This window comes from Saccharopolyspora karakumensis, from assembly GCF_004349225.1.
GTDB lineage: Bacteria > Actinomycetota > Actinomycetes > Mycobacteriales > Pseudonocardiaceae > Saccharopolyspora > Saccharopolyspora endophytica.
Window position 1 is genome coordinate 1 of sequence record NZ_SMLA01000047.1, and the last position, 53,686, is coordinate 53,686.

Here is a 53,686-nt window from a genome sequence, read left to right on the forward strand (position 1 = left end):
GAGGGAACGGGGGTGGGCTCCGGTGGCCAGCATCAGCTTGTCGAACTCCAGCCTGGTGCCGTCGGCGACCTCGACCTGGCGCAGCGAGCGGTCGATGTGCCGCGCGGAGGTGTTCAGGCGCAGGTCGACGCGGTTGTCGGCGTACCAGGTCTCGGGGTGCACGTAGGCGGCGTCGAACTCGGCGCTGCCCATCAGGTACTCCTTGGACAGCGGCGGTCGCTCGTAGGGCCGGTGCGCTTCATCGCCCAGCAGCGTGATCCGCCCGTCGAACCCCTGGTCGCGCAGCGCCTCGGCGCCCTTGGCCCCGGCCATGCCGGCGCCGACGATCACGAAACTCTCCGAATCTCCCACCCCCGAAGCGTCCTGCCGCCAGGGGAACCGGGCAACCGGAGCCGACGAGGTCCCTCCCGTCGACGACCTGGTCGAAGAAACGGCCCCGAGTCGCCTCGTCGAGTGAACGATCCGATTTCAGTGGAATTCCGGGTCCGGATTTCCACTGAAATCGGGCCACCCCAGGCCCGGGGGCTGGGGCCCGCCCTGCCGGGGACGTGGCCGGCAGGACAGGCCGGGATTACTTGGTGACCGCGTCGAGGGCGTCGATCAGGCCCGCGCCGTAGAAGCCGGCCCCGGTGGAGCCACCGGTGCAGACCGCGTCGACGACGCCGTCGCCGTCCCCGTCGTAGTCCTTCGGGCACGGCAGCGCGTCGGACTGGTTGTTCAGCGCGCCGATGACCTGCTGCGCGGTCCACTCCGGGTGGGTGCTGCGCAGCAGGGCGACGACGCCCGCGGCGTGCGGGCCCGCCATCGAGGTGCCCTGCATCCAGCCCCAGCCACCGCCGGGCACGCTGGAGAGGACCCGGCCGTTGGCCGACGGCGTCTGCGGGATCTGCCGCGCGTCACCGCCGGGGGCGGTCACCGAGATCGAGCCGAGGCCGTAGTTGGAGTAGTACGACTTGACCGCGTTGACGCCAACCGCGGACACCGACACCACGCCCGGCAGCTCGCCCGGGAGGATGTGGCAGTCCGGCCCGGTGCGGCGGTCCTGGGTCGGGCCGCCGTTGTTCGGGCTGTTGGTGTCGTGGATCGGCTGCGACAGGTCCCAGTTGCTGTTGCCCGCGGAGACGACGTTGACCACGTCGTGGCCCTCGGCGTAGGCGACCGCGCGGCGGACCGCTTCGGCCGCGGCCCTCTGGTCCGGGTCGCTGTCGCACCACAGGTACCAGGGGTCGACGAAGTAGGAGTTGTTGGTGACGTCGAAGCCGTGCTCGGCGGCCCAGATGAACCCGCAGATCGCGTACTCGGGGTAGATGAACCCGCCGTCGTCGATCACGCGGACCGAGGCCAGCGTGACGTTCGGGGCCACTCCGGCGACGCCGACTCCGTTGCGCGCGGCGGCGATGGTGCCCGAGACGTGCGTGCCGTGGTCCTGCGTCGGGTCCTGCGGCTGCCAGGCCTCCTGGCTCTGGTCCGGCACGCCCTCGTTGACGCAGCTCACCGAGCGGGAGACGTCGAGGTTCGGCGCCAGGTCGGGGTGCGTGGGGTCGATGCCGTAGTCCAGCACGCCGACGGTGGTGTCCTTGCTGCCCTGCGAGATCGCGTTGGCCTGGTCGGCCTTGATCTGCGGCAGGTCCCACTGGTCGGCTTCCAGCGGCTCCTTGCCGTCGGCGGCGAAGGTGCCGATGCCGTTCGCCGTGCCTTCCAGGGTTTCCAGCCGGTTCGACTGGGCGGGCGGCAGCTGCTCGGCGAGGTTGCGGCTCGCGCCGGCCTGCTCGACGCCCGGCTGCTGCCGGACGTTCGCCGCGAAGGCCGGATCGGGCGAGGACGCGACGACCACGCCGATCTGCGGCCAGCTCTGCACGACCGCACCGCCGACGGCGCGCACCGATTCCTCGGTCTGCGCGAGTGCGTCACCGACGGGGCCGACGACCACGAAGTGCGCGGGAACCGCCGAGGTGGCGGGCGCTGCTGGCGCGGAGCCGATGAGCCCGGCGGGTAACAGCAGGGTCAGCGCGAGAGCCGAGCCTGCGATCCGCAGCGAACGGCTTCTCCTACTTCTGCGTGACAACTTGTCCCTCCTTGGAGACGAAGAATGGTTCACCCAGTGATATTCGTCCGGATTTTGCGCCTGATTCGGGGATAGGCGGCAGGGCTCAATGGAGTAATTGCGTAGCCGAAAGTGAGGGACTGCGCACGCAGATGACGGCTGGGCAACAACTTCGAGCCGACTTAGAGTCGTCAGGTGTCGGTTGCAGATTTGAACATCACCCCGCCGGAACAGACCCCGAGCTCATCGGCGATGCGACGTGCGCTGCGCCGCGCCACCGACGGCGTCTCGCTCGACGCCACCGAAGCCGCGGTTCTGCTGCACGCGCGCGGCGATGACCTGGACAAGCTCCTGACGGCGGCCGGTAAGGCGCGCGACGCGCACCTGGTCGCCGAGGGGCACCCGGGCGTCGTCACCTACAGCCGCAACGTGTTCATCCCGCTGACCAGGCTGTGCCGGGACCGTTGCCACTACTGCACTTTCGCCACGGTTCCGCACAAGGTGGAATCGGCGTTCCTCGAGCGCGACGAGGTCCTGGAGATCGCCCGCCGAGGAGCCGCCGCGGGCTGCAAGGAAGCCCTGTTCACCTTGGGAGATCGGCCGGAGGAGCGCTGGCCGGCCGCCCGCGAGTGGCTCGAAGCGCGGGGCTACTCCTCCACGGTGGACTACGTCCGCGCCTGCGCGATCGCGGTCCTGGAGGAGACCGGCCTGCTGCCGCACCTGAACCCGGGAGTGCTGTCCTGGTCGGAGCTGACCAGGCTCAAGCCGGTCGCGGCCAGCATGGGGATGATGCTGGAGACGACCTCGGAGCGGCTCTGGAGCGAGAAGGGAGGCCCGCACTTCGGCAGTCCGGACAAGGAACCGGCCGTCCGCAAGCGGGTGCTCACCGACGCCGGACGCGTCGCGGTGCCCTTCACCAGCGGAATCCTCATCGGCATCGGCGAAACCCGCACCGAGCGGGCCGAATCGCTGCTGGAGCTGCGGCAGAGCGCCCGCCAGTACGGGCACATCCAGGAAATCATCGTGCAGAACTTCCGGGCCAAGCCGGACACCGCGATGCGCGGGATGCCCGACGCCGACCTGGAGGAACTGGCCGCGACCATCGCCGTCGCCCGGCTGCTGATGCCCTCGGGCGTGAGCGTGCAGGCGCCGCCGAACCTGGTCGGCGAGGAGCACCTGCTGATGCTGCGCGCCGGCATCGACGACTGGGGCGGCGTGTCGCCGGTGACCCCGGACCACGTCAACCCGGAACGCCCGTGGCCGCAGATCGACGAGCTCACCGAGCTCACCGGCCAGGCCGGTTTCCAGCTGCGCGAGCGGCTCACCGCCTACCCGCGCTACGTGCGCAAGGGCTTGGCCGGGGACTCGACGCAGTGGCTTGACCTGCGGGTCGCCTCGCACGTCGACGCGCTCTCGGACTCCGACGGCTTCGCCGACCCGGACGCCGAGATCTCGGGACGCGAGTGGCAGGAGCCGGACGGCGGTTTCGAGTCGATCGGCCGCACCGACCTGCACCGCAGCATCGACACCGACGGCCGCACGGAGGACCGGCGCACCGACTTCGACACCGTCTACGGCGACTGGGACGAGCTGCGCGGCCAGGTCCCGACGGCGGAGTCCCCGGAGAGGCTGGACGCCGACGTCAAGAAGGGGCTGCGGCTGGCCGAGTCCGACCCGGCGTCGCTGCTGGAGGAGCAGCACCACGAGGCCGCGATGGCGTTGATGACCTGCGAGGGACCGGCGATGGACGAGCTCGCCGGCATCGCGGACCGGTTGCGTCGCGAGGTCGTCGGTGACGACATCACCTACGTGGTCAACCGCAACATCAACTTCTCCAACATCTGCTACGTCGGGTGCCGGTTCTGCGCCTTCGCCCAGCGCGAGCGGGACGCCGACGCCTACCGGCTCTCACCGGAGGACGTCGCCGACCGCGCCGACGAGGCGTGGCGCGCCGGGGCCACCGAGGTCTGCGTCCAGGGCGGCATCGACCCGAGGCTGCCGGTGTCGGGCTACGCCGACCTGGTGCGGGCGGTGCGGCAGCGTGTGCCGGAGATGCACGTCCACGCGTTCAGCCCGATGGAGATCGTCAGCGCTTCGGCGAAGGCGGGCGTGACGGTGCAGGACTGGCTGGCCGAGCTCAAGGAGGCCGGTCTGGGAAGCATCCCGGGCACGGCGGCCGAGATCCTCGACGACGAGGTCCGCTGGGTGCTGACCAAGGGCAAGCTGCCCGCGGCGGAGTGGATCGAGGTGGTCAGCACGGCGCACCGGCTGGGCGTCCCGTCCTCGTCGACGATGATGTACGGCCACGTCGACCACCCGGAGCACTGGCTGGGGCACTTCCGCACGCTGGCCGGGGTCCAGGACCGGGCGCGCGAGCACGGTCAGGCCGGGTTCACCGAGTTCGTGCCGCTGCCGTTCGTGCACCGCAACGCCCCGATCTACCTGGCGGGCCTGGCGCGGCCGGGGCCGACGCGGCGGGACAACCGGGCGGTGCACGCGATGGCCCGGGTGCTGCTGCACGGGCGGATCGACAACGTGCAGACCTCGTGGGTCAAGCTCGGCGACGCCGGGACCACCGAGGTCCTCGGCGGTGGCGCCAACGACGTCGGCGGCACGCTGATGGAGGAGACGATCAGCCGGATGGCCGGATCGGAGCACGGTTCGGAGCGCAGCGTGGAGGAGCTGCACGAGCTGGCCGCCCGCGCGGGACGCACCGCGCGGCAACGCACTACGACATATGGGCGAGTGGGTCAGGTGCAGCTCGGCGTCACCGCTGTTTGAGGGCCTGATTGCGCCATTTGAGTGTTATTCAGGTCACCAAGTGACGCTAGGTGGGGTCGACCAGGGGTCGGCCCCACCGCTCACCTGCGATGTCTTTGATCAACTACCCGGGGAAAACTACTCAGGTCCGGAAAATATGATCACCCTGTCGTGGTTGGTTCACGCAAGGCAACCGCGATCGCAACGGGCGGTCGGTACTGTCCGCCACCGGACCACACGAGTAGAGGGCCCTCCACAGGGTCAACTTCCGCAGGGAGGCACGCTCTTGCGTAGCCGAATATCTCGCGTGATCAGGCGAGTGTCCGCGCCTGGCGCCGTGGTGGCAACGCTGATGCCGGTCACCACGGGCTTCGCCGAAGCCCAGTCCGAGGTCGCCGTGATGGCGGCTCCGTCGATGGACTCGCTCGGCCCGGTCGGTCTGAGCGCCGTCGTGCTCGGCGTCGCCGGCATGGTCGTCGGGGTCTTCCGCAAGAAGAAGATCCAGCCGGAGAACCAGCGAAAGGGATGAGCCCGGTCCCGCGCGCGAGGCGGCGCTTGCGAGAATCGGCTTCGTGAGCAGCGACAGCCCCGCAACCCAGACCAGCGAACAGTCCGCGGGCCGGCCCCGCGTCCTCTCCGGCATCCAGCCGACCGCCGACTCCTTCCACCTCGGCAACTACCTCGGCGCCCTGCGGGAATGGGTCACCATGCAGGACACCTACGAGTGCTTCTACAGCGTCGTCGACCTGCACGCGATCACCGTCGAGCAGGACCCGGAGCTGCTCCGGCAGCGCACCAGGGTCTCCGCGGCGCAGCTGCTCGCCCTCGGCATCGACCCCGACCGCTCCGCGCTGTTCGTGCAGAGCCACGTCCCCGAGCACGCCCAGCTGTCCTGGGTCCTGGAGTGCATGGCCGGATTCGGCGAGGCCGGCCGGATGACCCAGTTCAAGGACAAGTCCTCCCGCCAGGAGGCCGATCACGTCAGCGTCGGCCTGTTCACCTACCCGGTCCTGCAGGCCGCGGACATCCTCGTCTACCAGGCCGACGCCGTTCCGGTCGGTGAGGACCAGCGCCAGCACCTGGAGCTCACCCGCAACCTCGCGCAGCGCTTCAACTCCCGCTTCGGCAAGACCTTCACCGTTCCGGCGGCCCACATCCCGAAGGACACCGCCAAGATCTACGACCTGCAGGACCCGACCTCCAAGATGAGCAAGTCGGTTCCCAGCGGCGTGATCGAGCTGATGGAGGACCCGAAGCGCTCGGCGAAGAAGATCCGCTCCGCGGTCACCGACACCGGTCGCGAGATCCGCTACGACGTGGAGAACAAGCCCGGCGTCTCCAACCTGCTGGCGATCTACTCGGCGCTGACCGGCCAGAGCATCGCCGAGCTCGAAACCGCCTACGAAGGACGCGGGTACGGCGACCTGAAGAAGGAGCTCGGCGAGGTCGTCGTCGAGTTCGTGACGCCGCTGCAGGAGAAGGTCAACGCCTACCTCGGCGACCCGGCCGAGCTGGACAAGGTCCTGCACCGGGGAGGGGAGAAGGCCCGCGAGGTCTCCTCGCAGACCCTGCGCACCGTGTTCGATCGAGTGGGATTCCTTTCTCCGCTGCGCTGAAGTGATCAACTGCGGGTAGCCTGCCACCGTTCGGGGGATAGCCGTTTGGTGGGAGGCGCACCATGGCGGATCAACAGGAGCAACCGGGCCGCCTGGCCCGGTTGCGACAGCGGCACGCGTGGCTCGACCGGTTGATCCGGGCCTTCGGCCGCTACCAGCAGCAGTACGGCGACTACTACGCCGCCGCGATCACCTACTTCAGCGTGCTGGCCCTGGTGCCGCTGCTGATGATCGGGTTCGCGGTGGCCGGCTTCGTGCTGAGCGGAAACCCCGAGCTGCTGGCGAACCTGAAGAACTCGATCACCACGGCGGTCCCGAGCCCGGCGATGAGCGACATGCTCAACCGGGTCGTCGACCAGGCCATCAAGCAGGCCGGAGCGGTCGGGATCATCGGTCTGCTCACCGCCCTGTACTCGGGGCTGGGCTGGATGACGAACCTGCGCGAGGCGCTGACCGCGCAGTGGACGCAGATCCCGACACCGCAGCCGATGCTCAAGAGGATGGGCTCCGACCTGCTCTCGCTGCTGGGCCTCGGCCTGGCGATGGCGCTGTCGTTCGGCATCAGCGCGCTGGGCGGCGGGGTCGGACGGCTGCTGCTGGAAGCCGCCGGGTTCGAGCGCAGCGTCATCGCCGGGATCGTGCTGCGGGTGCTGTCGATCCTGCTGTCGCTGCTGGCCGGGTGGCTGGTGTTCGTGTGGGTGCTCGCGCGGCTGCCGCGCAGCCCGGTGTCCCTGCGCAGCGCCGTCTGGGGCGCGCTGTTCGCCGCCCTGGGGTTCGAGGTCCTCAAGCAGGTCGGCGTGATCTACCTGAACACGGTCACCAACTCGCCCGCCGGTGCCGCGTTCGGCCCGATCCTGGGTCTGCTCGTGTTCGCGAACCTGATGTCGCGCTTCATCCTCTTCGCCACGGCCTGGACCGCCACGGCCTCGGAGAGCCTCAAGCCCGATCCGGTCGAGGCCCCGGGCCCGGCGGTCATCCGCCCCGCCGTGCGGGTCCGCAGGGGCGCCGGCCTCCGCACCGCGGCGGGCATGATCGGTGTCGGAGCCGTCGCCGGCTGGCTGCTGCGCAAGCCGACCAGGACCCACCGCGACTCCTGACCGGCCTCACGGGCGCGCGAGACCGGTCAGGAGCGGACCTCAGGGGTGTTCCGCGCTCTCGGCCGAGGCCTGGCGGCGGGCTTGGGCGAGCTGAGCCCTGCGCCTGCGGAGCAGCACCGCGACGGCGACCGCGACGAGCGCGACCGCGAGCAGGAACAGCGGTCCGGTGATGCTGCCGAAGAACGACGACCGGCCGACACCGACCGCCGCGGGTGGCGGCACGTCGGCCCGCGCGGCCGGGGCCGCCTCGGGGGCGCGCGGCGAGGTCGTCACCAGCTCGCCCACCGAGCTGCCCCTGGGCAGCGAGAAGCCGTAGTCGAGCAGCGCCATCGTCTGGTGCGACAACCGCACCGGTTGGTTCTCGCCGCGCACCATCACCGCCACCAGGCGGCGCCCCTCGCGCTGCGCGGAGCCGATGAAGGTGTGCCGCGCGTCGTCGGTGAACCCGGTCTTGCCGCCCAGGCCACCGGGGTAGTTGCGCAGCACCTGGTTGTCGCTCCACAGCTCGAACGGCGGCTGTCCGGGAGCGCCTGGCAGGAACATCATCGGGGTGGCGATGGCGTTGGCGAAGGCTTCTTCGCGGATCGCGACCCGGAAGATCGCGGCCAGGTCGTAGGCGGAGGTGCTCATGCCCGGACCGTCCAGACCGGACGGCGTCGCCGCGCGGGTGTCCAGGGCGCCGATCTCGGCGGCCAGGGCGTTCATCTTCTCCAGGGTCGCCGGTACGCCGCCCATCTTCACCGCCAGCGCGTGCGCGGCGTCGTTGCCGGAGCCCATCAGCATCGCCTGGAAGACCTGCCCGACGGTGTAGGTCATCCCGGGCAGCAGGCCGATGCGGGTGCCCTCCTGGTTGGCGTCCTCCTGGGTGGCGACCAGGGTGTCGTCGAGCTTGAGCTCGCGCAGCGCGGTCAGCGCGGTGAGCACCTTGATGGTGGAGGCCGGGCGCTGCCGGGCGTGCGCGTCCTTGGCGGCGAGGATCTCGCCGGAGTCCAGGTCGGCCAGCACCCAGCCGGCGGCGGAGGCCGCGACGTCCGGCGGCGGGGCGGGCTGGTTCGGCGCGCTCAGCAGCGCGCAGCCGGCCAGCCGGTCACCGCCCACCGGGGTCTCCGGCACCGGGACCGGGGCCGGGGCGGGCTGTCCGGGCGCGGGGACCTCGGAGGTGTCGACGGCGGGTGGTGGTGCTTCGGCGTTGGGGCAGGCGGGCGCCTGCGCTGCGGCGGGCGCGGTGGTCAGCAGCGGGAGGGCGACGAGGAGCGCAGCGAAAACCGGCCAAAACGGCTGTTTCGCACGGGATTTCGTCGAACGATGAGGACGCGGAGGCACACGGGAGAGGTTAACGGGTCACGTCCATGAACGTCTCCGGAGTAGCGGGACCGGACGCCGGGTGAGCCCGGTAACAGCGGATACTCGACCTCGTGACGATTTCTCGCCGAGTTGCGCTGTTCCTCCTGGCCTTCGGGGTCTGGTCCTACCTCCTGTGGCCGACGTTCATGCGCAACATCTTCAACAGCGACCGCTCCTGGGCGCAGGGCAGCCCCACGGCTTACCTGATCGTCCACCTGGTCATCGCCGTGGTCTCCCTCGTCCTGGGCACCGTCATCGGAGTCATCGGCTGGAAGGCCTACCGCGCCACGCGCTCCTGACCGGCCCTGTTCCCATCTCGCGCGAAATGCGAACGGGCCCTGAACGCGACAACGGCGCCCGCCCCTCGCGGGGTGGGCGCCGTTGAGCAGTGCCGGTCAGCGGCGGCGGAACATCAGCGCGCGCTTGACCTCCTGGATCGCCTTGGTGACCTGGATGCCACGCGGGCAGGCGTCCGTGCAGTTGAAGGTCGTGCGGCAGCGCCACACGCCGTCGACGTCGTTGAGGATGTCCAGGCGCTCCTCAGCGGCCTCGTCACGGCTGTCGAAGATGAACCGGTGCGCGTTGACGATCGCGGCCGGGCCGAAGTAGTTGCCGTCCGACCAGTACACCGGGCACGACGTGGTGCACGCCGCGCACAGGATGCACTTGGTGGTGTCGTCGAAGCGCTCGCGCTCGGCGACCGACTGGATCCGCTCGCGGGTCGGCTCGTTGCCGGTGGTCTTCAGGTACGGCTGGACCGCCCGGTAGGCCTCGAAGAACGGCTCCATGTCGACGACCAGGTCCTTCTCCAGCGGAAGGCCCTTGATCGGCTCGATGGTCAGCGTGGTCTCGCCGTCCTTGGTGAGCATGTCCTTCATGAGGACCTTGCAGGCGAGCCGGTTGACGCCGTTGATCCGCATCGCGTCCGAGCCGCACACGCCGTGCGCGCACGACCGGCGGAACGTGAGCGTTCCGTCGACGTACCACTTGATGTAGTGCAGCAGGTTGAGCACGCGGTCCGACGGCAGCGTCGGGATCCGGTACGACTCCCAGTGCGGTTCCTCGTCCTGCTCCGGGTTGTAGCGGAGCAGCTTCACGGTGACCATCACCGCGTCGTCCGGGATCGGCGGGGCGTCTGCCGGAAGATCAGACGCTGCGAGAGGTTCCTTGTTCTTGTTCGTGGTGGCGGCAGTCATCAGTACTTACGCTCCATCGGCTGGTACCGGGTGACGGTGACCGGCTTGTAGTCCAGGCGGATGTCGGCCTGGAACCCGGTCAACCCGAGCGGCGCGTTCGGATCTTCGGACTCGGGCAGCACCTTGTACTGCATGCTGTGCCGCATGAAGTTGGTGTCGTCCCGGGAGGTGTAGTCCTCGCGGGCGTGGCCGCCGCGGGACTCCTTGCGGGCCAGCGCCGCGTTGACCAGGGCCTCGGCCAGGTCGAGCAGGAAGCCCAGCTCGATGGCCTCCAGCAGGTCGGAGTTGTACCGCTTGCCCTTGTCGTGCACGGCGATCCGGCCGTAGCGCTCCTTGAGCGCCTGCACGTCCGACAGCGCCGTCTTCAGCGTCTCCTCGGTGCGGTACACCGACGCGTTGGCGTCCATCGTCTGCTGCAGTTCGGTGCGGATGGTGGCGACCCGCTCGCCGCCGCTGGCGGTGCGCAGGTGGTCGACCATGCCCTCGACCAGCTTGGCCGGGTTCTCCGGGATCTCCACGAACTCGTGGCCGTGGGCGTACTCGGCGGCGGCGATGCCGGAGCGGCGGCCGAACACGTTGATGTCCAGCAGCGAGTTGGTGCCCAAGCGGTTCGAGCCGTGGACCGACACGCAGGCGCACTCACCGGCGGCGTAGAGGCCGGGGACCACGGTCTCGTTGTCGCGCAGCACCTCGCCCTGCACGTTCGTGGGGATGCCGCCCATGGCGTAGTGCGCGGTCGGGTAGACCGGGACCGGCTCCTCGGTCGGCTCCACGCCCAGGTAGGTGCGGGAGAACTCCATGATGTCCGGGAGCTTGGACATCAGCAGGTCTTCACCGAGGTGGGTGACGTCGAGGAGCACGTAGTCCTTGTTCGGACCCGCACCGCGACCTTCCAGCACCTCCAGGGCCATCGACCGGGCGACGATGTCGCGCGGCGCGAGGTCCTTGATCGTCGGCGCGTAGCGCTCCATGAAGCGCTCGCCGTCGGCGTTGCGGAGGATGCCGCCCTCACCGCGGACGCCCTCGGTGATGAGGATGCCCAGGCCTGCCAGGCCGGTCGGGTGGAACTGGTAGAACTCCATGTCCTCCAGCGGCAGGCCCTTGCGGTAGACGATGCCCATGCCGTCACCGGTGAGGGTGTGGGCGTTGGAGGTCGTCTTGAAGACCTTGCCGAACCCGCCGGTGGCGAACACGACGGCCTTGGCCTGGAAGACGTGGATCTCGCCGGTGGCCAGCTCGTAGGCGATGGCGCCGGTGCAGACCTGCTCGCCGTCCGCGCCCTCGCTCATCATCACGTCGAGGACGTAGAACTCGTTGTAGAACTCCACGCCGTGCTTGACGCAGTTCTGGTACAGCGTCTGCAGGATCATGTGGCCGGTGCGGTCCGCGGCGTAGCAGGCCCGGCGGACCGGGGCCTTGCCATGGTCGCGGGTGTGGCCGCCGAAGCGGCGCTGGTCGATCTTGCCCTCGGGGGTCCGGTTGAACGGCAGACCCATCTTCTCGAGGTCCAGGACCGCGTCGATGGCTTCCTTCGCCATGATCTCGGCGGCGTCCTGGTCGACCAGGTAGTCACCGCCCTTGATCGTGTCGAAGGTGTGCCACTCCCAGTTGTCCTCTTCGACGTTGGCCAACGCCGCGCACATCCCGCCCTGCGCCGCACCGGTGTGCGAGCGGGTGGGGTAGAGCTTGGTCAGCACAGCGGTCCGGGCGCGCTGGCCGGACTCGATCGCCGCGCGCATCCCGGCGCCACCGGCGCCGACGATGACCACGTCGTACTTGTGGAATTGCATGGTCGCCTCCTCGGGCTGTGGCGGGACCCGCGTTCGGCAGCCAACGCCTGCCACTGCTAGCGGCCTCGCCACGCTGTGGTCTCTGCGGCGCTAGCCGATGTTGGGGTCGAAGGTGAAGATCACGAAGCTGCCCAGACCCACGGTCAGCAGGACGGAGACGTACAGCAGCATCTTCAGCCAGAAGCGTGTGCCGTCTTTGCGGGAGTAGTCGTTGATGACGGTACGAAGGCCGTTGCCGCCGTGCAGGCCGGCCAGCCACAGCATCGTCAGGTCCCAGAACTGCCAGAACGGGGAGGCCCAGCGACCCGCCACGAAGGCGAAGTTGATCTTGTGGACGCCGCCGTCCAGGAACAGCATGATCAGCAGGTGGCCCAGCACCAGGAACAGCAGGACCACGCCGGACAGGCGCATGAACAACCAGGCGTAGAGCTCGAAGTTGTTGCGGCGCGCTGCGGGCCGGCTCGGGGTGCGCGGCTTCTCCACGGCGAGAGGTGCGTCGGTGACGGACATTGGCGCTTAACCCCCGAAGATTTCCGTGACGGCGCGGGTGAGCATGCTGATCGCGGCCGGGACCATCAGGACCAGCCAGAGCACGAGCACGGTCCAGAGCATGGGCTTCTGGTACTTCGTGCCCTGGGACCAGAAGTCGACCAGCATGACCCGGATGCCGTTGAACGCGTGGAAGAGCACCGCGGCCAGCAACCCGAGTTCGAACAGGATCATCACTGGGTGCTTGTAGGTCTCGATGACCGTGTCGTACGCGTTCGGCGACACCCGGACGAGCGCGGTGTCCAGGACGTGCACGAACAAGAAGAAGAAGGTGAGTACGCCCGTGATCCGGTGGGCGACCCACGACCACATGCCCAGATCGCCGCGGTAGAGACGCCCCTTGGCGCGCACGGTTTCGGCGTGCGCCGGTGCGTCGGCCGCGGAGGCGGTGGTGCTGGCCATGGTGGAAGGCCTCCAACCTCGCTGGTGGACTGGCGGCCCCGCGTTCGGGAACAGGGGCGGCCGGCCCCGAGTTGCAGTTGGTCCCAAACGATGTTGGGTGCACGCCCGTCACCGGCCACGAACTGGGGCCTTGACGAATTGGATGCTAGACCCGACTAATCGTCGCGGCCTACTCGCCCGAGCCGTCTGTGATCGACCAGACAAGCCGCGCGCACCTGTTAATCGAGTAAGAAATCATTTCGTGACACGCGAGCAATGCCCAAGCGGCAGCGTCAAGCCTTAATTTCGAGAGTCACGTCACCGGCTGACGTGCACCGCGCACGGAGCGCAGTGATCCACCCGAAAGTGGATCTTCGCTCGGCGCCGCGAGCCCCGCTGATCCGGGGCGCGGCCGGGGGCGCGGTGCCCTCGAACGAAAGGGGAACGGCATGCGGCGAACGCCGACTTACCGACGGCGCTCGGGTGCCGGAACGCGGCGCAGGAGCGCCGCCGCGGTCGCGCTGCTGCTCACCGGCGCCATGGCGCTGGCGGGCTGCGCGAAGGACACCGGGGGTGGTGGCGACGCCGGTGGCGGCGGGAACGGGCCGTGCCGGCTGAGCGCGCCGCCCGCTGGAGCCCCCGCGGCTCCGACGAGCGCGACGACGACCGAGCAGATGCCGCCGCCGAACGCGAGTGCGATGCGGGTCGGTGTGGCCTTCGACATCGGCGGGCGCGGGGACGCCTCGTTCAACGACGCCTCGGTCGCGGGCCTGGACCGGGCCAAGGCCGACATGGGCCTGGGCGAGATCAAGGAGCTCGACGCGGGAGCGGGTGAGCCCGAGGACGCCAAGCAGACCCGGCTGCGCCAGCTCGCGCGCGAGGGCTTCAACCCGGTCATCGCGGTCGGCTACGCCTACGCCGACGCGCTCAAGCTCGTCGCGCCGGAGTTCCCCGGTACCAAGTTCGCCATCATCGACGAGCAGATCGACGGCGTGCCCAACGTCACCCCGCTGGTCTTCGCCGAGGAGCAGGGCTCCTTCCTGGCGGGCGTGGTGGCCGCGCACAAGTCGGAGAACTGCCACATCGGGTTCGTCGGTGGCGTGCAGACGCCGCTGATCCAGAAGTTCGAGGCCGGTTTCGAGGCGGGCGCGAAGGCCGCCGCCCCGGACATCAAGATCGAGAACGAGTACCTGACCCCGGCCGGTGACTTCAGCGGCTTCCAGGACCCGAACAAGGGTTCCGAGGTCGCCACCGGTCAGCTGGAAGCGGGCGCCGACGTGATCTACCACGCGGCGGGCGCCTCCGGTAAGGGCGTGTTCGGCGCGGTCAAGGGAGCGGGCGCGCAGGCCATCGGGGTCGACTCCGACCAGTACCACCAGCCCACCGTGGCGGAGTACAAGGACGTCATCATCAGCTCGATGCTCAAGCGCATCGACCTGGCGGTCTACGACTACATCGCCGCCGTCGCCCGCAACGACCTGAGCACGGTGCCGAAGAAGTTCGACGTCGCCATCGACGGGGTCACCTACTCCACCTCGGGCGGCAAGATCGACGACCTCAAGACCACTCTGGACGCCTACAAGGCCGCGATCGCGAACGGTCAGATCCAGGTCCCGGACAAGCCCTGATCGCGGGCGGCCTCCGGCCTGAGCAGTGGTGATGAAGGGCGCCTCGCTCTCAGCGCGCGTGCAGGCGAGGTGCCCTTCCTCGTTCCGCCCCCTGGTTGGCGGTTTCGCGCCAAGATGCCCGGTCGTGGACCGAAACCGTCCATTGTTGAGCGTCCATCTGGTTCGCTGCCGGTGGAGACGAGCCCTGGAGCACCATGAACACCTCTGCCGATCCGGTGTCCGACGGCCCACCGGCCGTCGAGCTGACCGGCATCACCAAGACATTCCCCGGCGTCATGGCCAACTCCGACGTCAACCTCACCGTCCGCGCCGGCGAGGTGCACGCGCTGTGCGGTGAGAACGGGGCGGGCAAGTCGACCCTGATGAAGATCCTCTACGGGATGCAGGCGCCGGACTCGGGAACCATCCGGGTGCGCGGCGAGGAAATCGCCTTCCGCACCCCGGCCGAGGCCATCAGGTCCGGGATCGGCATGGTCCACCAGCACTTCATGCTGGCCGACAACCTGACCGTGCTGGAGAACATCGTGCTCGGCGCCGAGGGCGCCCACGGCATCGGCGGCAAGGCGCGCCGCCGGGTGCTGGAGCTGGCCGAGCAGGCCGGTTTCGAGCTGCGGCTGGACGTGCTGGTCGAACGCCTCGGCGTCGCCGACCGGCAGCGCGTGGAGATCCTCAAGGTCCTCTACCGGGGCGCGCGGATCATCATCCTCGACGAGCCCACGGCGGTGCTGGTGCCGCAGGAGGTCGACGAGCTGTTCACGACCCTGCGCACCATGCGCGAGCAGGGCTTCACGTTCCTGTTCATCTCGCACAAGCTCGACGAGGTGCGCAGCATCGCCGACACCGTCACCGTGCTGCGGCGCGGCACCACGGTCGGCACCGTCGGCGCATCCGAGGTGACCAGCCGCGAGCTGGCCGAGATGATGGTCGGCAGCGGACTCCCCGTGCCCGAGCACGGGCCGTCCACAGTGACCGATCGCGAAGTGCTGACCGTGTCCGGGCTTTCGGCCGCCGAGGCGGACCGACGGGTGCTCGACGGCATCGACCTGACCGTGCGCGCGGGCGAGATCGTGGGCCTCGCCGGCGTCGAGGGCAACGGCCAGACCGAGCTCGTCGAGGCCATCATGGGCATGCGCCCGATCACCTCCGGGCAGGTCAAGCTGGGCGAGCGGGACATGACCCCGCTGGGCACGCTCGCCCGCCGCGAGGCCGGCATCGGCTACGTGCCCGAGGACCGGCACCGGCAGGGCCTGCTGCTGGACGAATCGCTCTGGCAGAACCGCATCCTCGGCCACCAGACGCGACGCCCGGTCTCCCGGGGCCGCTGGCTGGACCGGCAGGGCGCCAAGGACGACACCCGTCGCATCGTCGAGCAGTTCGACGTGCGCACGCCCGGCATCGACGTCGACGCCGCCGCGCTGTCCGGGGGCAACCAGCAGAAGCTCATCATCGGCCGGGAGCTCTCCGGCGACCCGAAGCTGCTCATCGCCGCGCACCCCACGCGGGGGGTGGACGTCGGCGCGCAGGCGGGCATCTGGGAGCACCTGCGCAACGCCCGGGCCGAAGGCCTCGCGGTGCTGCTGATCTCGGCCGATCTGGACGAACTCATCGGGCTGTCCGACACCGTCCGGGTCATCTTCCGCGGCGGCCTCGTCGCCACCGCGGACCCGCGCTCGGTGACCCCGGAACAGCTCGGAGCGGCCATGACCGGGACGCAGGAGGCGGTGTGAACACCTGGCGGGCGCGGTTGCTGCCGCCGGCCTTGGCGATCGTTTTCTCCGCGGTGCTGTGCAGTGCGGTGCTGCTGATCTCCGGGGCCGATCCGATCGCGACGTTGCTGGAGATGGTCGCCCAGGTCGGTCGTGGCACGACCGCCGTGGACATCATCAACACCGCGGGCGCGTACTACCTGGTCGCGATCGCCGCCGCGATCGGGTTCCAGATGAACCTGCTCAACATCGGCATCGAGGGTCAGTGCCGGCTCGCGGCGTGCGTCGCCGCGATCGTGGCAGGTGCGGTGAGCCTGCCGTTCGGGCTGCACGCCGCGCTGGTCGTGGTGGTCGGCGCGGTCACCGGTGCCGCCTGGTGCGGGATCGCCGCGCTGCTCAAGGTCTACCGCGGGGTGTCCGAGGTGATCTCCACGATCATGCTCAACACCCTGTCCATCGGTCTGATCGCCTTCCTGGTGCGCGTCTTCGGCGAGATGCGCGGCAACAGCCAGGGCACCGCGATCATCCCGGACAGCGGCCTGGTGCCCGGCATCCCGCTGGGCGGTGCGGGCACGGTGTTCGGCCTGGTGCTGCTGGCGGTGCTGGTCGGTGTCGGGTACGCGCTGCTCGTCGACCGCACGCGTTACGGCTTCGAGCTGCGCGCCTCGGGGCTGTCGCCGACGGCGGCCCGCGCGGGCGGGGTGAACTCCAAGCGCATGATCCTGACCGCGATGCTCCTCTCCGGAGCCATCGCCGGCCTGGCCGGGCTGCCGGAGATCCTCGGCCGCGACCACACCTTCACCGTCAACTTCCCGACCGGCTACGGCTTCGCCGGGCTGGCCATCGCGCTGCTGGGCCGCAACCACCCGCTCGGCGTCGCGTTCGGCGCGCTGCTGTGGTCCTTCCTGGACAAGAGCTCGCTGACGCTGGACAACATCGGCGTTCCGAAGGAGATCGTGACCATCCTGCAGGGAACCATCGTGCTGGCGGTGGTGGTCGCCTACGAGCTGGTGCGCCGCCGCGAGCTGGCCGCCGAGCAGCGGCGGGTGGGCAAGGCCGTGGACACCGCCGAACCGGTCGCGGCGAGCGGAGGTGAGCGGGCATGACCGCCGTGATGGTGGAGCGGACCCCTTCCGCGCGCGAGGGCGGGAGGAAGATGCCCGGCTGGGCGCGGGTGCTGCTGTGGGTCGTGGTCGGGTTCGTCGCGCTGGCGATCACCTCGTACCAGACCGGAGTGCCCCAGCTGACCGGTTCGGGCACCGTGCAGGCCGCTGTGCGCCTGGGCATCCCGATCCTGCTGGCCGCGCTCGGCGGCCTGTGGGCGGAACGAGCGGGCGTGATCAACATCGGCCTCGAAGGCATGATGATCATGGGTACGTGGGGCGGCGCCTGGGCCGGGTACCAGTGGGGCCCGCTGGCGGGCCTGGTCGCGGCCGCCGTGTTCGGCGGGCTCGGCGGACTGCTGCACGCGATCGCCACGGTGTCCTTCGGCGTCAACCACATCGTCTCCGGTGTGGCGATCAACCTGCTCGGAGCCGGTGCGGCGAAGTACCTGTCCACGCTGATCTTCAAGCCGATCTCGCAGAACCCGAGGCAGTCGCCGCCGGTGCCGAAGTTCGACACCTACTCGATGCAGCCCCTCGCCGGGTGGCTCCAGCAGCTGGAAGACCTGCAGCGGGTCGGGATCTCCGACGTCGCGGGCATCCTCGGTGGTCTCGTGTCGGGCGTCTCGCCGCTGACGATGCTGGCCTACCTGCTGGTCCCCGCGAGCTACCTGATCCTGTGGCGCTCGCCGTTCGGGCTGCGGCTGCGGTCCTGCGGTGAGAACCCGGTCGCCGCCGAATCCCTCGGCGTCAACGTCTACCGGTACAAGTACATCGCGGTGATCATCTCCGGTGCGCTGGCCGGGATCGGCGGCGCGGCCCTGATCCTCAACCCGGGCCAGGCCGGTTACCTCGAAGGGCAGACCAACAACCGCGGTTACATCGGCCTCGCCGCCATGATCTTCGGCAACTGGCGTCCGGGCGGCCTGCTCGGCGGCGCCGCGCTGTTCGGCTACTCCGACGGTCTCCAGCTGCGCAGCGGCGAGACCAGCGTGCACGCCCTGTTCTACGGGGCGGCGCTGCTGCTCGTGGCCGTCGCGGCGTGGCAGGTCTGGCGGCGCAACCGGTTCGCCGCCGGGATCTCGCTGGTGGCCGCCGCGGTGATGTACTCGATCTACTGGTTCACCGACGAGCTGCCCGAGGAGCTCACCGCCTACACCCCGCACCTGGTCACGCTGGTCGTGCTGGGCGTGGCGGCGCAGCAGCTGCGACCACCCGCGGCGAACGGCCTGCAATACCGCAGAGGCGCCGACCAATGACCGCCGTCGACTGGGAATACTTGCGCGCCAAGGCCGTCGGGGCCGCCGCGCTGGCCTACTGCCCGTACTCCGGGCTGCAGGTCGGTGCGGCGGCGCTCTGCGACGACGGACGCGTCGTGACCGGCTGCAACGTCGAGAGCGGCTCCTACGGCGTGACGCTGTGCGCCGAGTGCACGATGGCCGGCCAGCTGCACCTGACCGGCGGCGGCCGGTTCGTCGCCGTCGCCTGCCGCAGCGGTGCCGGCGACCTGCTCATGCCCTGCGGCCGCTGCCGCCAGATCCTGCAGGAGCTCGGCGGCTCCGACTGCCTGGTCGACACCCCGCGCGGAGTCCTGCCCATGAGCCAGGTCCTCCCGGACGCCTTCGAGCTGTAACCCCGACGCCCCCGCACCCTGCCCCTGCTGGTCCCGAGTCCACCCGTTCTCAGCGGAACTCGGGACCCCGATTTCCACTGAGATCCGGTACCCGACTTCCGCTGAAATCGGGTCACCGTGGGTGAGCAGGTGGGGAGCGGGGTGAAGAGCACTCGGTCGGGGGGTGTTCGGTTCCGGGGCGGAGTGTTGGTGTCGTGAGTGGACGAGTGGTGGAGGTGGTGCTGTGTTCTCCGCGATCGACGTGATCCGCGCGAAGCGCGACGGTCAGCGGCTCACCGACGAGCAGATCGACTGGGTCGTCGACGCCTACACCCGGGGCGAGGTCGCCGACGAGCAGATGTCGGCGCTGGCGATGGCCGTGCTGCTGCGGGGCATGACGCCGGAGGAGACGGCGCGCTGGACCGCGGCGATGGTCGCCTCCGGCGACACCCTCGCGCTCGGCGGCCTGTCCAGGCCCACGGTGGACAAGCACTCGACGGGCGGGGTCGGCGACAAGATCACCCTGCCGCTGACGCCGCTGGTCGCCGCCTGCGGCGCGGCCGTCCCGCAGCTGTCCGGCAGAGGGCTCGGGCACACCGGCGGAACCCTGGACAAGCTGGAGTCCATCCCCGGCTGGCGGGCGAGGCTGACCGCCGAGGAGATCCGCGACCGGCTGCGCGACGTCGGTGCCGTGATCTGCGCGGCGACCGAGGGCCTGGCCCCTGCCGACCGGAAGCTCTACGCGCTGCGCGACGTCACGGGGACGGTCGAGTCCGTGCCGCTGATCGCGAGCTCGATCATGAGCAAGAAGATCGCCGAGGGCGTGGAGTCGCTGGTCCTCGACGTCAAGTGCGGATCGGGCGCCTTCATGAAGACCCCGGACCAGGCGCGGGAGCTCGCCACCGCGCTGGTGGACATCGGTGCGGCCAACGGCCTGCGGATCAGCGCGTTGATCACCGACATGTCGGCGCCGCTGGGCCGCGCGGTCGGCAACGCGCTGGAAGTGGCCGAGAGCGTCGAGGTGCTGCTCGGTGGCGGGCCACCGGACGTCGTCGAGCTCACCGTCGAGCTGGCCCGCGAGATGCTGCGCCACGCGGGCATCTCCGGCGTGGACCCCGCGGAGGTGCTGGCCGACGGACGGGCGCACGAGGTCTGGTGCCGGATGATCACCGCCCAGGGCGGAGATCCCGAGGCCGCCCTCCCGCAGGCCGAGCACGTCGACACGATCACGGCCCCGGCCTCAGGGACGCTCACCGGGCTCGACGCCCACGTCGTCGGCCTCGCCGCCTGGCGGCTGGGCGCCGGCCGGGCGCGCAAGGAGGACACCGTCGATCACGCCGCCGGCGTGCTGTGCCTGGCCAAACCCGGCGAGCGGGTCACCGAGGGCCAACCGCTGCTGGAACTGCGCACCGACCGGCCCGAAACCCTCCCGGCCGTCAGGGAATCGCTCGAGGCCGCGTACGAAATCAGCGGTGCCGACGTGAAGTCGACACCGCTGATCCTCGACAAGGTCACCGCTGACCGCTGAGGTCCGCTACCCCGCACCGCCTACCAGGACGAGCCTGGAAGCGGTCGGGTCAGGCGCTCTCGGCGGTGAAGTCGTCGTCGCCGCTCTCCAGCGCCTTGTTCTCGCCGTTGTCGCGCTTGGCGCTCTTCGAGCGTCCGCGGCGCTGCTGACGGGGCAGCGTCGTGGGCGGCGGCGGAGACGACTGGGCGCTGCCGCCGAGGATGAGCTCGGCGAACGTGGCCATGGCCTCGTCCAGCTGACCGGCGTGCCGCTGCTCGCTCTCCTCGTTGGCCTCGCGGACCAGGGCGTTGAGCTTGTCGGCGTCGGGACGCTGGGACAACGTGCCGGACAGCTGCGAGAGGTTCTGCGACAGCGTGCCGCCCAGCTCGCCCAGACCGGTCTTGACGCCTTCCTCGACGCTGTCCAGCCGGGTGCTGACGCCCTGCTCGACGGTGTCGATGCGGGTGTTGACGTTGTCCTCGACCTGGGTGAGGCGGCCGGAGACCTGGTCCAGCCGGTCGGTCAGCGCCTCCAGGCGCTGCGCCAGGTCGTTGAGCTTGTCGGTCGGGTCCACGGCCGGGCGCTCGGCGAGGTGGTCCAGCTTGGAGTCCAGCTGGTCGCGGGAGCCGGACACGGCCTCCGCGAGCTCCTTCTGCGAAGCGGAGAGCTCCTTCTGGGCCTCGCTGAGGCCCTTCTGGGTCGTGCCCGCGGAGTCGGTGACCGCGCGCTGCAGGGCCTCGCGGGTCCCGTCGAGGTGCTCGTGCACGCCCTCGTCGATCTCGGCGAACCGGCCGCGCAGGCTGGTCTCCAGCGAGTCGATGCGGTCGCGCACCGGGTCGTTGACCGACGCCGGGAGGGCTTCGAGGCGGCTGTCCTGCTTGTCCAGGTGCGAGCCGAGCTCGTCCATGCGCTTGTGGATGTGGCCGAGCTTGTCCTCCAGGCCGTCCATGCGGCCGGAGACGCCGTCCATCCGCCCCGCGACGCCGTCCAGGCGGCCGTCGAGCTGGGCGAAGGGCTTGGCGAGCTTGTCCACAATGGTCTCGACGGCGCCCTTGAGGTCCAGCAGCGCACCGTCGTGCGCCTCCAGCTTCGCCAGCGTCTCGTCGAGCCGCTCGGCGAGCACGCTGACCTCGGTGCGGTCGGGCAGCTCGGACAGGCGCTTGCGCACCGAGCCCAGGGACTCGAGCGGGGAGAGCCGGGCGTGGATTTCGTCGAGTGCGTCGAAAATCTGCTGCTGTTCGCTTTCGCGGATCTCAGCCGCACGCGTGAGCATGTTGCGCATGCGGTCGAACGACATGTTCTCGGTCACGGCTAGGGGCGTCCTTCGTCGAGGGGGGTGAGGACTTGAGAAGCCTAGCCACTGCATTCTCGCGCTCATAGCCGCCCCCCGTTACATTCCGCGACATTCATCCGCCAATTGGGGCTGATCGGCCCTCAGCGGATGGGCTGTTCGCATCAACCATCCAGAACTGAATGCTCTATGAAAGACATCTGCGTCCATCTGGGTGAGTTTTTTCGCAGGCAGCGCTCGGCCAATCGGTTGTGAACCCCGAACGGCGCAGTGGTGGACGCCCGCCGAACAGCTCCGCAGTCAAGGGGTGATCAAGCGGTGGCTCTGCGTGAACCGCGCGAACGAGGCGGGTAACGTAGTCGCATGTCGACACCGGTGAACCTGGAAAACATCCGGCAGGCGCCGAAGGTGCTGCTGCACGATCACCTCGACGGGGGGCTGCGTCCGCAGACCGTCCTCGATCTCGCTCGCGAGAGCGGCTATCCCGGGTTGCCCCACGACAACGCCGATGACCTCGCGCGTTGGTTCGTGACGGCCGCCGACTCGGGCTCGCTGGAGCGCTACCTGGAGACCTTCGCCCACACCGTGGGCGTGATGCAGACCAGCGACGCCCTGTTCCGGGTCGCGGCCGAGGCGGCCGAGGACCTGGCGGACGACGGCGTGGTCTACGCGGAGGTCCGCTACGCGCCCGAGCTGTTCCAGGAACGAGGCCTGACCCTGGACGAGATCGTGCAAGCGGTGCAGGACGGATTCCGCGAGGGGGAGCGCCGCGCGGAGGCCGCTGGGAAACGAATCCGCATCGGCACGCTGCTGTGCGCGATGCGGCAGAACGCGCGATCCACCGAAATCGCCAACCTCGCCATTCGGTACCGGGACGCGCAGGTCGTGGGCTTCGACATCGCCGGCCCGGAAGCGGGATTCCCGCCCACCCGCAACCTCGACGCCTTCGAGTACCTGCGGCAGCAGAACGCGCACTTCACCATTCACGCAGGTGAGGCGTTCGGATTGCCTTCCATTTGGGAGGCCATTCAGCATTGCGGCGCAGAACGGCTCGGGCACGGGGTGCGGATCGTCGACGACATCAAGGTCGACGACGACGGCACCGTGCACCTCGGACGGCTGGCCTCCTACGTGCGGGACCGCCGGATCCCGCTGGAGATGTGCCCCTCGTCGAACCTGCAGACCGGCGCGGTGTCCGCACTCGCCGACCACCCGATCGGCCTGCTGGCCAGGCTGCGCTTCCGCGTCACGATCAACACCGACAACCGGTTGATGAGCCATTGCTCGATGTCCAGCGAGTTCGCCGCGCTGCACGAGACCTTCGGCTACGGCTGGGAGGAGTTCCAGTGGTTCACGGTGAACGCGATGAAGTCGTCGTTCCTCGGGTTCGACGAACGGCTGGCGATCATCAACGAGCAGATCAAACCGAGGTACGCGGACCTGTTGTTCTGACCGGGACACCGCGATGGCGCTAGGCTGCACGGTCTCCGGCGGCACACCGTCGTGCCGCCGGAGTTGCCCAGCACAGGTTCGAGTCGCCGCACTGTCCTGGAGGCGCAGGTGAGAAGGACCAGCGAACCCACGTTGATCGCATCGGTCCAGCGCGCGCTCCGGCTGCTGGAAGTCGTCGGCGAGCACCCCGGCGGGATCACCGCGAAGTGCTTGGCCCGCAACACCGGGCTCGCGCTGTCCACGACGTACCACCTGCTGCGGACCCTCGTCCACGAGGGTTACCTGATCAAGCTCGACGACGGTGCGTTCATCGTCGGCGAGCAGGTGACCGGTCTGCACGACTCCGCGCAGGCGCAGCAGCTGCGCGCCAAGATCCGCGGCGTGATGGTCGAACTCCGCGAGGACCTCAACGCGGCGATCTACCTCGCCCGCTACCAGGACGGCGAGGTCCAGGTCGACGAGATCGTGGACAGCCCGCGCACGCCCAGGGTGGACGCGTGGGTGGACTTCCGGCACGCGGCGCACGCCACCGCGGTCGGCAAGTGCCTGCTCGCCGGGCTCAGCAAGGACCAGCGCGCCGACCACTTCCGCAGGCACCCGCCCGCAGACCTCACCCCGCGCACCATCACCGGCGTGCGCGAACTGGTGGAGCGCCCGTCGTCGGAGCTGGTCGCCGACACCGAGGAGTACTCGTTGGGCACGGCCTGCCTGGCCGCTCGCGTCCCGTGCGCGACCTCGCCGGTGACGCTGGCGATCTCGTTCCCGGCCCACAAGCTCGCCACCACCGGCGACTACGTGCGCCCGCTGAGCGCGGCGGCCGACGAGATCTCCCGGGCTCTCGCGCTGGCAGGCGATCGGGTCTGCTGGAACTGACCGAACCGTGACCACCATCTGAAAATCGGCGCCTTGTCAACCTCTCCGGGCGGGCGGAAAATTCTGCGCAAGCAGCCAGTGAGGGGTTTACCCGATGTCAGCGGGCGACGATGGGACGTTGCTGCAGGAGGTCCGAACGGGATCGATGATCGCGTTCGCGGAGCTCTACGCCCGGCACAGAACGGCAGCGCACACCATGGCTCTGCAGGTCGCCGCGGTCCCGGCCGACGCGGACGACCTCGTCTCGGAGGCGTTCGCCAAGATCCTCGACGTGCTGCGCAGGGGGAGCGGGCCCGACCGGGCGTTCCGCGCGTACCTGCTCACCACGATCCGCAACCTCGCCGCGGGCGTCAACGCCAAGTCCCGCCGCATGGTCCTGACGGCCGACGTCGACGAGCTCTGCGAGCCGGAGGAGCCGGTGCAGTTCACCGACGCGGCCATCGGCGAGTTCGAAAGGGCCTGCGTGAGCGAGGCGTTCGCCCGCCTGCCCGCGCGCTGGCGCCAGGTCCTGTGGTCGGTCGAGGTGGAGGACCAGACGCCGTCGGACCTGAGCCGCCGCTACAACCTCAGTCGCAACAGCGCGGCGGCCCTGGTCTACCGGGCCCGCAAAGGACTCCGCCAGGCCTACAAGCAGCGCCTCGCGACCCCGGAGCTGGCCCCGGCCGCGTGAGCCGGGTCAGTGCTTGCGGAAGCGCTCCTCCAGGTCGGCCATGAGCTTGCGCCAGGTCTGGACCTCGGCGTCGAACGGCGGGCTCGGGGGCATCCGGTTCGGGCTCGGGCGCAGGACGAACGACACCAGCCAGCCCAGTCGTTCCGAGGACTGCAGGGCGTTCTCGGCGCTGTCGTCGCCGGCCCAGGCCGCCGCGTCGAGCAGCAGCTCCTCGGCCAGGTCCAGCTGGGTGGGGTCCACTTCGGACGGTCCTTCGCCGAGGTCGGTGTCCAGACCGGCCAGCACGTAGGTGTTGTCCGACTCGACCTCGACCTCCAGCTCACCGCCGGTGGCCGCGTCGCGCAGGCGCTGCCAGGTGGCCACCCGGGCCAGGTCGGTGTTCTCGACGGCCTCGTCGTCGGCGAGGAAGCGGGCGAGCGCGCGCCGCGAGGGGAACACGTCGATCTTGCCGTCGTCGCCGAGGAAGACCGGGTCGTCACCGAGGTAGCAGCGCAGCGTGTAGAGCTCGCTGTCGCTGGTGACGATCTGGATGGGATCGATGCCGATCTCGCCCCAGAAGCCGAGTTCGACCTCCTCGATCTCGTCCACATCGGAGGTCGGGGTGGTGCTGTCCTCGTCGGAGTAGGTCTCGGTCGCCTCGGCGAGCTCGGTCTCGGCGGTGGCGACCGCGTCCGCGGGGACGTCGGGGGTGGTCACGACGGAGTCGATGGCGTCGAGCACCTCGTCCCAGCGCTCCACGACGACCTTGCACAGCTCGTTCCAGCGCTTCTGCCCGTCGCGGCCGTTGAAGGCCAGCATGCCCTGGTTGAGCAGGGAGAAGCCGTCGGCCGAGTCGAGGACCTCGTCCACCGCGTCGAGCTCGCACACCTCGGCCAGCGACCGGGCGATCTCGACGATGTCGGCGAGTTCGGCGACGGTCCAGGTGTCCAGCGGCTCCGCCACCAGCTCCGGGACGCCGACCAGGTCGAACTGGTGGTCCTCGTCGGGGCTGAGCTCGACGGCCGACAGCGCGGGCACCACGTGCCACGCCGGGTGGTCGTCGAGGTCGTGTTCCCGCGCTGTGCGCACGAACGCGGCCAGCCGCGCGGGATCGGGGAAGCCGTAGAGGTCATCCCCGTACCCGAGGAACGCTTCCCATTCCTCACCATCTTCGCGCCAGTGCGGTGCCCACAGGGTGACGACGTCTCCCTGCGGCAGCCCGAGCTCGATGGGGACGATGTCCTGCGCCATCTCTCTACCTCCGGTCACCAGAACCAGACCCCGCGGAAGCCTACGGGTTGGCCGTGGACGGCTTGTGCCCTGGTCCGGTGTCACCGTATCTCGTTCGATCATTGCAACAGCCGGCGGAACAGTTGGTAACGATCTTCTGTCGCTGCTCGGGCTTCGGGGCTACCCCGATCCGCTGTTCGGGCCAGCGCCTTCACCGTTCGTCTCCGACGTCCCCTTTGGCGGTACCGCCCCGCCGCACGGCGCGCGACCATGATCAGAATGGATGTCACGGAGCTGTGGAGTCAGATCGCGCACTGGCTCGGGCGACATGCGCCGGTCACCGCAGCCGCTCTGCGTCCGCCAGTCCAGGAACCTGACTTCGTCGAGCTCGAGGGCGAGTTCTCCGTTGAACTGCCGGACGAGCTGCGAGCGCTGTGGATCTGCTGCGGCGGTACCGAGGGCGATGTGCTGGCCGACGTCCTGCCGCCGTTCTACACGCCCTACGGCGCGGACCAGGCGTTGTCGGCGTGGCGCGATCACCGCAAGACCTGGACGGCGCAGTGGGACCGGCCGGCCTGCGACTACTACGCGGGATCGCCGGGATCGAGCTTCCACCCGTCGTGGATCCCGATCGCCGGTGACGGGTTCGCCGACGAGCTGGTGGTCGACCTGCGGCCGGGTCCGTTGCGCGGGTGCGTCCTGGAGTGGGAGCAGGAGCACGCGCAGGTGCTGCGGCCGGAGTGGCAGGGCATCACGGCGATGCTCGCCGACGTGCACCGGGCGCTGGCCGACGGCGCCCCCGCCGGGCACAGCTACCCGACGGTGACCGAGGACGGCCGCCTGGACTGGCAAATCCGCTGATCAGATCCCCATCGGAGTTCCGGTGGGGATTTTTCCTGACCCACTAGTTGGTCTCACACACTAGTCGGTGTTACGTTCTAGTCATGGCGGAACGGACGACGACGGCCAGGCAGACGCAATGGCTGCGCGGGGTGCTCGACCTCGCGGTGCTGGCGCTGCTGGCCGAAGGCGGGGAGGGCTACGGCTACACGCTGCTGCAGCGGTTGGCCGAGGCCGGACTGCCGGACATGAAGGCCGGAACGCTCTACCCGCTGCTCAATCGGCTGGCCGCCGACGGCCTGCTGCAGGCCGAGTGGCGGGCGGGCGAAGGCGGCCCGGGTCGGAAGTTCTTCTCGCTGACCGATCAGGGCCGCGCCGCGCTGGCGGAGATGGGACCGAAGTGGGTCGAGTTCGCCCGGAACTCGATCACCGTGGTGGAACGAGGGGTGCGAGCATGATGACGCTGGACGAGTACACCGACGACCTGCACAAGGCGCTGCGCTTCCACGAGATATCCGGCGAGCGGATGGGCGAGGTGCTCGCCGAGGTCGAGGCGCACGTGGCCGAAACCGGGGACGATCCGGTGGACGCGTTCGGCAAGCCGCGCGACTACGCGCGGCAGGTCGCCGCCCAACTCGACCCGGCCACCGGCAAGCGCTCGGACGGCGGCATCGTGCTCACCTTCGTCGCCATCGCGACCCTGGCGCTGTTCGGCCAGACCTTCTTCGGCGACGGGCTCGCCCTGGACGAGGCGGGGGTGGTCTACACGCTGCGCGACGTCGTGGCGCAGCCGCTGCTGCTGGTGGCGGTCGTCGTGGTGTTCCTGCTGGTCCACCTCGCTCGCACGGCGTCGGCGAACAACGCGCTCTACGCCGGCGGGGCCGTCGTCGCGGTGATCGCGGGCATGGGCGGCCAGATGCTCTGCAACAGCAACCTCGACGGCGAAACCCCGGTCGTCACCGCCCCGAGCTGGCTGATCCTCACCCTCGGCATCGGCTTCCTCCTCGGCATGTTCGCGATGCTGGCGCACTCCATCCGCCGAGGCCGGGTCCGATACCCGAACAAGAACTGATGTTCCGGCCGACCCGCTGGTCGGCGCTGGAGAAGGACCGAAGCAGGTCGGGTTCACCCGGAACTCGATCACCGTTCGTGATGGGAACGAGCATGATGACGCTGGACAAGAAGTACCACGACGACCTGGTCGCGGCGTTGCGGTTGCACGAGATATCCGGCCGGCGGGTCGGGGAGGTCCTCGCCGAGGTCGAGGCGCACGTGATCGAGACCGGGGAGGACCCGAACGAGGCGTTCGGCAAGCCCCGCGACTACGCCCGGCAGGTCGCCGCGCAGCTCGACCCGGCCACCGGCAAGCGGTCGACCGGTGAGACCGTGGCCGTCTCGATCGCGTCGGGCACGCTGGCGATGTTCGGCACGTCGTTCTTCGGCGACGGACTGGCCCTCGACCAGCCCGTGATCGACTACTCGCTGCGCGACGTCGTGGCCCAGCCGATCCTGCTGGTGATGATCATCATCGGAACGATGCTGGCCTTCCGCGCTTACACGGCCCGCTCCCACAACAAGCTCTTCGGAGCCGGTGTCGCTGTCGCCGCGGCCCTCGCGCTGGGGTCGCAGATCATCTGCAACAAGTACCTCGACGACGTCACCCCGGTGCTGAGCCCGCCCAGCTGGCTGGTGCTGACCCTGGGCGTGGTCTTCCTGGTCGCGCTCGCGGTCCTGCTCACCCAGGCCATCCGCCGCAGCCGCGTCCGGTACCCCGTGACGAAGTGACTCAGGTGCCCACCGGGTGCCACACCGTCTTGATCTCGGTGAAGGCGCGCAGGCGCTGGAGATCGGGTTCGCCGGTCCAGTCTGGTTCACCGCGGACCGGCAGCACCCGCTTGACGGTGTCGGCGGCCGAGCGCGCGAGCTCGCCGCGCAGCTCGGCGGAGGCCCCGGTCGGGTCCAGCGCGTTGACGTCGGCGTGGGAGGCCAGCCATGGGCCGAGCTCGGCGGCCCGGCCGGTCAGCACGTTGACCACCCCGCCGGGAACGTCCGAGGTCGCCAGCACTTCCGCGAGCGTGATCGCGGGCAGCGGCCGCTCGCCGGAGGCCACGACGACGCAGGTGTTGCCCGCGGCGATCACCGGGGCGATCACGCTGACCAGCCCCAGCAGCGAGGACTCCTGCGGCGCCAGCACGCCCACGACCCCGGTCGGCTCGGGCGTGCTGAACGAGAAGTACGGGCCCGCGACCGGGTTCGACGCGCCGAGCACCATCGCGATCTTGTCTGTCCAGCCCGCGTACCAGACCAGGCGATCCACCGTGGTGTCCACAGTGGACAGCGCGGTGTCCCGCGAAACGCCTTCGGCGGCGGAGACCTCGGCGGCGAACTGCTCGCGCCGCCCCTCCATCACCTCGGCGATGCGGAACAGCACCTGACCCCGGTTGTAGGCGGTGGCACCGGACCAGCCGCCGAACGCCTTGCGGGCCGCGGCGACGGCGTCGCGCACGTCCTTGCGCGAGGCGTGCGCGACGTTGGCCTGGAACTCCCCGTCCGCAGAGGTCACGGCGAACACCCGTCCGGATTCGGAGCGCGGGAACGCGCCACCGATGTAGAGCTTGCAGGTCTTGGCGACGGCCAGCCGGCCGGCAACGTCAGACATCGAGGTACGCCTCCAAACCAGCCCGGCCGCCCTCGCGGCCGAACCCGGATTCGCGGTAACCGCCGAAGGGCGCGGTCGGGTCGAACCGGTTGAACGTGTTCGCCCACACCACGCCCGCGCGCAGCTTCTGCGCCGCCCACAGGATCCGCGAGCCCTTCTCGGTCCAGATCCCGGCCGACAACCCGTAGGGCGTGTTGTTGGCCTTGGCGATCGCCTCGTCGGGCGTGCGGAAGGTCAGCACCGACAGGACCGGCCCGAAGATCTCCTCGCGGGCGATCCGCATCGACTGCTGCACCTCGGAGAACACCGTCGGCGCGAAGAAGAAGCCGCGTTCGGGCAGTTCGCAGGGGCTGCTCCAGCGCCGGGCGCCTTCGGTCTCGCCGCCGGCGGTCAGCTCGGTGATCCTGCTGAGCTGCTCGGCGGAGTTGATGGCGCCGACGTCGGTGTTCTTGTCCAGCGGGTCACCCACGCGCAGCGTGCTCACCCGAGCCCGCAACTTCTCCAGCAGCTCCTCGGCCACCGACTCCTGCACCAGCAGCCGGGAACCTGCGCAGCACACGTGGCCCTGGTTGAAGAAGATGCCGGTGATGATGCCCTCGACGGTCTGGTCCAGGGGCGCGTCGTCGAAGACGATGTTGGCCGCCTTGCCGCCCAGCTCCAGGGTCAGCTTCTTGCCGGTCCCGGCCACCGTCCGCTGGATCTGCTTGCCGACCTCGGTCGAACCGGTGAAAGCCACCTTGTCCACGTCGGAGTGCGCCACCAGCGCGGCCCCGACGTCACCGGCACCCGGCACGATGTTGACCACGCCCGCCGGGAGCCCGGCCTGGCGGCAGATGTCGGCGAACACCAGCGCGCTCAGCGGAGTCGTCTCGGCCGGCTTGAGCACCACGGTGTTGCCGCAGGCCAGCGCGGGTGCGATCTTCCACGCCAGCATCAGCAGCGGGAAATTCCACGGGATCACCTGACCGGCCACCCCCAGCGGTTTCGGATTCGGCCCGAAACCGGCGTGATCGAGCTTGTCGGCCCAGCCGGCGTGGTGGAAGAAGTGCGCCGCGGCGGTGGGGACGTCGACGTCGCGGGATTCCTTGATGGGCTTGCCGTTGTCCAGCGTCTCCAGCACCGCCAGCTCGCGGCTGCGCTCCTGGATGAGCCGCGCGATCCGGAACATGTGCTTCGCCCGCTCCTTGCCCGGCAGCTTCGACCACACCTGGTCGTAGGCGCGGCGCGCGGCGGCGACCGCCCGGTCCACGTCACCGGTGTCGGCCGAGGCCACCTCGGCGAGGGTTTCCTCGGTAGCCGGGTTGACGGTCTTGATGGTCTGCCCGCCGCCGTCGACGAACTCGCCGTCGACGAACATCAGGTAGTGCTGCTTGAGGTCGGCGAGCTCGCGCGACTCCGGCGCGGGCGCGTACTCCCAAGGGCTGGTCATCTAGTCCACCGCCACGTAGTCGGGGCCGCTGTAGTGGCCTGCGAGCTGGGTTCGCCGCTGCATCAGCAGATCGTTGAGCAGGCTGGACGCGCCGAAGCGGAACAGGTCGGGGGTGAGCCACTCGGGGCGGGCCACTTCGTGCACCGCCACCAGGTAGCGGATCGCGTCCTTGGTGTTGCGGATGCCGCCCGCGGGTTTGACGCCGCGCAACTCGCCGGTGGAGTCCCTCCAGTCGCGCACGGCCTGCAGCATCAGGTGCGTGACCGGCAGCGTCGCGGCGGGGGAGACCTTGCCGGTGGAGGTCTTGATGAAGTCGCCCCCGGCCAGCAGCGCCAGCCACGAAGCCCGGCGCACGTTGTCGTAGGTCGCCAGCTCGCCGGTCTCCAGGATGACCTTGAGGTGGGCGTCCCCGCAGGCGGCCTTGACGGCCTTGATCTCGTCGAAGACCTGGCCGTAGCGCCCGGCCAGGAACGCGCCCCGGTCGATGACCATGTCGATCTCGTCGGCCCCGGCCGACACGGCGTGCTCGACGTCGGCGAGCTTCACCGCTCGCGCGGCGCGGCCGGAGGGGAACGAGGTGGCCACCGAGGCCACGTGGATCCCCGACCCGTCGAGCTCGGCGACGGCGGTGGCGGCCAGGTCGGAGTACACGCACACGGCCGCGACCTGCGGAATCCCGTCCTGCCCGGGGTCGGGACGACGGGCTTTGGCGCACAGCGCCCGGACCTTGCCCTCGGTGTCGGCGCCTTCCAGGGTCGTCAGGTCGACCATGGAGATCGCGGTGTCGATGGCCTGCATCTTCGAGTTCTTCTTGATGCTCCGGGTGCCCAGCCCGGCGGCCCGCTGCTCCAGCCCCACCTGGTCAACGCCAGGAAGACCGTGCAGGAACCGGCGCAGCGACCGGTCGTCCCGCACGGCGTCGTCAAGATCGAACGGCGTCCATGCCATGGCCAGCAGTCTAGGTCGCCACCCGCGCCGCGCGTCCCAGGTGGAACGATCACGCCACCCGCCCAGCACCTCCGCCGAACTCCCGGTGCCGGGGAGGTGCCCGGAATACCGCAGTGATCAGGTACCGAATACGGCAGTAATCGGGCACCTGATCACGGCGGTATTCCGGGTGAGGTGACCGGGGCGCTACGGGGTCACGGGTGGTGATGCTGGTTGCGGAGGCCGGTGAGGAAGTCGTTCCACCGCTCACGGCTGAAGGCGAGAGTGCCCCCAGCGCGGTCCTTGGTGTCGGATTCGTGGACCGCCGATCTGCTGGCGTAGTACCGCTTCGCTCATGACCGCGGTCATTCGCAGCCTCCGCCACGCTCTGCACCCCACGGAACCGCCGCACCCGGGTCAGTGCCGCGAAACCCTCTGCGGCGAGACGATCGACCTGGGCAAACCGACCGCGATCGACTGGCTGTCCCCGACCTGCGACACCTGCTGGCTGACCGCCACCGCAACCGGCGACCGCCTCCACCCGCCTCGGGATCGCACCCGCTGAAAGTCCCCCGGCCGTGTGCGTGCGCGCGGCCGGAGATGGGTATTCCCCCGGGTGCCATGAATGGTCACGCATGTGTTCTGGAGGTCTGAGATGAAGGCCGTCGTGTACCAGGAGCCTTACCGGGTTGCTGTGGATGAGGTGGAGAGCCCGAGGCTCCAGCATCCCAGCGACGTGATCGTGCGGGTGACGTCGACCGCGATCTGCGGCTCGGACCTGCACATGTACGAGGGGCGCACGGCCGCTGAGCCGGGGATCGTGTTCGGGCACGAGAACATGGGAGTCGTCGAGGAGCTCGGTGAAGGCGTCGTCGGCCTGGCCAAGGGCGACCGGGTGGTGATGCCGTTCAACGTGGCCTGCGGGTTCTGCAAGAACTGCATGGCGGGCAACACCGGTTTCTGCCTCACCGTCAACCCCGGGTTCGCGGGCGGGGCCTACGGCTACGTCTCCATGGGTCCCTACACCGGCGGGCAGGCCGAGCACCTGCGGGTCCCGCATGCCGACTTCAACTGCCTGAAGCTGCCCGCCGGCAACGAGCACGAGACCGACTTCGTGCTGCTGGCCGACATCTTCCCGACCGGCTACCACGGCTGCGAGCTCGCGCAGGTGTCACCGGGTGAGAGCGTCGCGGTGTACGGGGCGGGGCCGGTGGGCCTGATGGCCGCCTACTCCGCGCTGCTGCGCGGCGCGTCCCAGGTGTTCTGCGTGGACCGCATCCCGGAGCGGCTGGCCAAGGCCGAGGAGATGGGCGCGGTCCCGATCGACTTCTCGCAGGGCGACCCGGTCCAGATGATCAAGGATCGGACCAACGGCGAGGGAACCGACAAGGGCGTCGACGCCGTCGGCTACCAGGCGCAGACCGGCGACGCGAGCAAGGAAGAACCCGCCATCGTGCTCAACTCGCTGATCGAAACCGTGCGCCCGACCGGGCGGCTCGGCGTGCCCGGCCTCTACGTGCCCGCGGATCCGGGCGGTCCGTCGGAGGAGGCCAAGAAGGGCAGGCTGCTGGTGTCCATCGGGAGGATGTTCGAGAAGGGCCAGGTCGTGGGAACCGGTCAGTGCAACGTCAAGCGCTACAACCGGCAGCTGCGCGACATGATCATCTCGGGGCGGGCGAAGCCGAGCTTCGTCGTCTCCCACGAGCTGTCGCTGGACGACGCCCCTGATGCCTACAGCAAGTTCGACCAGCGCATCGAGGGCTACACGAAGGTCGTCCTGCACCCGTAGACGTGCGATCGGCGACACGTTCTCGCAAGTCCGTGCGCCGGGGGTGGGAAGCGGCCGTTACGGTTGTCCGTCATGGACGTTCGGGTCGTGGACCACCCCCTGGCGAAGTCGCGGTTGTCGACGATGCGCGATGCGCGCACCAACAGCGCCGCCTTCCGCGCTGCGTTGCAAGAGCTCACGCTGATGCTCATCTACGAAGCGACCCGCGACGCCGAGCTGGCGGAGGAGCCCATCCACACGCCGGTGGCCAAGACCACCGGCTACCGGATCGCGAAGCCGCCGCTGTTGGTCCCGGTGCTGCGCGCCGGGCTGGGGATGGCCGACCAGGCGCACCGGCTGATCCCGGAGGCGCAGATGGGCTTCGTCGGGCTCGCCCGGGACGAGGAGACCCTGCAGCCCACCCCGTACCTGGAATCGCTGCCGGCGGACCTCACCGGCATCCCGGTGCTGGTGCTCGACCCGATGCTGGCCACCGGCGGCTCGATGGTGCACACGATCGAGCTGCTGGTGGAGCGCGGCGCCACCGACGTCACCGCCATCTGCACCCTCGCCGCGCCCGAGGGCGTCCGGCGCCTCGAAGAGGCCGGCCTGCCGGTGAACGTGGTGACGGCGAGCATCGACGACCGGCTCAACGAGTCGGGCTTCATCGTTCCCGGCCTCGGCGACGCGGGGGACCGCGAGTACGGGGCGGTCTGACTCCGACGACCTGTCGAAACCGCTCCGGGGCGTGGGCGCAACGCGAAGTTCGGCGCCAATTAGGGCATTTGATCAGCACCCGTTCGCCCCTTCCGTGGCACGCTGAGTTCGTGGTTTCACCGCGAAGACACACGAACCGCTGGTCGTTGGTGCTCGGTGCGGTCGCCGTGGGGGTGCTGGTCCGCAGCGCGCGCACGATCCGCCAGACGCGCGCCATCGCGCCGCTGTGGGAACCCCGGTCCGGTGCTGTCGCCCCGCCCAAGGTCACCGTCGTCGTCCCCGCCCGCAACGAAGCCGCTGTCCTCGCCGACTGCCTGGACTCGATCGTGTCGCAGACCCACGGCGCCCAGCACGATGCGCTGCTGCGGGTGGTCGTGGTCGACGACGGCTCCACCGACGCCACCGGCGAGATCGCCCGCGAGTTCGCCCGGCGCGACCCGCGCGTGGTGCCGGTGCGAGTGGATGCGCCGCCGCCCGGCTGGGGCGGCAAGGTGCACGCGATGCACGTCGGCGTGGAGGCCGCCGGACCGCCGGAGGCCGGGGAGTGGCTGCTGTTCCTCGACGCCGATACCGTCGCCGCACCGGACCTGCTCAGACGCTTGCTGGCCACGGCCGACGCCATTGAGGCCGACCTCGTCTCCACCCCTGGTGGCCCTCCTGCGGACCGCTCGGCGACCTGGCCGCTGCTGATGCCGCCGGGGCTGCAGCTCATCGGCGAGAACGCCTCACCGGACGGCCGGGGTCGCAAGGCGTTCGCCATCGGCCACTGCATCCTGGTGCGCCGCTCGCACTACGAGAAGGTCGGCGGGTGGGCCGCGTTCGCCGCGATCCGCAACGAGGACGTGGCGATCGCCACAGCCGTGCGCGACCACGGCGGCACCACGCGCACCGTCGACGGCCTCGACCACCTGCGCACCAGCGGGATGGATCCCTTCGAGCAGGGCTGGGCGTCGTTCCGGAAGAGCTTCGTGGCGGGCACCAAGGGCTCGGCGCCGACGCTGGCGGCCATCGGCCTCGGCCAGATCGCGATGTCGCTGGCCGCGCCGCTGTCGGTGCTGGTGGGGCGGGGGCGCCGACCGGTGCTGACCGCGCTCGGGCTCGCCGGCTGCGCCGCGCAGAGCGCCGCCCACGCCGGGACGGCGAAGTTCATGCGGTCCAACCCCGAGCTCGCGCTGCTGGCACCGATCAGCGGGACGCTGTTCGGCGTGCTCCTGCTCGACGGCGCCCTGCGCGCCCACCAGGGCCGCGACCAGTGGAAAGGCCGTCGTTCGAGGTTCTAGAAGAGCGGCCCGGCCGGACGGGCCGGCCGGGCCATCGCGTTGATTCGAAAGTCTTCAGAAGACGGTCAGCCGACGGAATCGCTTCGCAGTCTGCGCATCGCGATCGGTGCGCCTGCCAGGTCTTCCTCGTTGCACATCAACTTCAGGTCGTAGTACGGGGCGCCGTCTCGATCGTCGTAATCGAGATGAACCGCGATCACATCGATCGGTTCGCCGAGCCAGTTCTGGGCCTCGCGAAGCCACTTGGCGGATCGTTCCAAAGCCGCCGGTAGGTCGTCGTCACGGAACTCGACCGGCCGGTAGGGAACGCCCTGAACCTGGTCGTGAGGACCAGGGGGCTTGGGGAGATCCACGGAGACGCCGGAGTCATCGAGTTCGAGTCGGATCGTTTCCTCACTCACTGTCGCAGGGTAACGCGTACGGCCCCGGAAATGCTGCTGGAGGGCCTGCGGATTCCTCGGCGACCTCTGCGAACGGTGGGTGGCTGATTACGATGAGCGAAGGTGCGGGGCGCCCCGAACATCGCACGTGATGAGGGAAGGCGGGCTCTGTCCGGGGCGCCCCGCCGTCGTCAAGGGGCGCGCCCCGACGACACGATCAGGCTATAGGAGCCACCCCAACCAAGATCAACTGGGTGGTCCCGGGACCACCTACCGCATCAGGTTCGCGGCCACCGTGGCGCCCAGCTCCCAGCAGGAATCCAGGTCGGACTTCTCCGGCGTGCCCAGGACGGTCGCGGGCTCGGCCGCCTGCTGCCAGCCCAACCCCGTGGTGATCGAGGTGATCGCGCGCTGGGCTCCCTCGATGCCCTCGTTGCCGTGGACGTAGTAGCCGAACGGCCGTCCGCTGGTCGCGTCGAGGCAGGGGTAGTAGATCGTGTCGAAGAAGTGCTTCAGCGCACCCGAGATGTAGCCCAGGTTGGCCGGGGTCCCCAGCAGGTAGCCGTCGGCGTCGAGGGCATCGGAGGCGGTGGCGCTCAGCGCAGGCCGCCGCACGACCTCGACGCCCTCGATCTCGTCGGTCGTCGCACCAGCCACCACCTGCTCGAGCATCGCCTGCATCCCGGGCGAGGGCGTGTGGTGCACGATCAGCAGCTTGGCCATCTACTCCTCCACCAGGGCCGTCACGGCTCGGGTGAGCTCGTCCAGGCGGTCGGCGGCGCGCTGCTTGGCCTCCGCCAGCGGCAGCTCGCCGACCTGCTCGACCACCTGCAGGTAGCACTTGAGCTTCGGTTCGGTCCCGGACGGGCGGATCACCACGCGCAGCCCGCCGTCGCCGGTGACCACCAGCGCGTCGGTGTCCGGCAGCAGGTCGCGGGTCTGCACGGCCGTGCCCACCAGCTCCTGCGGGGGTTCGCCGCGCAGCCGCTCCATGATCCGCGGGATCACCGCGAGATCGGTCACCCGCACCGACACCTGTCCCGTCTGGTGCACGCCGTGCTCGGTGGACAGCTCGTCGAGCAGGTCCAGCAGGTGATCGCCCGAGGCCAGCAGGCTCGCCGTGAGGTCGCAGGCCAGCACCGCGGCCGAGATGCCGTCCTTGTCGCGCACCCGGTCGGGATCGACGCAGTGCCCCAGCGCCTCCTCGTAGGCGTACACCAGGCCCGTTCCCTCGCCGTCGCCCGCGCGCACCAGCCACTTGAACCCGGTGAGCGTCTCGGCGTAGCGGACGCCGAACTCGGCGGCGATCGAGCGCAGCATGCTGGAGGACACGATCGTCGTGGCGACCAGCGGGTCCGGCGCCGACTCATCCAAAGTGGACAGCACGTGCCAGGCCAGCAGCACGCCGGTCTCGTCGCCGCGCAACATCCGCCAGGTGCCCGCCTCGCGCACGCCCAGCGCGCACCGGTCGGCATCCGGGTCCAGCGCGATCGCGAGATCCGAGTTGATGTCCTCGGCCAGCTGCAACAGCTCGTCCGTCGCGCCGGGCTCCTCCGGGTTCGGGAAACCCACGGTCGGGAAGTCCGGGTCCGGTTCGGACTGCGAGGCCACGAAGTGCACGTCGTCGAAACCCGCGCGCTGCAACGCCCTTCGCAAGGTCTTCGCGCCGACGCCGTGCAACGCCGTGGCCGCCACTCGGACCTCGCGGTCGCCGCCGCGCGGCAACGCCGACACCCGGGCCAGGTAGTCGTCCTGGCCGGACTCCAGCAGCGTCCAGTTCTGCTTGCGCGACACCGCGTTCGCCGCCGGCGTCTTCGCGATCGCCGCCTCGATCTCGGTGTCGGCCGGGCTGATCAGCTGGACGCCGCCCCCCAGGTAGAGCTTGAAACCGTTGTCCTGCGGGGGGTTGTGCGACGCGGTGATCTGGATCCCGGCCACCGCGTCCAACGCCCGCGCGGCGTGCGCGACCACCGGCGTCGGCAGCGGCTCCGGCAGCACCCGCACGTCGAAGCCCGCCGCCGACAGCACGCCGGCGGCGTCCTCGGCGAAGTCCTCCGAACCGTGCCGGGCGTCCCGGCCCACGACCACGATCCCGCCGCCGAGCCCCTGCTGGACCAGCCAGCTCGCGACCCCGGCGCTGGTGCGCACGACCACCGCCCGGTTCATGCCGTTGGCACCCGCGCGCACCGGGGCGCGCAGCCCCGCCGTGCCGAAGCGCGGCATGCCCGACATCCGGTCGGCCAGCTCGGGCGAGTCGAGGAGTTCCCGCAGCTCGTCCTGGGCACGGGGGTCGACGTCATCGGCGATCCACCGCTCCGCGGCCGCCCGGACGTCCGGCTGGGTCACGCCGCCTCCAGCAACGACCGCAGCAGCCGGCCCATCCGCGAAGCCGAAACCCGGCCCGCTTCCAGGACCTCCTCGTGGTTGAGCGGCTGACCGCTCAACCCGGCCGCCAGGTTCGTCACCAGCGACAGGCCGAACACCTCGGCGCCCAGCGAACGCGCGGTGATGGCCTCCAGCACGGTCGACATGCCCACCAGGTCCACGCCGAGGGTGCGCAGCATCCGGATCTCCGCCGGGGTCTCGAAGTGCGGGCCCGGCAGACCCGCGTAGACGCCCTCCTCCAGCGAGGAGTCGATGCCGCGCGCCAGTTCCCGCAGCCGCGGCGAGTAGAGGTCGGTCAGGTCCACGAAGTTCGCGCCCACCAGCGGGGACAGCGAAGTCATGTTGATGTGGTCGCTGATCAGGACCGGCTGCCCGACCTGCATGCCCTCGCGGATGCCGCCTGCCGCGTTGGTGAGCATCACCGTCCGGCACCCGGCCGCCACGGCGGCCCGCACGCCGTGCGCGACCTTCACGATGCCGTGGCCCTCGTACATGTGGGTGCGGCCGAGGATGACCAGCACGCGCTTGTCGCCCACGGGCACCGAGCGCATCTTGCCGGTGTGCCCGACGGCGCCCGGCTTGGCGAAGCCCGGCAGCTCGTCCATGCCGATCTCGGCTTCGGGCGTCCCGATCTCGTCGGCGGCGGGCTGCCAGCCGGAACCGAGGACGACGGCCAGGTCGTGGCCATCGACACCCGTGAGCTCGGCGAGCTTCGCCGAAGCCTCGTGGGCGAGGGCGGACGGGTCGGAAATGTTCGTAGCGGTCACGGCCGGGCAGCTTAGTCTCTCCGTTTTTCCGCCGCGTGCTCGTCCGCCTCACCCGTGGCCGGATTTGGTCCGAATCGACCAGGCAAATGCGACATCGGGAGTGGACTGTTCGGACACCGGCGACGACCCCGCCGGGACGGGTGCCCGCGGCCTCAGCCGGCGGGGTCGAAGGTGGGCAGCACCTGGTCCAGCAGGGCATCCGCCTGCTGCCACTGCTGCGGGCTGCTGGTCACCCGGACGATCCAGAGGTCGTCGCCGGATTGCCGCAGCGCCGCCGTCGTGCGGCGTTCGATCTCCTTGGCCGGACCGCTGAGCAGCTGCTCCACCTTGGTCGAGTAGACGACCCTGCGCACGCCGTCGACCGTGTGGAAGCTGTTGACGGCGACGTCGGCCGCCGGGCCGCCGATCGCTCGCGGGAGCTGCGTCTGGTAGCCGTCCAGCGTCAGGCCCCTCTCGAAGTAGTCGCCGTAGCGCTGCACCGCGACCTCCGTGGCGCCATCACCGGACACGAACGCGACCACCGAGTTGTTCGACAGGTCGTTGCGCTCGCTGTGGAAGGTGCGCCACCCGGCCGGAGCCATGATCGAGAACTCGCCGCCGTCGGGAGCCGCCGAGTGCTTGGCGTCCTCCCTGCGCGGTGTCAGCGCCGGGAGCACCGGGCTCAGGTCCGAGGTGGACGGTGGGCCCAGCTCCGGCAGCAGCGGCTGGCCCGCCATCAGGCGCGTCGCCGCGAACGACCCGATCAGCGCCGCCGTGAACAGCAGCAGCGCTGCCAGCACCAGCGCGAACGCGCGCAGCGGACGGCGCTCCTTCTTCGGCGGGTCCTGCAAGGTGAACGGCGGCGGACCGGGATCGGCCGCCAGCGGCGCCGAACCGGTGAGCTGGGGAGCCGGTGGGATCGACGGCTTGTCCTGAGAGGTCTGCTGCAGCACCCGATGCCGGACCCGGACGGTCGGCGCATCGGGATCCAGCAGCATCGCGAACGGACGGGCGCCCGGTTCCGGCAGCAGGTGCTGCAACCGGCGCCGCACCTCCGTCAACGGCATCCGCTGCGCCGGGTCCTTGACCATCAGCGCCCGGATCACGTCGCCCACCGCGCCCGGCCGGTGCAGCGTCGGAACGGGGCCGCGCACGACCTCGGTGACCGTCGCGAGTGGATCGTCGCCCACGTCGTAGGGCGGACGGCCCTCGGCGGCGGCGAACAGCGTGGCGCCCAAACCCCACAGGTCCGCGGCGGCAGTCACCGCTTCACCTGCGGCCACCTCGGGAGCGATGTAGGCCGGTGTTCCCAGCAGGATCCCGGTGTTGGTGAGCGTGTGCTCGGCGATGTTGCGGGAGATGCCGAAATCGCTGACCTTCAACCGGCCGTCGTCGCCGATCAGCACGTTGCCCGGCTTGACGTCGCGGTGCACGATCCCGGCCCGGTGCGCGGCGTCCAGCCCGGCAGCGACCCCGTCGGCGATCACCGCGAGCTGGTTGTCGTTGAGAGCACCGTGGTCGTCGAGGATCGCCGCCAGGCTCTGCGACGGGACGAGCTCCATCACCACGAACGGCTCGTCCTGGTCGCGCGCGACGTCGTAGAGCGTCACCACGTTCGGGTGGGACAGCACCGCGATGGCACGAGCCTCGCGCAGCGCGCGCTCGCGCAGCTCGGCCGCCTCCTCCTCCGGCATCCCCGGCGCGAGCTTGACCTGCTTGACGGCCACCGGGCGATGCAGCAGTTCATCTGTGCCGTACCACACGGTGCCCATCGCGCCGCCGCCGAGCTTGCGCTCCAGGCGGTACCGGTCGGCGATCAGCCGGCCGATGCCGGCGAGGGTGTTCTGGTTGTCGGTGGGCACGGCCACATTTTCCACCTTCGGTCCGACAGCCGGGCCGGAACGGGTACGAAGACCGTCGAAAACTCAGCGGAGCCGCATCGGCGACCGGGAGATCGCCCAGGTCGGGAGATGATGTTACGCCACGTGAAGAATCCCACTTGCACAGTCGCGCTCCCGGGCCGTTTTGAAGGCGAACGTTATTTCGGCGCAACGAAAAACCGGCTCCCAGCGGCCCGGACTCTCCGATGGGCGGCGTTGGCGCGAGACCCGCGCGTGCAGATAAATTGTCGTTGGTCGGACCTTCCGGACATCCGCGGCGCCTGATCGCGCCGCGGTGCGCGGACCTCCTGGGTGGCGAATGATCGGGCGAGGCTGGCAGGCATGACAACAGCGGTGCGGAGGAGGTGCCTTGTTCGGCTTCGTCATCGCGCACCTGTTGGTGGCCGCGCTCCTGCCGCTGGTGGCCCGGCGCAACACCCGCGCCGCGTTCCTGATCGCCGCGATCCCACCCGCCGCGGCCGCCGTCTGGCTGCTCGCACGCACGCCGCAGGTGCTCGCGGGCCGGACGATGACCGAAACCGTGCCCTGGGTGCCGCTGATCGGCCTGAACTTCGGGTTCCGCCTCGACGCGCTCGCGCTGGTGATGACCATCCTGGTCTGCGGCCTGGGCGTGCTGGTGCTGATCTACGCCGACTCCTACTTCGCCCGAGGACGCGGTGACGCGCGGCGTTCCGCACCGCTGCTGCTGGGCTTCGCCGGAGCGATGCTCGGACTGGTCGTGGCCGACGACCTCACCACCGTCTACATCTTCTGGGAGCTGACCACGGTCTGCTCGTTCCTGCTGGTCGGGCAGGCGGGCATCAGCCGCGAATCCCGCCGGTCGGCGCTGCAGGCCCTGATGATCACCAGTCTCGGCGGACTGGTCATGCTGCTCGGCTTCGTCGTCCTGGGCGAGACGGCGGGCACCTACCGGATCTCCGAGCTCATCGACCGCCCGCCGACAGGCACCGCCACCGCCGTGGCCGCGGTGCTGATCCTGGTGGGCGCGTTCACCAAGTCCGCGCAGCTGCCCTTCCACAACTGGCTTCCCGCCGCGATGGTCGCCCCCACCCCGATCAGCGCCTACCTGCACGCGGCGTCGATGGTCAAAGCCGGTGTCTTCCTCGTCGCCCGGCTCGGCCCGATCTTCGAAGCGCAGCTCGAATGGCGCGTTCCGGCCGTGGTGTTCGGGCTGGCCACGATGCTCTTCGGCGGTTGGCGCGCGCTGCACGAGCACGACCTGAAGAAGCTGCTGGCCTACGGAACGGTCAGCCAGCTCGGATTCCTGATGGTGCTCTTCGGCGCGGGCAGCCACGACGCCGCGCTGGCCGGAGCGACCATGCTGCTCGCGCACGGCCTGTTCAAAGCCACCCTGTTCCTGGTCGTCGGCATGATCGACCACCAGGCGGGCACCCGCGACATCCGCAAGCTCTCCGGGCTCGCCGCACGCCAGCCGTGGCTCGCGGCGATCGCCGCGCTGGCCGCGGGCTCGATGGCGGGCCTGCCGCCGATGCTCGGGTTCCTCGGCAAGGAGGCCGCGTTCGGCGCGTTCCTGACCGGGCCCGCAGGCGCCGCGGTCGACGTCTTCCTGGTGCTCGGCTCGATGCTCACCGTCGCCTACAGCCTGCGCATGTGGTTCGGCGCCTTCGGCACCAAACCCGGGCTCGCGCCGACCAGCGTCAAGCCCGCCGACCTGCAGGCCCTGATCCCCGCCGGGCTGCCCGCGCTCGCCGGACTGGTGCTGGGCGTCGCCTACCCGCTGGCCCACGAGCTCGCCGACGGCTACGCGACGTCCTACGAGTCCGTCGGCAAGCCCGCCGAGCTCGCGCTGTGGCACGGCTTCAGCATCCCGCTCGCGCTGTCGGTGCTCGCCGTCGCCGGTGGTCTGGTGCTGCACCGGGTGCGCACCCCGCTCACCGCCTGGCGCAACCGGCTCCCGCAGCCGCTCAACGCCCAGCGCGGCTACGAGCGGATCACCGCGCTGCTGGAGCGCGTCGCGGTCGCCGTCACCGCGCGCACCCAGGTGGGTTCGCTGCCCACCTACCTCGGCATCGTCCTGGTGACGGTCGTGGCCATCCCCGGATCCGCCCTGCTGATCCAGTTCACCGTGCCCGACGACCTGCGCGCCTACGACAACCTGCTGCAGGTGCCGCTGAGCCTGGGCGTGGTGCTCGCGGCGCTGGCCGTGCTGCGCGCCCACCGCAGGCTCACCGCGGTGCTGCTGGTCGGCGTCATCGGCTACGGCATCGGCGGGCTGTTCATCGTCGACGGCGCCCCGGACCTCGCGCTCGCGCAGTTCCTGGTGGAGACGCTGACCGTCGTGGCGTTCGTGTTCGTGCTGCGGCGGCTCCCGGAGCGCTTCTCGCAGGCTGACTCGTCGAAGGCCATCCGGATCCCCAAAGCGATCATCGCCACCGCCGCCGGGCTGTTCGTCGCGCTGGCCGCGATCGGGTTCAGCTCGGCGCGCCAGGCGCCGCCCGAGGCCAGCCAGTACTTCATGGACCACGCCGAGAAGGGCGCCGGGGCCACCAACGTCGTCAACGCGATCATCGTGGACTTCCGCGCCTTCGACACCGTCGGCGAGATCGCGGTCCTCGCGGTCGCCGCGACCGGTGTCGCCAGCCTGATCCTGGCCTCGCGGCACGAACGCCGCAGGCGCGAGCAGACGCAGCAGCAGGAGGTGCGCAAGTGAGTCCCTCGACCAAGCCGTCCTGGACGAACTGGGACGCGCCCACCGAGCGCTGGCTGCTGTCCGGTTTCCGCCGCGAAGGCCAGGCCCGCTCGGTGCTGCTGGAGCTGGTCGCGCGCATCGTGTTCCCGACCGTGCTGGTGCTGTCGATCTACCTGCTGTTCGCCGGGCACGACCGCGCGGGCGGCGGCTTCAGCGGCGGGCTGGTGGCCGGGCAGGCGTTCCTGCTGCGCCACCTCGCCGGTGGCCGCATGGACGACAGCGCCGTGGTGTCGATGCGACCGCCGGTGCTGATCGGCCTCGGGCTGACGATCGCCTGCGCCGCGGCGTTCCTGCCGCTGATCTTCGGCGGCCAGCTGCTGGAGACCGCGATCTACAAGTTCACCGTGCCGCTGCTCGGCGAGATCAAGTTCGTCAGCAGCGTCGTCCTCGACACCGGCGTGTTCCTGCTGATCGTGGGCGTGGTGCTGGACCTGCTGCGCACCCTCGGCTCGGGCATCGAGGCCGATGCCGACGCCGCGGCGAGGGGGCGCCGATGACCATCAACCTGACCGTGGCGTTCGCCATCGCGGTCCTCTACTCGGTGGGCTTCTACCTGCTCATGCAGCGCTCCCTGATGCGGATCCTGCTGGGCATCGTGGTCCTCGGCCACGGCTCGAACCTGCTGCTGCAGATCGCGGGCGGCCCGCCCGGGCGCCCCCCGATGCTCGACATCGCCCGCCCGGAGGAGATGACCGATCCGCTGCCGCAGGCCATGGCGCTGACCGCCATCGTGATCACCTTCGCGCTCACCACGTTCCTGCTGGCGCTGGCCTACCGGTCCTGGACGCTGCTGGGCCACGACGAGGTCCGCGACGACGTCGAGGACCGCCGGATCCAGCGGCTGGAGAAGCGGCTGGAGTCCGGTGAGGACTCGGACGACGACGACTCGACCGAGGACGAACCGGCGAAGGAGGCGGCGCAGTGACGGTTCTGGTCGCCCTGCCGGTCCTGCTGCCGCTGGCCGCCGCCGGGCTCTCGCTGGCCCTCGGCCGCTTCGCCGACGTGCAGCGCATCCTCGGCCTGCTGGTCCTGGGCGTGATCATCGCCGACGCGGCGGTGCTGCTCTACACCTCCGACCAGAGCGGGCCCGTCGTGCTGCAGATGGGCGCCTGGCCGGCACCCTTCGGCATCACGCTCATCGCCGACCGGCTCTCGTCGCTGCTGCTGCTGGTGTCCTCGGTCGTGACGTTCGCGGTGCTGATCTACTCGATCGGGCAGCGCATCACCGACTACGGCCGGGAGCGCTCCAGCACGACGTTCCACCCGATGTACCTGATGCTGTGCGCGGGCGTGTCGCTGGCGTACCTCACCGGCGACCTGTTCAACCTCTTCGTCGCCTTCGAGATCATGCTCAGCTCGTCGTACGTGCTGATCACCCGCCGCACCACCTCCACCCGGGTCCGCGCGGGCATGACCTACACGATCGTCAGCCTCGCCTCGTCGCTGCTGTTCATCACGATGATCGCGCTGGTCTACGCCTCGACCGGCACCGTCAACCTCGCCGACCTGGGCACCAAGGTCGCCGACCTGCCGCGCGGCCTGCAGATCGCGCTGGCGCTGCTCGTGGTGATCGTGTTCGGCGTGAAGGCCGCGATGGTGCCGCTGCACTTCTGGCTGCCGGACAGCTACCCCACGGCGCCCGCACCGGTCACCGCGGTGTTCGCAGGCCTGCTGACCAAGGTCGGCATCTACGCGCTGATCCGCACTCAGACGCTGGTGTTCGCGCACTCCGAGACCTGGGACCTGATGCTCGGCATCGCGCTGATCACCATGATCGTCGGCGCGCTCGGCGCGCTCGCGCAGAACGACCTCAACCGGTTGCTGTCGTTCCTGCTGGTCAGCCACATCGGGTACATGCTGTTCGGGCTCGGCGTCTACAACGTCGTCGGGCTCACCGGCGTGATCCTCTACGTCGTCCACCACATCACCGTGCAGGCGACGTTGTTCCTGGTCAGCGGTCTGATCACGCGGCACAGCGGGACGGTGGCGCTGACCCGGATGGGCGGCATGGCCAAGGCCGCCCCGCTGATCGCGGTCCTGTTCGCGCTCCCGGCGTTGAGCCTGGCGGGCGTGCCGCCGTTCTCCGGATTCGTCGCCAAGCTCGCGCTGCTGCAAGCGGGCATCGGCAGCGGCACGATCACCGGTTACGCGGTGACCGCCGGTGCCGTGCTGACCAGCCTGCTGAGCCTCTACGCGATGGCGCGGGTGTGGACCAGGGTGTTCTGGGGCCAGGTGAAGGCTCCCGCGCCGGACCCGGACCCGACCGACGAACTGGTCGTCGGCACCGCCAGCTCCAGCCGACCGATGCTGGCCGCGACCGGCGTGCTCGTCGTGTCCAGCCTGGTGATCGCGCTGGTCGCGGGCCCGCTGGGCGAGGTCGCGGGCCGCGCGGCCGGCGATTTGATGCACGGCGAGACCTACCGCACCGCGGTGCTGGGAGGTGGTTCCGGTGGGTGAGCGCATGCCGAAGCACCAGCGCCTGCTGCGCCGGGTTCCGCTGGTGATCTGGCTGACCGCGGTGTGGGTCCTGCTGTGGGGCACCTTCGACGTCGGGACGCTGTTCTTCGGCGTGCTGGTGGCGCTGCTGGTGACCCAGATGTTCCCGCTGCCGATGATCCGCACCCGCATGGTGCTGCGCCCGCTGCCGATGCTGCGGCTGATCGGCTACCTGGCCTGGGACCTGGTGATCTCCACCCTCCGGGTGGCCTGGCAGGCGGTGTGGCACCGGCGCAGCGCCAAGGCGGGCATCGTGGCCAGCGCGCTGCGCAGCGACTCCGACCACGTGATCGCGATCGTGGCCAGCGCGGTGTCGCTCGCGCCGGGCAAGTTCGTGCTGCAGATCGACCGCGCCAACCGCACCTGCTACGTCTACGCGCTGGGCATGCGTCCCGGCGAGGAGGACTCGGTGCGACGCGAGATGTGGTTCCTGGAAAGGCTGGTCGTCGACGCGGTCGGCTCCGCCGGGCAGCGAGAACTGGTCAGGGGTGATGCGGGATGAGCTGGGTCTTCGCCGTGACCTTCGTGCTGCTGAGCGTGGCGGGGCTGCTGGTGGTCGTCCGCTTGCTGCTCGGTTCGACCACGCTGGACCGGATCGTGGCCGTCGACGTGCTGGTGACGCTGGTCGTCGCGGGCACCTGCGTGGGCATGGGCCTGCAGCAGGACGGGTCGAACATCGCGCTGCTGGCCGCCTTCGCGCTGCTGGCCTTCATCGGGTCGATCAGCACCGCGAAGTTGATCGAGAAGAAGGAGCCGTACCGATGAGCTGGACGGACGTCCTCTCCGCGATCTGCCTGATCGGCGGCGCGCTGTCCTGCCTGTTCGGGGCGATCGGACTGCTGACCTTCCCGGACGTGACCGCGCGGCTGCAGGCCGCCACGAAACCGCAGACGCTGGGCCTGATCCTGATCCTGATCGGCACCGGTGTGCAGCTGGACCTCGGTTATGCCACCGGATTGATCCTCGTTGGACTGTTCCAGATGCTCACCGCGCCGGTTCTCGCGCAACTCGTGGGCCGGGCCGCTTATCGCACCGATAGCGTGGACCGGGACACCTTGATCGTCGATGAACTCGGGGAGCGAATCGATCGTGAACCCGGGGTTCGCTGAACCGGCGGTTGTCGCTCGACGGTCGATCCAGGACTGTCCTCACTGGGGGGAGTCGACCTCGTTCGCTCGCGGCACGTGTTCGATATGATCGACTCCGACCGGAACGGGTGACCCCTGGACGGGGTCGCGGAACACGACCCGGATGTGTCGGTGATCCGGCGCGACGCGAAGGATGTGGAGCCATCATGTGGCGGATCGGCCGCCTGCTCGCGGGACTTGCGATCGCGTTATCCCTGCTGTTCACACCATGGGCGGCGGCAGGCCCGGCCGCTGGTCAGGCGGAGGTGGCCCAGGTCGCCGTCGTGGCCCAGCAGCCGACGCCGGAGTCGCCCGCGCCCGAGCGCGAGACGCAGGCCGAGCGCAACCAGCGCACCGCGATGGGGGTCGCCGGTGTGGTGCTGATCGGGCTCGTGCTGCTTTCCCGCAAGGCCCGGAAGAAGCCGATGCTGTTCTTCGAGAAGAAGAAGTAGGTATTCCGATAAAACGGACCGTGTCGTCGGTTTTCGCTATTTCTTCGCTACCAATTTCCGCCATGGACTAGACCTGACGGCGAAGCTGTGGGACTTTCACACCTGATCGTGCGTGTGGAGTCATTCCGCACGCTTCCTGGGTGAGTAGCCCAATGAGACGTGGGTCGGCGCCGGGAAGCCCCCCGACCGGTGCCGGCCCACACCCATTCCCGGCCCTGCGTCGGGAATGTCCGTCTCGGACCGTGGAATTGCGTGGAATTCAACTAATATGTGGATTCACCTTTTTCTGTCCAGCTGAAGTCTCGCCACCCGTTCGGCGCAGCTCGCCTACCGGTGGTCGCCACGTAGCGTGCTCGTCACGCGCCGCTGATCGGGCTGATGCAGGATGAACGCACATGCGTACCACCCCGCCCGAAGATCAGAGCGCGCCCGGAGGCCGAACCGCGCTGCGCGACCGCTGCCGCGACGTCGTGCGCCGGAACGAGGCGGCGCTGACCGGGCTGTCCCGCAGCATCCACGCCGAGCCGGAGACGGCCTTCGCCGAGCACCGCAGCGCCGCCAAGGTCGCAGCGCTGCTCGCCGAGCACGGCTTCACCGTCCAGACCCCCGTGGCCGGCCTCGAGACCGCTCTGATCGCCGAGCGCGGTAGCGGTGACCTCGTCGTCGGCATCTGCGCCGAGTACGACGCGTTGCCGCAGGTCGGACATGCTTGCGGGCACAACGTCATCGCCGCCTCCGCCGTGGGCGCCGCGCTCGCGCTGGCCGAGATCGCCGACGAAGCCGGACTCACCGTCAAGGTGCTCGGCACCCCGGCCGAGGAGACCGGCGGCGGCAAGGTCGTGATGCTGGAGGCCGGCGTCTTCGACGACGTCGCCCTGGCGATGATGGTGCACCCCGGGACGGAGGACATCTGCCTGCCGAGCTCGCTGGCCATCACCGACCTGGAGGTCCGCTACGCCGGCCGCGCCGCCCACGCCGCGGCCGCGCCCGATTTCGGCATCAACGCCGCCGACGCGCTCACCGTCGCGCAGGTGGCCATCGGACTCCTGCGGCAGCACCTGGAGCCGCAGCAGATGGTGCACGGTATCGTCACGGAGGGTGGCGCGGCGCCGAACATCGTGCCCGCGCGCACCGCGGCGGTCTACAACCTGCGTGCTGCCGAAGCGCGCTCGTTGCAGCGCCTGGAGAACCGCATCCGGGCCTGCTTCGAAGCGAGTGCGACGGCGACCGGATGTTCGCACGAGATCGTGCAGATCTCCCCGGTCTACGCGGAGCTGGCCTGCGACCAGTGGTTGTCGGAGGCGTACCGTCGCGCGATCACCGATCTCGGGCGTGAACCGCTCGATCGGAGCACCGAGCGGGGCCGGGTCATCGGCAGCACCGACATGGGCAACGTGACCAGGGCCTTGCCCGCGATCCACCCGATGATCGCGGTGGAATGCGGAGACGCGGTCAACCACCAGGCGGAGTTCGCCGCGGCCTGCGCCGCTCCCTCGGCGGACCTGGCGGTCCTCGACGGGGCGGTGGCGATGGCGTGGACCGCGCTCGCGGCCGTGCTCGACGGCACGCAGCGCGAGCGGCTGCTCGCCGGTGTCGCCGACCGCGCTGGAAAAGGTTCGACCGAACAGTTCTGCACGTCGGGAGGCGTGGCGTGACCGTGGTGGATTCTCGTGGCCCGGACCCGGGCCAGCGCCCGAACCGTGACGGTTCGGCGGTGACGGACGAGGAGTGGGCCGTCGCCCAGGCGACGTTGGTGGCTGACGAGCCGATCGGCGCGACCGAAAGCACGATTGCGGACATGGATTCCCGCTTCGGATCCGGTGTGGAGTCCGTCGTGCCCGACATCGGTGCGGGTCGCGGACCGTCCTGGCTGGACGCCTGGTTGAACGCCAACGCGCATCGCGTGGTCGCCTGGCGCCGTCACATCCACTCCCACCCGGAGCTCTCCCGCGCCGAGCACCGCACCACCGCCTTCCTCGTCGACCAGCTCGGCCGGATCGGTCTGTCCCCCCGGCTGCTGCCCGTCGGAACCGGCCTGACCTGCGACATCGAGGGGACGAGCGCCGGTCCCACGATCGCGCTGCGCGCCGACATCGACGCGCTGCCGCTGACCGAGGCCACCGGACTGCCGTACTCCTCCACAGTGGAGGGTGCTTCGCACGCGTGCGGCCACGACGCGCACACCACCGTCGCGCTCGGCGCCGCGATGGCCCTGGCCACCGCCCCCGACCTGCCCGGGCGCGTGCGGATGATCTTCCAGCCCGCCGAGGAGGTCATGCCCGGAGGCGCGCTGGACGTGCTGGCCAGCGGCGCGCTCGACGACGTCGACCGGATCTTCGGCCTGCACTGCGACCCGCGCCTGCCCGCGGGCAGCGTCGGAACCCGCGTCGGCCCGATCACCTCCGCCACTGACCTGCTGGAACTGCGCCTGACCTCGCCCGGCGGGCACACCTCGCGGCCCCACCTGACCGCCGACCTGGTGCACGCCTTGGGCAGCGTGATCACCGGCCTGCCCACCCTGCTGTCCCGACGCGTCGACCCGCGCACCGGGACCGTGCTGACCTGGGGAGCGGTGCACGCGGGCGAAGCGCCCAACGCCATCCCGCAGGACGGCGTGCTCACCGGCACCCTGCGCACCGCCGACCGGGACACCTGGGCGAAGCTGGAACCGCTGGTCCACGAGCTCGCGCAGAGCCTGCTCGCGCCGCTGGGCGTCGGCTTCGACCTGCAGCACCGCCGCGGCGTCCCGCCGGTGGTCAACGAGCGGGACAGCACCGAGCTGATGCGCGCCGGGATCACCGCCGCGCTGGGGGAGCAGGCGCACGCCGACACCCCGCAGTCCTCGGGCGGCGAGGACTTCGGCTGGTACCTGGAGCACGTGCCCGGCTCGTTCGCGCGCCTGGGCGTGCACTCGGGCAGCGGACGGATCAAGGACCTGCACCAGCCGACCTTCACCCTCGACGAGCGGGCGCTGCTGGTCGGCATCCGCACGATGGTCCACACGGCGCTGCTGAGCCTGCGGAGCTGACGGAGCGGGCCGCGGAATTCGCCTGATCGAGGTGTATCCGGGCTCGGGGTGCATCTGTGGGCGGGGTTCGCGCCTCTTCTCAGCATGAGGACGAACATCGACCGCCCGCAGTTCCTGCCCGCACCCGACCCGCAGACCCCGCAGCGCCGGCACGGGGCGTTGCCGCGCCACGAGGCCGAACGCGTGCTCGGCTCAGCCGATCTCGCCGAGGCGTTGGAGGCCGGCGAGTGGGTCCAGCCCTGGCCAGGTGTGGTGCTGCCGGCCGCTCTCGTGCGCGACCCGATGGCCAGAGCCGCCGCCGCGCTGCTGCGCGCCGGTGATCAAGGGGTGATCTCCGGGCCGACGGCCGTGGCCATGCACGGCTGCGGCCCGGTCGAGGACGCCGTGCACGTGACCGTGCCCTACGACCGGGAGTTGCGGTCGCAGGGCGATCTGGTCGTGCACCACGCCTGGTTCCGGGAGACCGACGTGATCGAGCTCGACGGTCTCCGCGTGCAGGCGCTGGACGTCGCGCTGGCGGACGTGCTGTGCTCCGGTCCGCAACGTCGCGCGCTGGACTGCCTGGAACGCGCCCTCGGGCGGCTCGGCTCGGGTGCCGAGCACTTCCGCGCGCTAATCGGGGAGCGGCTGGCCCGCCGCCGGGACCGGCGCGGCACCCGGAGGGCCTGGGCGTTGCTGGAGCTGGCGTGGACGTGACCGGGTGCGGCGAGATCCGCGCCACCAGCGCACTGGTAGTTATCACATCATATGCTGTTAATTCTGTCGCTCCCAGTGTTAACTTGTGGGTGCAGGGTGCCACCTCGGTCCCGTTGGACCACGAGCGAAAGGACCGGACGTGCCGGCCGATCCCACAACCGGAGCCGAACCGATCGACCTCGTGCTGCTCGACGTGGGCGGCCCGGTCTACGACGACGCCGCGTACCGGGACGCGCTGCTGCGCGCCACCCGCGAGCTCGCGGCCGAGGCGGGCGGCGAGGTCTCCGAGACCGAGTTCCTGCGCCTCTACGACGAGCGCAGGCAGGCCCAGGGCGGCTCGCTGCGCACGGCGATGGCGCAGCGCTTCCTCACCGTGCAGGACCGGCAGCGGCTGTCGGACCTGGCGGAGCAGTACTGGGAGTACCCGCCGGAAGCCCTCCACGACGACGTCCTGCCCGCTCTGCGCCTGGTCGGCGAGCGCTACCGGATCGCCGTGGTCGCCAACCAGCGCTCCGTCGTCGTCGACGCGCTGCGCCGGGACGGCGTCGCCGACCACATCGACGTCTGGGCCATCTCGGAGACCGTCGGTGCGGAGAAGCCCGACCCGCGGATCTTCCAGCACGCCCTCGACGAGGCCGGTGTCCCGGCGTCCCGCGCGGTGCACGTCGGCAACCGCCTCGACACCGACGTCCGCGGTGCCCAGCGCATGGGGCTGCGCACGGTGTGGGTGCTGCGCGGCGAAGCGCCGCCCGCGCCGACGCCCGAGCAGCTCGCCGAACCGGACATCGCCGTGCACTCGCTGGCGGAGCTGCCGGGAGCGCTGGAGAAGCTCGCGTCATGACCGGCGAGCTCGTCGCCGGCGTGGACGTCGCCACGGCCACCGTCCGCGTGCAGGTCCACGACCCGGCGGGCGCGCTGCTGGCGCAGTCCTCGCGGCCGCTGCCCGCGCCCGTGCGCTCGCCCGGCGGTCGCTCGGAGCAGGACGCCCTGTCGTGGTGGCCCGCCGCGCGCGACTGCCTGGCCGAGTGCACCGGCCTGCTGGGCGCGCGCAGCGCCGGGATCACCGCGCTGGCGATCTCGGCGACCTCGGGCACGGTCGTCGCCGTCGACGCCGACGGCGCGCCGGTCGGTCCTGCGCTGATGTACGACGATCGCCGCGCCCGGGTCTCCTGGCTGGCCGACAACCCCCCGGCGGGTGCCGAGCAGATCTGCCACACGCCCGAGGTGATCGCCCGGCGCCTCGTCGGGCACCCGGTCGCCACCGACACCAGCCACGCGCTCAAGAGCGGTTACGACGCGGCGGCCGGTGAGTGGGGGGCCGGTGCTCCCGCCGCGCTGCTGCCGGAGGTCGTGCGCCCCACGACCGTGCTCGGCCAGGTGGGGCGCGAGGCCGCCGGGTTCACCGGGCTGCCGCTGGGCTGCGAGGTCCGCGCGGGCATGACCGACGGTTGCGCCGGTCAGCTGGCGACGGGCGCCGTCGACGCCGGGCAGTTCGTGACCGTGCTGGGCACGACCCTGGTGATCAAGGGCGTGTCGGAGAAGCTCGTGCACGACCCGACCGGAGTCGTCTACAGCCACCTGCACCCCGAAGGCAGGTGGCTGCCCGGCGGGGCCGCCAACGTCGGCGGCTCGGCGCTGTCCGATGTGGACCCTGCCGAACTGCCCGAACTGGACGCCGCGGCCCTCGCGAACGGTCCGGCGAACGTGCTCGACTACCCGCTGCGCGGGCGCGGGGAGCGGTTCCCGTTCCAGGCGCCCGAGGCCGAGGCGTTCCTGGTCGGCACGCCGCGGGACCGCGTCGAGGAGCACCGCTCGCGCCTGGAGGGCATCGCCTTCTGCGAACGCCTCGCGCTGGAACGCCTGGCCACGCTGGGCGCGGTGGCCGAAGGGCCGGTGCGCACGGCGGGCGGCGGCGCCCGGAGCACGGTCTGGTGCCGCGTCCGGGCCTCGGTCCTCGACCGGCCGGTGCTGCGCGTGCTCGGGGCCGGAACCGCTCTGGGCGCGGCGCTGCTGGCGGCCACCGGCTCGATCCACCCGGACCTGAGCACGGCGGCGGCCGCGATGGTGCCGGAAGGCGAGCTCGTCGAGCCGGACCGGGCGGAAGTGGCCGCGCTCGGCTCCACCTACGAGCGGTTCGCGGCGGAACTCCGCGAGCGCGGCTGGCTCTAGGGTCTCGCCTGAGGGCCTAGATGTGATGTCCGGGGAGGTTGGTCAGTCGGGTGACTGGCGGTGTGCCTCCGATGGCGGAGTGGGGGCGGTGGTGATTGTAGAAGTGGATCCAGGCTGGCAGGGCGGTGTTGCGTTGCTGGGTTGATTC

Annotated in this window: 53 protein-coding genes and 1 pseudogene; 35 read left to right on the plus strand and 19 right to left on the minus strand. The window is 70.3% G+C overall.

The features are described 5' to 3' along the window. Both E1202_RS23870 and E1202_RS23875 read right to left on the minus strand, forming a co-directional pair. Positions 1-330, minus strand: a 330-nt coding sequence (locus E1202_RS23870; RefSeq protein ID WP_235878955.1) for an FAD-dependent oxidoreductase, incomplete at its 3' end; no start/stop codon positions are given. Between the two features lie 241 nt (positions 331-571). After that, the gene (locus E1202_RS23875; RefSeq protein WP_235878956.1) at positions 572-2,065 is read right to left on the minus strand and encodes a S8 family peptidase; all 1,494 of its coding nucleotides are present in this window, start codon (positions 2,063-2,065) and stop codon (positions 572-574) included. 231 nt (positions 2,066-2,296) lie between these two features. Here E1202_RS23875 and E1202_RS23880 point away from each other — a divergent pair, with 231 nt between their 5' ends. The 4 genes from E1202_RS23880 (at position 2,297) to yhjD (ending at position 7,517) form a co-directional block, all read left to right on the plus strand. Next, positions 2,297-4,825: a bifunctional FO biosynthesis protein CofGH gene (locus tag E1202_RS23880; protein ID WP_235878961.1), complete on the plus strand. Its 2,529-nt coding sequence runs from the start codon at positions 2,297-2,299 to the stop codon at positions 4,823-4,825. Between the two features lie 298 nt (positions 4,826-5,123). Then, the gene (locus tag E1202_RS23885) at positions 5,124-5,333 is read left to right on the plus strand and encodes a hypothetical protein (RefSeq protein WP_132622680.1); all 210 of its coding nucleotides are present in this window, start codon (positions 5,124-5,126) and stop codon (positions 5,331-5,333) included. Between the two features lie 43 nt (positions 5,334-5,376). After that, the gene (trpS, locus tag E1202_RS23890) at positions 5,377-6,420 is read left to right on the plus strand and encodes a tryptophan--tRNA ligase (protein ID WP_132685376.1); all 1,044 of its coding nucleotides are present in this window, start codon (positions 5,377-5,379) and stop codon (positions 6,418-6,420) included. A gap of 62 nt (positions 6,421-6,482) precedes the next feature. Further along, a complete protein-coding gene (gene yhjD / locus E1202_RS23895; RefSeq protein ID WP_132685377.1) occupies positions 6,483-7,517 on the plus strand; it encodes an inner membrane protein YhjD in 1,035 nt (344 codons plus the stop codon). A 39-nt stretch (positions 7,518-7,556) separates the two neighbouring features. On the opposite strand, the gene E1202_RS23900 is transcribed toward yhjD, so the two are convergent. Further along, the gene (locus tag E1202_RS23900) at positions 7,557-8,840 is read right to left on the minus strand and encodes a D-alanyl-D-alanine carboxypeptidase family protein (RefSeq protein ID WP_165943962.1); all 1,284 of its coding nucleotides are present in this window, start codon (positions 8,838-8,840) and stop codon (positions 7,557-7,559) included. Positions 8,841-8,932: 92 nt separating this feature from the next. On the opposite strand from E1202_RS23900, the gene E1202_RS23905 reads away from it, so the two are divergent. Continuing rightward, positions 8,933-9,160, plus strand: a complete 228-nt coding sequence (locus tag E1202_RS23905) for an SCO4848 family membrane protein (protein ID WP_165943963.1) — start codon at positions 8,933-8,935, stop codon at positions 9,158-9,160. A 96-nt stretch (positions 9,161-9,256) separates the two neighbouring features. On the opposite strand, the gene E1202_RS23910 is transcribed toward E1202_RS23905, so the two are convergent. From E1202_RS23910 to sdhC, 4 genes are all read right to left on the minus strand, one after another. Then, on the minus strand, positions 9,257-9,967 hold the full coding sequence (locus tag E1202_RS23910; protein WP_235876825.1) for a succinate dehydrogenase iron-sulfur subunit: 711 nt from the start codon (positions 9,965-9,967) through the stop codon (positions 9,257-9,259). An 89-nt stretch (positions 9,968-10,056) separates the two neighbouring features. Further along, positions 10,057-11,847: a succinate dehydrogenase flavoprotein subunit gene (sdhA, locus tag E1202_RS23915; RefSeq protein ID WP_132685379.1), complete on the minus strand. Its 1,791-nt coding sequence runs from the start codon at positions 11,845-11,847 to the stop codon at positions 10,057-10,059. A gap of 90 nt (positions 11,848-11,937) precedes the next feature. Next, on the minus strand, positions 11,938-12,357 hold the full coding sequence (locus E1202_RS23920; RefSeq protein WP_132675818.1) for a succinate dehydrogenase hydrophobic membrane anchor subunit: 420 nt from the start codon (positions 12,355-12,357) through the stop codon (positions 11,938-11,940). Positions 12,358-12,363: 6 nt separating this feature from the next. Then, the gene (gene sdhC, locus E1202_RS23925) at positions 12,364-12,798 is read right to left on the minus strand and encodes a succinate dehydrogenase, cytochrome b556 subunit (protein WP_132685380.1); all 435 of its coding nucleotides are present in this window, start codon (positions 12,796-12,798) and stop codon (positions 12,364-12,366) included. 428 nt (positions 12,799-13,226) lie between these two features. Between sdhC and E1202_RS23930 the strand changes: the two genes are divergently transcribed. From E1202_RS23930 to E1202_RS23955, 6 genes are all read left to right on the plus strand, one after another. Then, the gene (locus E1202_RS23930; protein WP_165943964.1) at positions 13,227-14,405 is read left to right on the plus strand and encodes a BMP family lipoprotein; all 1,179 of its coding nucleotides are present in this window, start codon (positions 13,227-13,229) and stop codon (positions 14,403-14,405) included. 194 nt (positions 14,406-14,599) lie between these two features. Next, complete coding sequence (locus E1202_RS23935) at positions 14,600-16,132, plus strand: ABC transporter ATP-binding protein (RefSeq protein ID WP_132685381.1); 1,533 nt, start codon at positions 14,600-14,602, stop codon at positions 16,130-16,132. Beyond that, positions 16,129-17,217, plus strand: coding sequence for an ABC transporter permease (locus tag E1202_RS23940; RefSeq protein WP_132685382.1), 1,089 nt, complete (start codon positions 16,129-16,131; stop codon positions 17,215-17,217). The genes E1202_RS23935 and E1202_RS23940 overlap by 4 nt, the downstream gene beginning before the upstream one ends. After that, positions 17,214-18,473, plus strand: a complete 1,260-nt coding sequence (locus E1202_RS23945; RefSeq protein ID WP_132685383.1) for an ABC transporter permease — start codon at positions 17,214-17,216, stop codon at positions 18,471-18,473. The genes E1202_RS23940 and E1202_RS23945 overlap by 4 nt, the downstream gene beginning before the upstream one ends. Further along, a complete protein-coding gene (locus E1202_RS23950) occupies positions 18,470-18,847 on the plus strand; it encodes a cytidine deaminase (protein ID WP_132685384.1) in 378 nt (125 codons plus the stop codon). Before E1202_RS23945 ends, E1202_RS23950 begins: the two co-directional genes overlap by 4 nt. Before the next feature lie 223 nt (positions 18,848-19,070). Then, complete coding sequence (locus E1202_RS23955) at positions 19,071-20,354, plus strand: thymidine phosphorylase (RefSeq protein WP_132685385.1); 1,284 nt, start codon at positions 19,071-19,073, stop codon at positions 20,352-20,354. A 49-nt stretch (positions 20,355-20,403) separates the two neighbouring features. On the opposite strand, the gene E1202_RS23960 is transcribed toward E1202_RS23955, so the two are convergent. Next, the gene (locus E1202_RS23960) at positions 20,404-21,615 is read right to left on the minus strand and encodes a coiled-coil domain-containing protein (protein WP_408007209.1); all 1,212 of its coding nucleotides are present in this window, start codon (positions 21,613-21,615) and stop codon (positions 20,404-20,406) included. A 372-nt stretch (positions 21,616-21,987) separates the two neighbouring features. Here E1202_RS23960 and E1202_RS23965 point away from each other — a divergent pair, with 372 nt between their 5' ends. From E1202_RS23965 to E1202_RS23975, 3 genes are all read left to right on the plus strand, one after another. Continuing rightward, the gene (locus tag E1202_RS23965) at positions 21,988-23,076 is read left to right on the plus strand and encodes an adenosine deaminase (protein WP_132685387.1); all 1,089 of its coding nucleotides are present in this window, start codon (positions 21,988-21,990) and stop codon (positions 23,074-23,076) included. Positions 23,077-23,184: 108 nt separating this feature from the next. Further along, positions 23,185-23,949 (plus strand): IclR family transcriptional regulator, encoded by a 765-nt coding sequence (locus E1202_RS23970; protein ID WP_165943965.1) that lies wholly within the window; start codon positions 23,185-23,187, stop codon positions 23,947-23,949. A 94-nt stretch (positions 23,950-24,043) separates the two neighbouring features. After that, on the plus strand, positions 24,044-24,619 hold the full coding sequence (locus E1202_RS23975) for an RNA polymerase sigma factor (RefSeq protein WP_132685388.1): 576 nt from the start codon (positions 24,044-24,046) through the stop codon (positions 24,617-24,619). 6 nt (positions 24,620-24,625) lie between these two features. Here E1202_RS23975 and E1202_RS23980 read toward each other — a convergent pair whose 3' ends face one another. Continuing rightward, positions 24,626-25,849, minus strand: coding sequence for a primosomal protein (locus tag E1202_RS23980; protein WP_132685389.1), 1,224 nt, complete (start codon positions 25,847-25,849; stop codon positions 24,626-24,628). Positions 25,850-26,107: 258 nt separating this feature from the next. Between E1202_RS23980 and E1202_RS23985 the strand changes: the two genes are divergently transcribed. The 4 genes from E1202_RS23985 to E1202_RS24000 all read left to right on the plus strand — a co-directional run bounded on the left by E1202_RS23985 (position 26,108) and on the right by E1202_RS24000 (position 28,453). Next, on the plus strand, positions 26,108-26,689 hold the full coding sequence (locus E1202_RS23985; protein WP_132685390.1) for an SMI1/KNR4 family protein: 582 nt from the start codon (positions 26,108-26,110) through the stop codon (positions 26,687-26,689). An 83-nt stretch (positions 26,690-26,772) separates the two neighbouring features. Continuing rightward, complete coding sequence (locus E1202_RS23990) at positions 26,773-27,126, plus strand: PadR family transcriptional regulator (RefSeq protein ID WP_132685391.1); 354 nt, start codon at positions 26,773-26,775, stop codon at positions 27,124-27,126. Then, positions 27,123-27,740: an HAAS signaling domain-containing protein gene (locus E1202_RS23995; RefSeq protein WP_132685392.1), complete on the plus strand. Its 618-nt coding sequence runs from the start codon at positions 27,123-27,125 to the stop codon at positions 27,738-27,740. The genes E1202_RS23990 and E1202_RS23995 overlap by 4 nt, the downstream gene beginning before the upstream one ends. A gap of 92 nt (positions 27,741-27,832) precedes the next feature. Further along, positions 27,833-28,453, plus strand: a complete 621-nt coding sequence (locus E1202_RS24000; RefSeq protein ID WP_132685393.1) for a hypothetical protein — start codon at positions 27,833-27,835, stop codon at positions 28,451-28,453. A gap of 1 nt (position 28,454) precedes the next feature. Here E1202_RS24000 and E1202_RS24005 read toward each other — a convergent pair whose 3' ends face one another. From E1202_RS24005 to E1202_RS33025, 4 genes and pseudogenes are all read right to left on the minus strand, one after another. Further along, positions 28,455-29,327: an aldehyde dehydrogenase family protein gene (locus E1202_RS24005; protein ID WP_132685394.1), complete on the minus strand. Its 873-nt coding sequence runs from the start codon at positions 29,325-29,327 to the stop codon at positions 28,455-28,457. Beyond that, positions 29,320-30,756 carry an aldehyde dehydrogenase family protein gene (locus E1202_RS24010; protein WP_132685395.1) on the minus strand — a complete coding sequence of 479 codons (1,437 nt, stop codon included), beginning with the start codon at positions 30,754-30,756 and terminating at the stop codon, positions 29,320-29,322. Before E1202_RS24010 ends, E1202_RS24005 begins: the two co-directional genes overlap by 8 nt. Continuing rightward, positions 30,757-31,704, minus strand: a complete 948-nt coding sequence (deoC, locus tag E1202_RS24015) for a deoxyribose-phosphate aldolase (RefSeq protein WP_132685396.1) — start codon at positions 31,702-31,704, stop codon at positions 30,757-30,759. Positions 31,705-31,898: 194 nt separating this feature from the next. Next, positions 31,899-31,994, minus strand: a pseudogene (locus E1202_RS33025) (DUF397 domain-containing protein); the annotation flags it as partial. A gap of 44 nt (positions 31,995-32,038) precedes the next feature. Here E1202_RS33025 and E1202_RS24025 point away from each other — a divergent pair. From E1202_RS24025 to E1202_RS24040, 4 genes are all read left to right on the plus strand, one after another. Beyond that, positions 32,039-32,248, plus strand: coding sequence for a hypothetical protein (locus E1202_RS24025; protein WP_132685397.1), 210 nt, complete (start codon positions 32,039-32,041; stop codon positions 32,246-32,248). Between the two features lie 90 nt (positions 32,249-32,338). Further along, positions 32,339-33,472 (plus strand): glutathione-independent formaldehyde dehydrogenase, encoded by a 1,134-nt coding sequence (locus E1202_RS24030; protein WP_132685398.1) that lies wholly within the window; start codon positions 32,339-32,341, stop codon positions 33,470-33,472. Positions 33,473-33,544: 72 nt separating this feature from the next. Beyond that, entirely contained in the window at positions 33,545-34,168 is a 624-nt protein-coding gene (gene upp / locus E1202_RS24035) for a uracil phosphoribosyltransferase (RefSeq protein ID WP_132685399.1), read from the plus strand. A gap of 110 nt (positions 34,169-34,278) precedes the next feature. Further along, on the plus strand, positions 34,279-35,448 hold the full coding sequence (locus E1202_RS24040) for a glycosyltransferase (protein ID WP_235878957.1): 1,170 nt from the start codon (positions 34,279-34,281) through the stop codon (positions 35,446-35,448). Between the two features lie 65 nt (positions 35,449-35,513). On the opposite strand, the gene E1202_RS24045 is transcribed toward E1202_RS24040, so the two are convergent. The 5 genes from E1202_RS24045 to E1202_RS24065 all read right to left on the minus strand — a co-directional run bounded on the left by E1202_RS24045 (position 35,514) and on the right by E1202_RS24065 (position 40,821). Further along, positions 35,514-35,849 carry a hypothetical protein gene (locus tag E1202_RS24045; RefSeq protein ID WP_132622630.1) on the minus strand — a complete coding sequence of 112 codons (336 nt, stop codon included), beginning with the start codon at positions 35,847-35,849 and terminating at the stop codon, positions 35,514-35,516. Positions 35,850-36,098: 249 nt separating this feature from the next. Then, positions 36,099-36,551, minus strand: coding sequence for a flavodoxin family protein (locus E1202_RS24050; protein ID WP_132685400.1), 453 nt, complete (start codon positions 36,549-36,551; stop codon positions 36,099-36,101). Beyond that, positions 36,552-38,174 carry a phospho-sugar mutase gene (locus E1202_RS24055; RefSeq protein ID WP_132685401.1) on the minus strand — a complete coding sequence of 541 codons (1,623 nt, stop codon included), beginning with the start codon at positions 38,172-38,174 and terminating at the stop codon, positions 36,552-36,554. Then, entirely contained in the window at positions 38,171-38,980 is an 810-nt protein-coding gene (locus E1202_RS24060) for a purine-nucleoside phosphorylase (RefSeq protein ID WP_132685402.1), read from the minus strand. The genes E1202_RS24055 and E1202_RS24060 overlap by 4 nt, the downstream gene beginning before the upstream one ends. Before the next feature lie 152 nt (positions 38,981-39,132). After that, positions 39,133-40,821, minus strand: coding sequence for a serine/threonine-protein kinase (locus E1202_RS24065; protein ID WP_235878958.1), 1,689 nt, complete (start codon positions 40,819-40,821; stop codon positions 39,133-39,135). 388 nt (positions 40,822-41,209) lie between these two features. Between E1202_RS24065 and mbhE the strand changes: the two genes are divergently transcribed. From mbhE to E1202_RS24130, 13 genes are all read left to right on the plus strand, one after another. Beyond that, entirely contained in the window at positions 41,210-43,531 is a 2,322-nt protein-coding gene (gene mbhE, locus E1202_RS24070) for a hydrogen gas-evolving membrane-bound hydrogenase subunit E (RefSeq protein ID WP_132685404.1), read from the plus strand. Continuing rightward, on the plus strand, positions 43,528-44,067 hold the full coding sequence (locus E1202_RS24075) for an MnhB domain-containing protein (RefSeq protein ID WP_132685405.1): 540 nt from the start codon (positions 43,528-43,530) through the stop codon (positions 44,065-44,067). Before mbhE ends, E1202_RS24075 begins: the two co-directional genes overlap by 4 nt. Beyond that, on the plus strand, positions 44,064-44,495 hold the full coding sequence (locus E1202_RS24080; RefSeq protein WP_132685406.1) for a Na(+)/H(+) antiporter subunit C: 432 nt from the start codon (positions 44,064-44,066) through the stop codon (positions 44,493-44,495). The genes E1202_RS24075 and E1202_RS24080 overlap by 4 nt, the downstream gene beginning before the upstream one ends. Next, on the plus strand, positions 44,492-46,027 hold the full coding sequence (locus tag E1202_RS24085) for a Na+/H+ antiporter subunit D (protein WP_132685407.1): 1,536 nt from the start codon (positions 44,492-44,494) through the stop codon (positions 46,025-46,027). The genes E1202_RS24080 and E1202_RS24085 overlap by 4 nt, the downstream gene beginning before the upstream one ends. Then, a complete protein-coding gene (locus E1202_RS24090) occupies positions 46,020-46,568 on the plus strand; it encodes a Na+/H+ antiporter subunit E (protein ID WP_235878959.1) in 549 nt (182 codons plus the stop codon). The genes E1202_RS24085 and E1202_RS24090 overlap by 8 nt, the downstream gene beginning before the upstream one ends. Then, positions 46,565-46,831: a monovalent cation/H+ antiporter complex subunit F gene (locus E1202_RS24095; protein ID WP_132685408.1), complete on the plus strand. Its 267-nt coding sequence runs from the start codon at positions 46,565-46,567 to the stop codon at positions 46,829-46,831. Before E1202_RS24090 ends, E1202_RS24095 begins: the two co-directional genes overlap by 4 nt. After that, the gene (mnhG, locus tag E1202_RS24100; RefSeq protein ID WP_132685409.1) at positions 46,828-47,175 is read left to right on the plus strand and encodes a monovalent cation/H(+) antiporter subunit G; all 348 of its coding nucleotides are present in this window, start codon (positions 46,828-46,830) and stop codon (positions 47,173-47,175) included. The genes E1202_RS24095 and mnhG overlap by 4 nt, the downstream gene beginning before the upstream one ends. Positions 47,176-47,360: 185 nt before the next feature. Beyond that, positions 47,361-47,645 (plus strand): hypothetical protein, encoded by a 285-nt coding sequence (locus E1202_RS24105; RefSeq protein ID WP_132685410.1) that lies wholly within the window; start codon positions 47,361-47,363, stop codon positions 47,643-47,645. A gap of 395 nt (positions 47,646-48,040) precedes the next feature. Then, positions 48,041-49,300, plus strand: a complete 1,260-nt coding sequence (locus tag E1202_RS24110) for an amidohydrolase (RefSeq protein WP_132685411.1) — start codon at positions 48,041-48,043, stop codon at positions 49,298-49,300. Positions 49,301-49,443: 143 nt separating this feature from the next. Then, a complete protein-coding gene (locus E1202_RS24115; RefSeq protein WP_132685421.1) occupies positions 49,444-50,673 on the plus strand; it encodes a M20 family metallopeptidase in 1,230 nt (409 codons plus the stop codon). 84 nt (positions 50,674-50,757) lie between these two features. Next, a complete protein-coding gene (locus tag E1202_RS24120) occupies positions 50,758-51,369 on the plus strand; it encodes a hypothetical protein (protein WP_235878960.1) in 612 nt (203 codons plus the stop codon). 139 nt (positions 51,370-51,508) lie between these two features. Then, positions 51,509-52,210 (plus strand): HAD family hydrolase, encoded by a 702-nt coding sequence (locus E1202_RS24125; protein WP_132685412.1) that lies wholly within the window; start codon positions 51,509-51,511, stop codon positions 52,208-52,210. Next, positions 52,207-53,538: an FGGY-family carbohydrate kinase gene (locus E1202_RS24130; protein WP_132685413.1), complete on the plus strand. Its 1,332-nt coding sequence runs from the start codon at positions 52,207-52,209 to the stop codon at positions 53,536-53,538. Before E1202_RS24125 ends, E1202_RS24130 begins: the two co-directional genes overlap by 4 nt. A gap of 16 nt (positions 53,539-53,554) precedes the next feature. Here E1202_RS24130 and E1202_RS24135 read toward each other — a convergent pair. After that, the coding region (locus E1202_RS24135; protein ID WP_165943966.1) for an integrase core domain-containing protein at positions 53,555-53,686 on the minus strand (132 nt) is incomplete at its 5' end.

Bases quoted from the DNA above. Each gene is read 5' to 3' on its own strand.
- mnhG (WP_132685409.1), top strand. From the start codon at position 46,828: ATGAGCTGGACGGACGTCCTCTCCGCGATCTGCCTGATCGGCGGCGCG.
- E1202_RS23965 (WP_132685387.1), top strand. From the start codon at position 21,988: ATGTCGACACCGGTGAACCTGGAAAACATCCGGCAGGCGCCGAAGGTG.
- E1202_RS23990 (WP_132685391.1), top strand. From the start codon at position 26,773: ATGGCGGAACGGACGACGACGGCCAGGCAGACGCAATGGCTGCGCGGG.
- E1202_RS23995 (WP_132685392.1), top strand. From the start codon at position 27,123: ATGATGACGCTGGACGAGTACACCGACGACCTGCACAAGGCGCTGCGC.
- E1202_RS24000 (WP_132685393.1), top strand. From the start codon at position 27,833: ATGATGACGCTGGACAAGAAGTACCACGACGACCTGGTCGCGGCGTTG.
- sdhA (WP_132685379.1), bottom strand. From the start codon at position 11,847: ATGCAATTCCACAAGTACGACGTGGTCATCGTCGGCGCCGGTGGCGCC.
- E1202_RS24105 (WP_132685410.1), top strand. From the start codon at position 47,361: ATGTGGCGGATCGGCCGCCTGCTCGCGGGACTTGCGATCGCGTTATCC.
- E1202_RS24110 (WP_132685411.1), top strand. From the start codon at position 48,041: ATGCGTACCACCCCGCCCGAAGATCAGAGCGCGCCCGGAGGCCGAACC.
- E1202_RS23945 (WP_132685383.1), top strand. From the start codon at position 17,214: ATGACCGCCGTGATGGTGGAGCGGACCCCTTCCGCGCGCGAGGGCGGG.
- E1202_RS24115 (WP_132685421.1), top strand. From the start codon at position 49,444: ATGGATTCCCGCTTCGGATCCGGTGTGGAGTCCGTCGTGCCCGACATC.
- E1202_RS23930 (WP_165943964.1), top strand. From the start codon at position 13,227: ATGCGGCGAACGCCGACTTACCGACGGCGCTCGGGTGCCGGAACGCGG.
- E1202_RS23985 (WP_132685390.1), top strand. From the start codon at position 26,108: ATGGATGTCACGGAGCTGTGGAGTCAGATCGCGCACTGGCTCGGGCGA.
- E1202_RS24080 (WP_132685406.1), top strand. From the start codon at position 44,064: ATGACCATCAACCTGACCGTGGCGTTCGCCATCGCGGTCCTCTACTCG.
- sdhC (WP_132685380.1), bottom strand. From the start codon at position 12,798: ATGGCCAGCACCACCGCCTCCGCGGCCGACGCACCGGCGCACGCCGAA.
- E1202_RS24130 (WP_132685413.1), top strand. From the start codon at position 52,207: ATGACCGGCGAGCTCGTCGCCGGCGTGGACGTCGCCACGGCCACCGTC.
- E1202_RS23950 (WP_132685384.1), top strand. From the start codon at position 18,470: ATGACCGCCGTCGACTGGGAATACTTGCGCGCCAAGGCCGTCGGGGCC.
- E1202_RS24095 (WP_132685408.1), top strand. From the start codon at position 46,565: ATGAGCTGGGTCTTCGCCGTGACCTTCGTGCTGCTGAGCGTGGCGGGG.
- E1202_RS23960 (WP_408007209.1), bottom strand. From the start codon at position 21,615: ATGCGCAACATGCTCACGCGTGCGGCTGAGATCCGCGAAAGCGAACAG.
- E1202_RS23975 (WP_132685388.1), top strand. From the start codon at position 24,044: ATGTCAGCGGGCGACGATGGGACGTTGCTGCAGGAGGTCCGAACGGGA.
- E1202_RS24010 (WP_132685395.1), bottom strand. From the start codon at position 30,756: ATGACCAGCCCTTGGGAGTACGCGCCCGCGCCGGAGTCGCGCGAGCTC.
- deoC (WP_132685396.1), bottom strand. From the start codon at position 31,704: ATGGCATGGACGCCGTTCGATCTTGACGACGCCGTGCGGGACGACCGG.
- upp (WP_132685399.1), top strand. From the start codon at position 33,545: ATGGACGTTCGGGTCGTGGACCACCCCCTGGCGAAGTCGCGGTTGTCG.
- E1202_RS23880 (WP_235878961.1), top strand. From the start codon at position 2,297: ATGCGACGTGCGCTGCGCCGCGCCACCGACGGCGTCTCGCTCGACGCC.
- E1202_RS23920 (WP_132675818.1), bottom strand. From the start codon at position 12,357: ATGTCCGTCACCGACGCACCTCTCGCCGTGGAGAAGCCGCGCACCCCG.
- E1202_RS23910 (WP_235876825.1), bottom strand. From the start codon at position 9,967: ATGGTCACCGTGAAGCTGCTCCGCTACAACCCGGAGCAGGACGAGGAA.
- yhjD (WP_132685377.1), top strand. From the start codon at position 6,483: ATGGCGGATCAACAGGAGCAACCGGGCCGCCTGGCCCGGTTGCGACAG.
- E1202_RS24120 (WP_235878960.1), top strand. From the start codon at position 50,758: ATGAGGACGAACATCGACCGCCCGCAGTTCCTGCCCGCACCCGACCCG.
- E1202_RS24005 (WP_132685394.1), bottom strand. From the start codon at position 29,327: ATGTCTGACGTTGCCGGCCGGCTGGCCGTCGCCAAGACCTGCAAGCTC.
- E1202_RS24025 (WP_132685397.1), top strand. From the start codon at position 32,039: ATGACCGCGGTCATTCGCAGCCTCCGCCACGCTCTGCACCCCACGGAA.
- E1202_RS24050 (WP_132685400.1), bottom strand. From the start codon at position 36,551: ATGGCCAAGCTGCTGATCGTGCACCACACGCCCTCGCCCGGGATGCAG.
- E1202_RS23935 (WP_132685381.1), top strand. From the start codon at position 14,600: ATGAACACCTCTGCCGATCCGGTGTCCGACGGCCCACCGGCCGTCGAG.
- E1202_RS24030 (WP_132685398.1), top strand. From the start codon at position 32,339: ATGAAGGCCGTCGTGTACCAGGAGCCTTACCGGGTTGCTGTGGATGAG.
- E1202_RS23980 (WP_132685389.1), bottom strand. From the start codon at position 25,849: ATGGCGCAGGACATCGTCCCCATCGAGCTCGGGCTGCCGCAGGGAGAC.